The organism is Flavobacterium sp. HJJ, assembly GCF_015351475.1.
Taxonomy (GTDB): domain Bacteria; phylum Bacteroidota; class Bacteroidia; order Flavobacteriales; family Flavobacteriaceae; genus Flavobacterium; species Flavobacterium marginilacus.
The window spans coordinates 1-57671 of sequence record NZ_JADKPR010000005.1 but is presented as its reverse complement, the minus strand read 5'-3'; the positions used below and the strand labels follow the sequence as shown (position 1 = coordinate 57671).

General features: G+C 34.5%; 40 protein-coding genes and 1 tRNA gene (1 of these 41 running past the window's edge). 25 read left to right on the top strand and 16 right to left on the bottom strand.

The features are described 5' to 3' along the window. On the top strand, window positions 1-19 hold the final stretch of the coding sequence (locus tag IRZ80_RS05600) for a lysophospholipid acyltransferase family protein (protein WP_194640579.1). It extends 851 nt beyond the left edge of the window; only the last 19 of its 870 coding nucleotides appear in the window; its start codon lies beyond the left edge, outside the window; the stop codon is at window positions 17-19. 97 nt (window positions 20-116) lie between these two features. After that, window positions 117-986, top strand: coding sequence for a lysophospholipid acyltransferase family protein (locus IRZ80_RS05595; RefSeq protein ID WP_194640578.1), 870 nt, complete (start codon window positions 117-119; stop codon window positions 984-986). Window positions 987-1076: 90 nt separating this feature from the next. On the opposite strand, the gene IRZ80_RS05590 is transcribed toward IRZ80_RS05595, so the two are convergent. Further along, entirely contained in the window at window positions 1077-2564 is a 1488-nt protein-coding gene (locus IRZ80_RS05590; protein ID WP_194640709.1) for an aminotransferase class V-fold PLP-dependent enzyme, read from the bottom strand. A 366-nt stretch (window positions 2565-2930) separates the two neighbouring features. Between IRZ80_RS05590 and IRZ80_RS05585 the strand changes: the two genes are divergently transcribed. Then, a tRNA-Pro gene (locus IRZ80_RS05585) sits at window positions 2931-3004 on the top strand. Between the two features lie 38 nt (window positions 3005-3042). Here the strand turns inward: IRZ80_RS05585 and glmM are convergent. Next, entirely contained in the window at window positions 3043-4431 is a 1389-nt protein-coding gene (gene glmM, locus IRZ80_RS05580) for a phosphoglucosamine mutase (RefSeq protein WP_194640577.1), read from the bottom strand. Between the two features lie 266 nt (window positions 4432-4697). Between glmM and IRZ80_RS05575 the strand changes: the two genes are divergently transcribed. From IRZ80_RS05575 to IRZ80_RS05490, 18 genes are all read left to right on the top strand, one after another. Then, window positions 4698-5282: an ACP phosphodiesterase gene (locus IRZ80_RS05575; protein WP_194640576.1), complete on the top strand. Its 585-nt coding sequence runs from the start codon at window positions 4698-4700 to the stop codon at window positions 5280-5282. Continuing rightward, entirely contained in the window at window positions 5279-5944 is a 666-nt protein-coding gene (locus IRZ80_RS05570) for a DNA alkylation repair protein (RefSeq protein ID WP_194640575.1), read from the top strand. The genes IRZ80_RS05575 and IRZ80_RS05570 overlap by 4 nt, the downstream gene beginning before the upstream one ends. A gap of 141 nt (window positions 5945-6085) precedes the next feature. Beyond that, on the top strand, window positions 6086-7252 hold the full coding sequence (locus tag IRZ80_RS05565) for a serine protease (protein WP_194640574.1): 1167 nt from the start codon (window positions 6086-6088) through the stop codon (window positions 7250-7252). A gap of 57 nt (window positions 7253-7309) precedes the next feature. Beyond that, window positions 7310-9103: a chloride channel protein gene (locus IRZ80_RS05560; RefSeq protein WP_194640573.1), complete on the top strand. Its 1794-nt coding sequence runs from the start codon at window positions 7310-7312 to the stop codon at window positions 9101-9103. Between the two features lie 59 nt (window positions 9104-9162). Then, entirely contained in the window at window positions 9163-10116 is a 954-nt protein-coding gene (locus IRZ80_RS05555) for a Fic family protein (RefSeq protein ID WP_194640572.1), read from the top strand. 102 nt (window positions 10117-10218) lie between these two features. Further along, window positions 10219-13050 carry an excinuclease ABC subunit UvrA gene (uvrA, locus tag IRZ80_RS05550; RefSeq protein ID WP_194640571.1) on the top strand — a complete coding sequence of 944 codons (2832 nt, stop codon included), beginning with the start codon at window positions 10219-10221 and terminating at the stop codon, window positions 13048-13050. A gap of 31 nt (window positions 13051-13081) precedes the next feature. Next, the gene (locus tag IRZ80_RS05545) at window positions 13082-14224 is read left to right on the top strand and encodes an AAA family ATPase (protein ID WP_194640570.1); all 1143 of its coding nucleotides are present in this window, start codon (window positions 13082-13084) and stop codon (window positions 14222-14224) included. 2 nt (window positions 14225-14226) lie between these two features. Next, the gene (locus IRZ80_RS05540; protein ID WP_194640569.1) at window positions 14227-14844 is read left to right on the top strand and encodes a hypothetical protein; all 618 of its coding nucleotides are present in this window, start codon (window positions 14227-14229) and stop codon (window positions 14842-14844) included. Window positions 14845-15149: 305 nt separating this feature from the next. Continuing rightward, the gene (locus IRZ80_RS05535) at window positions 15150-15878 is read left to right on the top strand and encodes a TIGR00730 family Rossman fold protein (RefSeq protein WP_194640568.1); all 729 of its coding nucleotides are present in this window, start codon (window positions 15150-15152) and stop codon (window positions 15876-15878) included. Window positions 15879-16026: 148 nt separating this feature from the next. Further along, window positions 16027-18852 (top strand): aminopeptidase, encoded by a 2826-nt coding sequence (locus IRZ80_RS05530; protein WP_317174732.1) that lies wholly within the window; start codon window positions 16027-16029, stop codon window positions 18850-18852. Window positions 18853-19038: 186 nt separating this feature from the next. Beyond that, entirely contained in the window at window positions 19039-21447 is a 2409-nt protein-coding gene (locus IRZ80_RS05525; protein ID WP_194640567.1) for a thiamine pyrophosphate-dependent enzyme, read from the top strand. A 70-nt stretch (window positions 21448-21517) separates the two neighbouring features. Beyond that, window positions 21518-22195, top strand: coding sequence for a peptidoglycan DD-metalloendopeptidase family protein (locus IRZ80_RS05520; protein ID WP_194640566.1), 678 nt, complete (start codon window positions 21518-21520; stop codon window positions 22193-22195). Between the two features lie 147 nt (window positions 22196-22342). Then, a complete protein-coding gene (locus IRZ80_RS05515) occupies window positions 22343-22480 on the top strand; it encodes a hypothetical protein (protein WP_194640565.1) in 138 nt (45 codons plus the stop codon). A 131-nt stretch (window positions 22481-22611) separates the two neighbouring features. Beyond that, the gene (locus IRZ80_RS05510) at window positions 22612-23085 is read left to right on the top strand and encodes a nuclear transport factor 2 family protein (protein ID WP_194640564.1); all 474 of its coding nucleotides are present in this window, start codon (window positions 22612-22614) and stop codon (window positions 23083-23085) included. Then, a complete protein-coding gene (locus tag IRZ80_RS05505) occupies window positions 23085-23531 on the top strand; it encodes a DinB family protein (protein WP_194640563.1) in 447 nt (148 codons plus the stop codon). The genes IRZ80_RS05510 and IRZ80_RS05505 overlap by 1 nt, the downstream gene beginning before the upstream one ends. Before the next feature lie 343 nt (window positions 23532-23874). Beyond that, on the top strand, window positions 23875-26109 hold the full coding sequence (pflB, locus tag IRZ80_RS05500; RefSeq protein ID WP_194640562.1) for a formate C-acetyltransferase: 2235 nt from the start codon (window positions 23875-23877) through the stop codon (window positions 26107-26109). Window positions 26110-26210: 101 nt separating this feature from the next. Continuing rightward, window positions 26211-26993, top strand: coding sequence for a pyruvate formate-lyase-activating protein (pflA, locus tag IRZ80_RS05495; protein ID WP_194640561.1), 783 nt, complete (start codon window positions 26211-26213; stop codon window positions 26991-26993). A gap of 39 nt (window positions 26994-27032) precedes the next feature. After that, a complete protein-coding gene (locus IRZ80_RS05490; RefSeq protein ID WP_194640560.1) occupies window positions 27033-28208 on the top strand; it encodes an OFA family MFS transporter in 1176 nt (391 codons plus the stop codon). Between the two features lie 53 nt (window positions 28209-28261). On the opposite strand, the gene IRZ80_RS05485 is transcribed toward IRZ80_RS05490, so the two are convergent. Genes IRZ80_RS05485 through IRZ80_RS05465 form a run of 5 tightly spaced genes read right to left on the bottom strand, consistent with a single transcriptional unit; the run spans window position 28262 to window position 32991 of the window. Beyond that, the gene (locus IRZ80_RS05485) at window positions 28262-28840 is read right to left on the bottom strand and encodes an NAD(P)H-dependent oxidoreductase (protein WP_194640559.1); all 579 of its coding nucleotides are present in this window, start codon (window positions 28838-28840) and stop codon (window positions 28262-28264) included. A 58-nt stretch (window positions 28841-28898) separates the two neighbouring features. Beyond that, entirely contained in the window at window positions 28899-29462 is a 564-nt protein-coding gene (locus tag IRZ80_RS05480; RefSeq protein WP_194640558.1) for a Crp/Fnr family transcriptional regulator, read from the bottom strand. Window positions 29463-29490: 28 nt separating this feature from the next. Next, the gene (locus IRZ80_RS05475; protein ID WP_194640557.1) at window positions 29491-30381 is read right to left on the bottom strand and encodes a Ppx/GppA phosphatase family protein; all 891 of its coding nucleotides are present in this window, start codon (window positions 30379-30381) and stop codon (window positions 29491-29493) included. A gap of 40 nt (window positions 30382-30421) precedes the next feature. Beyond that, window positions 30422-32497: a polyphosphate kinase 1 gene (gene ppk1, locus IRZ80_RS05470; RefSeq protein WP_194640556.1), complete on the bottom strand. Its 2076-nt coding sequence runs from the start codon at window positions 32495-32497 to the stop codon at window positions 30422-30424. A gap of 8 nt (window positions 32498-32505) precedes the next feature. Further along, complete coding sequence (locus tag IRZ80_RS05465; protein WP_194640555.1) at window positions 32506-32991, bottom strand: SixA phosphatase family protein; 486 nt, start codon at window positions 32989-32991, stop codon at window positions 32506-32508. Between the two features lie 1899 nt (window positions 32992-34890). Here IRZ80_RS05465 and IRZ80_RS05460 point away from each other — a divergent pair. The 4 genes from IRZ80_RS05460 to IRZ80_RS05445 all read left to right on the top strand — a co-directional run bounded on the left by IRZ80_RS05460 (window position 34891) and on the right by IRZ80_RS05445 (window position 48289). Beyond that, complete coding sequence (locus IRZ80_RS05460) at window positions 34891-44499, top strand: gliding motility-associated C-terminal domain-containing protein (protein WP_194640554.1); 9609 nt, start codon at window positions 34891-34893, stop codon at window positions 44497-44499. A 139-nt stretch (window positions 44500-44638) separates the two neighbouring features. Continuing rightward, window positions 44639-45550 (top strand): type IX secretion system membrane protein PorP/SprF, encoded by a 912-nt coding sequence (locus IRZ80_RS05455; RefSeq protein ID WP_194640553.1) that lies wholly within the window; start codon window positions 44639-44641, stop codon window positions 45548-45550. Between the two features lie 18 nt (window positions 45551-45568). Beyond that, window positions 45569-46297: a tetratricopeptide repeat protein gene (locus tag IRZ80_RS05450; protein ID WP_194640552.1), complete on the top strand. Its 729-nt coding sequence runs from the start codon at window positions 45569-45571 to the stop codon at window positions 46295-46297. A gap of 42 nt (window positions 46298-46339) precedes the next feature. Next, the gene (locus IRZ80_RS05445) at window positions 46340-48289 is read left to right on the top strand and encodes an OmpA family protein (protein ID WP_194640551.1); all 1950 of its coding nucleotides are present in this window, start codon (window positions 46340-46342) and stop codon (window positions 48287-48289) included. A gap of 80 nt (window positions 48290-48369) precedes the next feature. On the opposite strand, the gene IRZ80_RS05440 is transcribed toward IRZ80_RS05445, so the two are convergent. The 9 genes from IRZ80_RS05440 to IRZ80_RS05400 form a co-directional block, all read right to left on the bottom strand. Beyond that, a complete protein-coding gene (locus IRZ80_RS05440; protein WP_228520813.1) occupies window positions 48370-48888 on the bottom strand; it encodes a CAP domain-containing protein in 519 nt (172 codons plus the stop codon). Window positions 48889-49030: 142 nt separating this feature from the next. Then, window positions 49031-49675, bottom strand: coding sequence for a pyridoxamine 5'-phosphate oxidase (gene pdxH, locus IRZ80_RS05435; protein ID WP_194640550.1), 645 nt, complete (start codon window positions 49673-49675; stop codon window positions 49031-49033). Between the two features lie 126 nt (window positions 49676-49801). Next, complete coding sequence (locus tag IRZ80_RS05430) at window positions 49802-50707, bottom strand: ribonuclease Z (protein WP_194640549.1); 906 nt, start codon at window positions 50705-50707, stop codon at window positions 49802-49804. 112 nt (window positions 50708-50819) lie between these two features. Continuing rightward, window positions 50820-51152, bottom strand: a complete 333-nt coding sequence (locus IRZ80_RS05425; protein WP_194640548.1) for a ribonuclease Z — start codon at window positions 51150-51152, stop codon at window positions 50820-50822. Window positions 51153-51157: 5 nt separating this feature from the next. Continuing rightward, window positions 51158-52084 (bottom strand): aspartate carbamoyltransferase catalytic subunit, encoded by a 927-nt coding sequence (locus IRZ80_RS05420; protein ID WP_194640547.1) that lies wholly within the window; start codon window positions 52082-52084, stop codon window positions 51158-51160. A 102-nt stretch (window positions 52085-52186) separates the two neighbouring features. Next, window positions 52187-52726, bottom strand: a complete 540-nt coding sequence (pyrR, locus tag IRZ80_RS05415; protein ID WP_194640546.1) for a bifunctional pyr operon transcriptional regulator/uracil phosphoribosyltransferase PyrR — start codon at window positions 52724-52726, stop codon at window positions 52187-52189. Between the two features lie 271 nt (window positions 52727-52997). Further along, complete coding sequence (locus IRZ80_RS05410) at window positions 52998-54170, bottom strand: DUF418 domain-containing protein (RefSeq protein WP_194640545.1); 1173 nt, start codon at window positions 54168-54170, stop codon at window positions 52998-53000. Window positions 54171-54524: 354 nt separating this feature from the next. Beyond that, on the bottom strand, window positions 54525-56144 hold the full coding sequence (locus IRZ80_RS05405) for an ABC-F family ATP-binding cassette domain-containing protein (RefSeq protein ID WP_194640544.1): 1620 nt from the start codon (window positions 56142-56144) through the stop codon (window positions 54525-54527). A 286-nt stretch (window positions 56145-56430) separates the two neighbouring features. Next, window positions 56431-57519: a glycoside hydrolase family 18 protein gene (locus tag IRZ80_RS05400; protein ID WP_194640543.1), complete on the bottom strand. Its 1089-nt coding sequence runs from the start codon at window positions 57517-57519 to the stop codon at window positions 56431-56433. Window positions 57520-57671: the final 152 nt, after the last annotated feature.

The window sequence follows — 57671 nt, the reverse complement described above, 5'->3', positions numbered from 1 at the left end:
ATGGAAGCATAAAAGATAGAGTTTTAATATATAGATTGACTCGTACAAGGAATTCTGAATTCCGAAGAATATAAAGAAAAATAATATTTATTTATATTTGCATAAACTTTTACTACATGCAATACTTCATATATCTACTAGCCTATCCCTTAATTTGGTGTATATCGATGCTTCCTTTTAGATTACTATATTTATTTTCTGACATTGTTTATTTCTTCGTTTATAAAATTATTGGATACCGCAGAAAAACGGTTCGCGAAAATCTAGCTTTGGCACTTCCTAAATTAACAGATGAAGAACGCTTAGTCATCGAGAAAAAATTCTATCACCATATGTGCGACATGTTTCTGGAAATGATAAAAACAATGAATATTTCTAAAGAAGAAATATGTAAGAGATTTGTTTTCAAAAACATTGATATGTATAAAGAGTTAGAAAAGCAGGGAAAAAGCGTCGCTATTATATGTTCTCATTATGCTAGTTATGAATGGATTATATCGATGAACTATTACTCAAGCTTTGCCGGATATGGTATTTATAAACAGATAAAAAATCCATATTTTGATAAACTAGTACATAAAATTCGTTCTAGATTCAATGCCAAATTAATTACTACAAAGCAGACAGTACCAACAATAATAAATAACAATAAAAACAATGTTCTGTCTTTGTATGGTTTTGCGAGTGATCAATCTCCTAAGGCAAAAGGTGCGCTGCATTGGTCTAAATTTATGGGAATTGAAGTCCCAGTGCATGTTGGCGCTGAAATGCTTTCCAAAAGATACAATATGAATTTGCTGTATCTAAATACTAAAAAAATAAAACGCGGTTATTATGAAGCCACTCTCGAGCTTCTTTCCGATAATCCAAAAGAGATTCCAAATTTTGCCCTTACCGACCAATATTTAGAGCTTTTGGAAAAACAAATTTATGAAGCTCCTGAATATTATTTGTGGACACACAAAAGGTGGAAATACAGAAAATAAGACTTCGAATTTAAAAATAAAAAAAAACTTAATCTAGACAGACTGTCTAGATTAAGTTTTTTTTTATTAGAAAATATTAATTTTTAGCTGCTAAAAAGAAAACCAATTCTGGACTAATATATCTTCTAATGCCTGCGCATTTTCATGAATAAATTCGTTATTTACTTTATCATATTCGTAATCTAATGACCAGTTTTTGTGCTCTTGAGCTAATAATTTTATACTGTTGCAGACATATTCAATTTCTTCTGTTGCTGTAGTTGGATGTATTGACATTCTGATCCACCCTGGTTTTCGAATCAAATCTCCCAGACTAATTTCATCAACCAGTTTATTGGAGGCTTCCTGATCCACATGCAGCAAGAAATGCCCGTAAGTACCCGCACAGCTGCAGCCACCGCGGGTTTGAATTCCAAATTTATCATTTAATAATTTTACTCCCTGATTAAAATGCAGATCTTCTATAAAAAATGAAATCACTCCTAAACGGTCGTGATGCTGTCCTGCGAGTATTTTTATATTTGGAACACTTCCCAGTGCATCAAAAACATATTCTACGATTTCGTGTTCGCGTTTAAGAATATTTTCAACTCCCATTTGCTCTTTCAGCTGAATTGCCAAAGCTGTTTTAATTACCTGCAGAAAACCTGGAGTTCCGCCATCTTCCCTATCTTCGATATTATCCAGATATTTATGCTCGCCCCAAGGATTTGTCCAGGAAACAGTTCCTCCGCCAGGACAGTCTGGCACCATATTGTGATACAGTTTTTTATTGAAAACCAAAACTCCTGAAGTTCCAGGGCCTCCTAAAAATTTATGCGGGGAAAAGAAAACAGCATCCAGATAGGATTCTGGATCTTCGGGATGCATGTCTATTTTTACATAAGGACCGGAACAGGCAAAATCCACAAAACAAACGCCATTGTGTTCATGCATCAATTTTGCAGCTTCATGATATGGTGTTTTAATTCCTGTCACATTGGAACAGGAAGTTATCGAAGCAATTTTATATGCTCTGTCTTTGTGTTTTTCTAATAATGCAGTTAGATTCGAAAGACTGAAAAGGCCTTCTTCACACGATGGAATCACTTCCACATCAGCAATGGTCTCCAGCCATGAAGTCTGATTGGAATGATGCTCCATGTGCGAAATAAATACAATCGGTTTTTTTTCAGCCGGAATAGTGAAATACTCAGTCAGATTTTCTGGCACTTTCAGTCCCAATATCCGCTGAAATTTATTTACAACACCTGTCATTCCGGTTCCATCAGTTATCAAAACATCTTCAGAACTGGCATTTACATGATCCTTAATAATATTTCGGGCATGATGGTATGATTTGGTCATTGCTGTTCCGGAAACAGTCGTTTCTGTATGGGTATTGGCCACAAATGGTCCAAATTCATTCATCAGTTTTTCTTCAATGGGGCGATACAAACGGCCGCTAGCTGTCCAGTCAGTATATACAATTTTTTGTTTACCATAAGGAGATTCAAACTCTTGTTCAATTCCGATAATATTGTCTCTGAATTGTTTAAAATACTGTTCTAATAATGTAATTTTTGGGGGTACAGACATTGGGTTTAAATTTGATTTCAAATATATAGTTTTTTGCAATATTTGAAATTTCATTTTTACATTTTTGTGATTTTTATCACACAAAATGATAATTATTACAATATTATTCTTTTAAGTCTCTAACTTTTTGAGAAATATCCATACAAATAGGCTTTTAGACAAAATATCTATTTAACCTATTTGATCTATAGATTATAAAAAAAGGATGGATTTTTAAATTTAAAATTCAGCCGCAAATGATAGCAAAGTAGTTTTATGAATCATTTTTGTAGGGGCTGTCTACCTATACTTTTATTTTAATAGTGGAAAAACAAGTCTCAAACTTTTTTTATTTTCTGTAAAAAAATATATTTGCAAACTCAAAACCGGGATGTAGCGCAGCCTGGCAGCGTACTAGCATGGGGTGCTAGGGGTCGCTGGTTCGAATCCAGTCATCCCGACAATACATAAAAAAACCCGACGGGAGTCGGGTTTTAGATTATATTCCAGCAACAGCTTTTATTTCATCGATAATTCGCAAGGCTAAATCATCAGCTAATTTCTGGCTCGAAGCCTCGGTATAGATACGTATTATAGGTTCTGTATTTGATTTTCTTAAATGCACCCAATTTTCGGCAAAATCAATTTTCACTCCGTCAATAGTGGTAATATCTTCATTTTTATATTTCTCGGTCATTGCAGCAAGAATTGCATCAACATCAATTTGTGGTGTCAATTCAATTTTGTTTTTACTCATATAATATTCAGGATACGAAGCTCTCAAGGCAGAAACTGAGATTTTTTTGTTTGCCAAATGAGTCAGAAATAAAGCCACGCCCACCATGCTGTCACGACCGTAGTGAGATTCTGGATAAATAATACCGCCATTTCCTTCGCCTCCAATGACTGCATTGTTTTTCTTCATCAATTCTACTACATTCACCTCGCCTACTGCGCTGGCTTCATAGCTGCCATTATGTTTGTTAGTAACATCACGCAATGCGCGTGAAGATGACATATTGGAAACTGTATTTCCTGGAGTTTTGCTCAAAACATAATCTGCGCAGGCTACCAATGTATATTCTTCGCCAAACATTTCACCATCATCACTGATAAAAGCTAAACGATCTACATCTGGATCAACAACAACTCCCAAATGCGCTTTTTCTTTAACCACCAATTCTGAAATATCCGTTAAATGCTCTTTCAGAGGTTCTGGATTGTGAGGAAAATGCCCGTTTGGTTCACAGTATAATTTTACTACTTCAACACCCATTAATTCTAATAATCTTGGAATAATAATTCCTCCTGATGAATTTACGCCATCGACCACAACTTTAAATTTTGCCGCTTTTACTGCTTCAATATCCACCAATGGCAAGTTCAAGACTTCATCGATATGAATGTCCATATAAGCATCATTTACAGTGATCTGGCCTAAACTATCTACATCAGCAAAATCGAAAGCTTCTGCTTCGGCAATCTCAAGAATTTTTTCACCGGCTGCACCGCTCAAGAACTCTCCTTTTTCATTCAATAATTTCAATGCATTCCATTGTTTTGGATTATGAGAAGCTGTTAAAATGATTCCTCCGTCAGCTTTTTCCAATGGCACGGCAATTTCAACAGTCGGCGTTGTTGATAAACCTAAATCGATTACATTAATTCCTAAACCAATTAGTGTATTGATAACCAAATTGTGAATCATAGGTCCCGAAATACGAGCGTCACGTCCTACAACAACAGTCAGCTTGTCTTTTTTAGAATGATTTTTCAGCCAGGTTCCATAAGCCGAAGCAAATTTCACAGCATCAACAGGAGTCAAATTGTCTCCTACTTTACCCCCTATTGTTCCTCGGATTCCTGATATTGATTTTATTAAAGTCATTTAAATTATGATTTTAGATTAACGATTTTAGATTGCAGATTTCTACTTTACAATCAAACATTAGAATTATTTTATTAAGGCAAATATAAAAAAGTTTATGTCTTTATAAGGAGTAAATCGCAAAAAGGAATTGGATCTTGAGCAGCAAATTGTTTTAATAAAAAGGATTGGTGATTTTTTATATCTTTATCAAACAAACACACGTAAAAACATCTTCAGACTTGATTTCTAAATCAGAAATCGTTAATCTAAAATCTAAAATTTCAATGAACTTCTTAGCCCACATCTATTTATCAGGAGACAGTGATTTGATAAAAATTGGAAACTTCATGGCAGACGGCATCAGGGGTAAACAATTTGAAACTTATCCTCTGGAAATACAAAAAGGAATTCTGCTGCACCGTTTCATAGATACTTATACCGATGCTCATCCTGTTTTCAGAAAGAGCACCAAACGCCTGCACGAAAAATACCATCACTATGCCGGCGTAATTACAGATGTTTTTTATGATCATTTTTTGGCAAAAAACTGGAGCAATTATTCAAAAGAAAATCTGACAGATTTCACAAACCGTTTTTACCAATCGCTTCATGATAATTATGAGTTTTTATCTGAAAGAACCAGAGGAATTATGCCGTACATGATTGAGCGCAATTGGCTGATGAGCTACCAAACCGTAGAAGGAATCAGTAAAATCTTGACACAAATGGATGGCAGAACTAAAAATGAATCCAAAATGAGATTTTCCTCCAATGAACTTTCTGAATATTATAGTGATTTCGAGTCGGAATTCATTGCTTTTTTTGAAGATATAAGAATCGAAGCTCATCAAAAATTAATTTTGTTATGAATTTTATTTACTCTTTAGAAAAAGCTTTTAATGAATCTGCTGATGCTGTAAATGCAGAAGCTATGTCAAAATATATGAAAAACAATTTTCCTTTTTTTGGTATAAAGACTAACGAAAGAAGATTTATTTTTAAAAAGATTTGTCTTGAAAACCAAAAGGAAACTGCTGAAAACTCACGAGAAATAGCATTGTCATTATATTCAAAAAAAGAACGTGAACTGCATTACTGCGCTCTTGAAATTTTGATAAAAAATCTCAAAAAAAAATATTTAAAGGAAGATATTAAGTTTATTGAAAAGCTTATAATTACTCATTCCTGGTGGGACAGTGTGGATGTTATTGCTAAATTTATTCTGGGTGAATATCTGCTGGAATTTCCATTGGAAAGAGGCAATGTTATCTCCCGTTTTTCAAACTCAGATAATATGTGGCTCAATCGAAGTGCGATTCTCTTTCAGCTAAGCTATAAAGGAAAAACAGATTTTGATTTACTTAAAACACTTTGTGAGAAACATGGAACTTCAAATGAGTTTTTTATCCAAAAATCCATTGGCTGGGCTCTGCGTGAATATTCAAAAACAAATCCCATTGCGGTCAAAAATTTTGTATCTATTTCGGATCTAAAAAATTTGAGCAAAAGAGAAGCTTTGAAAAATTTATGATAAAAAATCGGCTGATTTTATTTGCATTCAGCTGATTATTAAAGACTTATTTTTATGTAAAAATATTTTAAATTAAAAATAAATCTCTTCATAATTAGTACGGTTTGTTTTACTAAATTTGCTTACAAAAATTCAATAAAAATGCTAGACAATCAGACTTCTGAAGGAAAAAATGAAACAAATTCATTTGAAATAGATAACAAATCCAGAACTAAAAAAATTGCATTAATAGCCGGCGTTCTAATTGTCCTCGGAGTAATAATAATACCAAGGGTTTGGAATAAATTCAATAAAAAAGAAGCTGTCTGTCTCAATAATCAGACTGAGATTTATGAAAAATATAAAGATGCAGTAGTACTTGTCAAACACACTTATGCACTGCAAATTTCCATCAAAGGATCTGAACCATTCCAGATTACAGTAGATGACAATTCATTTGAGGAAAAAACAATTTCCGGAACAGGATTTTTTGTTTCTGAAGATGGCAAAATAGTTACCAACCACCATGTTGCCGAACCTTGGAAGTATGATGATAACACTAAAGAGGATGATTTTAGCGATTTAAAAGATCATATCGCAGCAATTCTACCTGACTCTATTGATAAAAAAGATTATAAAAGTTACCTTGAACTGCACTGGAATGATTACAGCGGTGAAGAAGAAGGTGATTATTCCGATGAAGAAGCTGAAGAAACTCCAGTTGCTTCGGCACCTGCTGCAAATATTGACTCATCAAGTGTTGCTACTGAAGTAAATGACTTGATATCTGAAAATCAGTCAGAAGAAAAAGCTATAACGAGTCAGATTATCTACACCAAACTAGAGGATATCGAAATTGTTCCAAAAACTGTTGAAATCAGCGTAGCTCTTCATGGCTCAAAAGATGATTGGCTGCAATGTAAAGTATTGAAAATTGCCGATGAAGAAGAGGTTGATGTTGCAATTTTACAGCTTAATAGTGAAAACCTTCCAGATTCTGTATCCAATATTGTTGATTTGGATAATGCTGTACAGGATGATTCAAGTATAAAACCAGGAACCAATGCAATTTTGATCGGATATCCGATGGGAATGCAGTTAGCTAATACCCGAAAAGGGATAAAAGTGCAGGTTTATGAAGGTCAGATCAACAAAGAATCTGATGGTGTTAGCGTGCAGTATAATGTGACTTCAACCCATGGAGCCAGTGGTTCGCCGGTTTTTAATGAATGCGGACAGCTTATTGCTGTGAATTATGCTGGCTATGATCAAGCGCAAGGATATAATTTTGGAATTGTTGCAAAACACGCCATGTCTTTAATGGAATAATTTGTAGCTTTTACATCAAAAAAGCCTATTTTTGTTATAAATCAACGTTCAATCACAATGTTTAAAAAGTTTTTTTCAAAAATAGAACTTCTGCTGGCTTTAGCACAATCGGCTTTAACTCCAAAACAATTTATCTTTTTATCAAGCGTTTTAGTTGGAATATCTTCTGCAATTGCTGTAATTATTTTAAAAACATTTGCTCACTGGGTTTTTAGATTTGCTACTTACATAACTGTCCATGCTGCTATTTTTAAAATTGGACTTATCAAGATAATGCTTCCGGTAATTGGTATTATGCTTACGGTCTTTGTAGTTAAACGTTTTTTGGGAGGAACGATTGAAAAAGGAACTTCACAAATCTTATACGCTGTTGCTAAAAAAGCAAGTATTATTCCGAAAAAACAAATGTACGCCCAAATCATGACCAGCTCCCTAACTGTTGGTATGGGTGGTTCTGCTGGTCTTGAAAGCCCTATTGTAGTTACCGGTGCTGCATTTGGATCTAATTATGCACAACGGTATAAATTACATTATAAAGATCGGACACTCCTAATTGGCTGTGGGGTCGCTGCTGGTATAGCAGCCGCTTTTAACGCTCCAATTGCTGGAGTTTTGTTTGCCGTTGAAGTGCTGCTTGTTGATGTCAGCGTTTCTGCATTTACGCCAATAATGATCGCTGCCGCTACTGGAGCATTGGTTTCTGCAATTGCCTTAGATGAGACTATTTTGCTGAATTTTCCAAGCAGAGAAACGTTTAATTACCATAATATTCCATATTATGTATTACTGGGAGTATCTACAGGATTTGTATCTGTTTTTTACGCCAGAAATTTTCAAAAAACGGAACATTTTTTTGGACATATTAGATTTCCTCTATATACAAAAGCTCTTATTGGAGCTTCCATTTTAGCACTTATGATATTTGTTTTTCCAACACTATTTGGAGAAGGTTATGAAAGCATTCGCAGTTTAGCCGGCAGTGATCCGGGCGAATTATTAGAGAATACTCTTTTTAGTGAATTTAGAAACAATAATTGGGCTTTATTGGCTTTTATTGGATGTTCATTACTGTTAAAAGCTTTTGCAACAGGAATTACCTTAGGAAGTGGCGGTAATGGAGGAAATTTTGCTCCTTCCCTTTTTCTGGGTTCATATGTTGGATTTTTCTTTTCAAAATTATTGAACCTAACCAGTTTGACTAATTTGCCCATTGGTAATTTTACGATGGTTGGTATGGCAGGAATTTTGAGCGGATTATTTCATGCACCATTAACCGCAATTTTCTTGATTGCTGAAATTACTGGCGGTTACGGCTTAATGATTCCGCTTATGATTGTAGCCTCTATTAGTTTTGCCATTTCAAAACGATTTGAGAAACACTCTTTAGATGTGAAAAATCTAGCCAAAAAGGGACATGCTTTTACCAGTAACAAAGATTCAAATGTTCTTTCAACTTTAAATACCGCCTCAATTATTCAGACCGATTATTTAACTGTTAAGCCAGAAGATACTCTTGAAAAATTGGTTGATTTGATTTCTCATTCAAATCAAGTTATTTTCCCAGTGGTTTCCAATGAAAAACGTCTATTAGGAATTGTACATTTTAATGATATTAGGGAGATCATTTTTAATCCATACAGAGTAAAATATACTTTAATAAAAGAAATTATGGTTCAGCCAGTTACCATTGTTCATCCTTCGCAGAGTATGGAAATTGTAATGGATAAATTTGAGAGTTCTAAAAAAGCTTTTCTTCCTGTCATAAGTGATGACAAATATTATGGTTTTATATCCAAATCTGTCGCTCTGGAAGTATACCGAAGCAAGTTGAAGTCTATGACGATAGAATAATTTTAATATCGGGTAAATATTTTTTTTCAACTATCCGATATTAATTATATCTTTGTGGTATGTGGGACATTAATTTAACATACCGAGACGAACTACAGTCAACTTTTGACAGATTGCACGAAAAACGAAAAATTCTGCAGTCCAGCAGACCTCTGCCCAATATTGCATTGAATAAAATCAGGGAAAGCCTTTCCATTGAATGGACCTACAACTCAAACAGCATAGAAGGAAACACAATGAGCCTGCGCGAAACCCAAATGGTCATTCAGGAAGGGATAACTGTAAAAGGGAAATCACTAAGAGAACATTTTGAAACACATAATCACGATAAGGCTATTGATTATTTATATTCAATTGTAAATGATAATTATACTTTGCGCAGTATCGATGTATTGTCATTGCATGGTTTGGTTTTACGATCCATAGAAGATGATTTTGCAGGACGAATCCGTAATGGAGGAGTCCGAATAACTGGTGCCAATTTTACACCGCCAAATGCAAATAAAGTTTCTGATTTACTGGATGAATTAATTGATTTTATAAATACCAATCCATTACAGTTGAATGATATTGAGCTGGCAACTATTTTTCATCATAAATTTGTGTGGATACATCCTTTTTTTGATGGTAATGGCCGGACAGTTCGATTGGCAATGAATTTAATATTAATGCGAAGTGGTTTTCCTCCAGCTATTATTTTAAAAAATGACCGAAAGAAATATTACGAAGCCTTAAATCAGGCTAATGGAGGTAATTATCAAAAACTCACTTTATTGATGTGTCAGGCACTGGAACGTACCTTGAATATTTACAAAACTGCAATGCCGGACAATTATACCGAATATCAGGAAATTTCAAATATTATTCAAGAACCCGGTATGGAATATGGTCAGGAATACATAAGTCTATTAGCCCGGACAGGTAAGATAGACGCTTATAAAGAAGGACGAAACTGGCTTACAACACGTGAAGCCATTGAAGATTATATTACAAATCGCAAAAGAAAACGCTAGCTTAGGTTAGCGTTTTTTTATTATAGCAGACTAGCACAAACTTTTGCTTTCTACAACTAAAAGAACCAATCAAAATGGTAACTTTGCTTTTTTGCAAAAATTATGCTAGACACAGACAATACGATTGAAGTTCAGGGCGCACGCGTTCACAATCTAAAAAATATAGATATTTCCATCCCAAGGGAAAAATTGGTTGTAATTACCGGGCTTTCGGGCTCAGGGAAATCCTCATTAGCGTTCGATACTATTTATGCCGAAGGACAGCGCCGATATGTTGAGACCTTTTCGGCTTATGCAAGACAATTTCTCGGCGGTTTGGAACGCCCTGATGTCGATAAAATTGACGGACTCTCTCCTGTTATCGCCATCGAGCAAAAAACAACCAGCAAGAGTCCTCGTTCGACTGTCGGAACCATTACCGAAATTTACGATTTCCTGCGTTTACTTTATGCCCGTGGTGCCGATGCTTACAGTTACAACACGGGAGAAAAAATGGTTTCATACTCGGATGACCAAATCAAGGATTTGATTATTCAGGATTTTACTGGAAAAAGAATCAATATTCTCGCTCCGGTCATTCGAGCCAGAAAAGGGCATTACGCAGAACTTTTTCAGCAGATTACCAAGCAGGGATTCTTAAAAGTCCGTGTCAACGGAGATATTTTGGACTTGGTTTCTGGAATGAAATTGGATCGTTACAAAACCCACGACATCGAAATTGTCGTTGACCGTATGGTAATTGAAAATACTCCTGACAACGAAAAACGTCTTTCCGAAAGCATCAACACTGCCATGCATCACGGCGAAAACGTATTGATGGTTCTCGATCAGGATACGAATGAAGTGCGTTATTTCAGCCGGAATTTGATGTGTCCTTCAACTGGAATTTCGTATCAGAATCCGGAACCGAATTTATTTTCGTTCAACTCTCCAAAAGGGGCTTGTGATCATTGCAACGGATTGGGAACCGTTAATCAAATCAATATCAATAAAATTATTCCAAATCCTAAATTATCCATTAAAGCTGGTGGTTTTGCACCTTTGGGCGAATACAAATCTTCTTGGATTTTTAAGCAACTGGAAATCATTGGTGAGAAATACGGTTTTAAATTGACTGATGCCGTTGAAAAAATTCCTGCCGAGGCGATGGAAATGATTTTGAATGGCGGAAAAGAAAAATTCACGATAAATTCTAAAGATTTAGGCGTTGCCCGAGATTACAAAATTGATTTTGAGGGAATTTCCCATTTCATAAAAAATCAGCACGACGAAAGTGGTTCAACAGCAATTAAGCGTTGGGCAAAAGAATTTATGGACGAAATAAAATGTCCTGTCTGCGAAGGTTCCCGATTGAAAAAAGAAGCAAATTATTTTAGGGTAAATGAAAAAAGCATTTCCGAATTGTGCGATATGGACATTTCTGATTTGACAGCCTGGTTTTTTGATTTGGATAAACATTTATCTGATAAACAAAAAATAATTGCCACCGAAGTAATTAAAGAAATCAAAGACCGATTGACTTTTTTGATGAATGTTGGGTTAAACTATTTAGCTTTAAGCCGAAGCTCCAAATCGCTTTCGGGCGGTGAAGCACAGCGCATACGATTAGCGACACAGATTGGATCACAATTGGTGGGTGTTTTATATATTTTGGATGAGCCAAGTATTGGTTTACATCAAAGAGACAATGAAAAACTGATTCATTCTTTGGAACAATTGCGAGACATCGGTAACTCAATACTTGTGGTTGAACACGACAAAGATATTATGGAACGTGCCGATTATGTGATTGATATTGGTCCAAAAGCAGGGAAATATGGTGGTGAAATCATCAGTATAGGAACTCCTAAAGAAACTTTAGCTTCGGATACAATTACAGCGCAGTATCTGAATGGAAAAATGAAATTAGAAATTCCAGAAAAACGCCGTGAAGGAAACGGAAAATTCCTAAAACTTACTGGAGCGACTGGAAATAATCTAAAAAATGTTTCGATCGAATTGCCTTTGGGTAAAATGATTTGCGTTACAGGTGTTTCGGGCAGCGGTAAATCGACTTTGATTAATGAAACCCTCTACCCTATTTTGAATGCCTATTATTTTAATGGTGTTAAAATTCCGAAACCGTATAAAAAAATTGAAGGTTTGGAGCATATCGACAAAGTGATTGATATTGACCAAAGTCCGATTGGGCGTACGCCGCGTTCTAATCCTGCGACTTATACCGAAGTTTTTTCTGAAATACGAAATCTTTTTACAATGACTTCTGAAAGTATGATTCGTGGTTATAAAGCGGGACGTTTTAGTTTTAATGTAAAAGGCGGACGCTGTGAAACCTGCGAAGGCTCCGGAGTGCGTACTATCGAAATGAATTTTTTACCAGATGTATATGTGGAATGTGAAACCTGCCAAGGAAAACGTTTCAACAGGGAAACTTTAGAAATTCGCTATAAAGGAAAATCTATTTCTGACGTTTTAAATATGACGGTTGATGAAGCGGTTCCTTTCTTTGAAAATATTCCAAAAATTTATCGAAAAGTAAAAACAATTCAGGATGTTGGTTTAGGCTACATTACACTTGGACAACAAAGTACAACGCTTTCTGGCGGTGAAGCACAGCGAATCAAACTAGCTGGAGAATTGTCTAAAAAAGATACTGGAAATACGTTCTATATTCTTGACGAACCAACAACAGGTTTGCATTTTGAAGACATTAGGGTATTGATGGATGTAATTAACAAACTCGTTGATAAAGGAAATACCATTTTGATTATCGAACACAATATGGATGTTATAAAATTGGCAGACTATATTATAGATATTGGTCCTGAAGGCGGAAAAGGCGGAGGAACTCTAGTCGCTAAAGGAACTCCTGAGGAAATTGTAAAAAACAAAAAAAGCTACACAGCACAATTTTTGAAAAAGGAATTGAAATAAAAATAATTACATTTGTTTAAAACAGATTAAAATGAAAGAATCTATTGTCATAAAAAATCTTGGCCCTTTAAAAGATATTTCTATTGAAGAAATAAAACCTTTTACCGTTTTCATTGGAGAATCAGGCAGCGGAAAAAGTACTTTGATGAAAGTGATTTCCTTGTTTCGATGGATTTATAAAATGCAAAATATACATTCATACCTTATAAAAAGCAACGTTAATTCTCCTTTTGAATTTGACATATATTCCTATTTTGAAAGTAGTGGAATTAAAGAATTTATAAAACCAAACACTGAGATAATATATAAAACTACTTTTGATAAGAGAATAAATTATGAAATAAAATTCCATCAAAACACTTTGTATTTTTCAAATCAAACAATAAATGAATCATATATCTCTTTTAATAAAATTAGTTTCATTACCGAAACAAGAAATATTATTGCTTTGTGGGCCAATATAGGAGCTTCATTAACAGGTGGTAATTTAGGTTTCTATTTTCACGAAGTTTTTAGAGATTTTAATTTAGCTTCTGATGCAATTAAGAATATTGAATTAAACCATTTAGGTTTGAAATTTTCTGTAAAAAAAAGTGATTTAGGAAAAAATTATAGAATAGAATCCGATAATAATGAAAAGTTTGATATAGAATTTAAAAATAGTTCATCGGGAACACAAACTTCTGTACCGATCCTTTTAATTTCAGAATTTTTTGCAAAGAATTTTAAATTTGAAGATGCTTTTAACGGTTCTGTCTTGAAATATTTATCTTCTACGGATAGTTTAACAAAATTCAAAGCGGTAAAAAATTTGAGCGATATAAATAAAAAAATATACATCCACATTGAAGAACCTGAATTGAGTTTATTTCCAGATGCTCAATGTAAATTAATGGATAATTTGGTAGAAAATTGTTTTATTACTAACACAAATCCCGTTGAATTATTACTTTCTACTCACAGTCCATACATTGTAAACTATCTAAATCTACTTATAAAAAAATTTGATAAAAATGTTGATGAAGCAAAATATAATTATGATGAATTAGCAGTATATCAAGTTGCTGATGGTGGATTGATAAATTTAATGGCACAAAATGAGCGATTGGTAAACACAAATCCTTTATCAGATACTATAAACGATATTTATAACGAATATGAAAAATTAGGATAATTATGGATAGTTTGCTAAAAAATGATTTTACTTCATTCCATAAATTACCAATTTCTAGTTTAAATATTCGTCAAGATACCAGTTCATCCTATTTTGAATTAGAAGATGTAAATACCGTTTTGACAATCTCATTTGCTAAAGATTCAGGGACAGCCAAATACTCCAATCCAAATGATTTAGAGATAGCTATTATTGATTACGATACTTTTTTAACAAGTTTATCACATAAATTTAAGCAAGGAAAAAGCAGATGTGATGCAATAGTTTACACAGAAAATAAATCATTTTTTCTTTTGAATGAATTAAAAAACAGAAAAATAGTTGATGAAAATGCATTTGAAGAAGTGCTTTCTGGAGCCATTTCTCAAATGCTTAAAACATTAAAACTGATAAAAACTGTTGCTTCAATTGAAACTTTCATAAATTCCTTTGAACATAAAAGATGCTGTTATTGCAATAAACAATCTAATAAACCATCTCCAAATATTGATGCTCCGAATGCTTTCAATAGATTAAATAATTTATTACCTGATGGAATTGAAATGGAACATAGTGAAATTAATGCTTTAGGATTTCAATTATTTCAATACACAGGTTCGCAAACAATAAAACTGAATTAATTTATTTTATTTAAAATATCAAACCAAACTAGCTGATTATATTATAAATACTGGACCTGAAGGTGGAAAACTCTTATTGCTAAAGGAACTCCAGAAGAAGTTGCTAAAAATAAGAAAAGCTATACTGCGCAGTTTTTGAAAAAAAAGTTATCTTAGTTTAAATAAATTCCTTCTTAAAAAGAGCTACCCCTAGCCTCGATAGCAGTGAAAATCCTTTTATTTTATTCCTTTAACAAAATAAAAGATTGTAACGGATAGCGGGACTGACGAAGTAAATAGCTCCTAAAAATTAACACTAAACACATATGAAACTAGAAGATTTCGACAATGACGAAGACAAAGTAATTCAAGATAGTCTTAAACAAAAAACATGGAATGAGATTAGATCCAATGATAGTTGGGGAATCTTTAAAATCATGTCCGAATTTGTTAACGGATATGATGCTATGGGACGTATTGGTCCCTGTGTTACAATTTTTGGTTCGGCAAGAATAAAACCTGAAGACCATTATTATCAGCTAGCTGAGAAAATTGCTTTCAAAATTAGTAAAGCAGGCTATGGTGTAATTACCGGAGGCGGTCCAGGAATTATGGAAGCGGGTAACAAAGGTGCTCACTTAGGCGGAGGAACTTCAGTAGGTTTGAATATCGAATTACCTTTTGAACAGCATTTTAATCCTTATATTGACAGAGATAAAAACCTGAATTTCGATTATTTCTTTGTCAGAAAAGTAATGTTTGTAAAATATTCACAAGGTTTTGTAGTAATGCCGGGAGGTTTTGGAACATTGGACGAATTGTTTGAAGCAATTACTTTAATTCAAACCAAAAAAATTGGCAAATTCCCGATTATATTGGTTGGAAGTTCATTTTGGTCAGGTTTAATCGATTGGATTAAAGAAGTTTTACTTGAAAGAGAACATACAATAAGCCCCGATGATTTGAACTTATTTAAGATTGTCGACACTGAAGATGAAGTAGTTGATGTCATCAATAAATTCTACAAAAAATACGATTTAAGTCCTAATTTCTAATTCAAAAACCCGCCCCATCTTCAAAGAATGCGTCGGGTTTTTCATTTTAACGTCTTTCAGCGCATTTCACCCGCTTAATACTGAACTTTTCCTAAAAATTTGTAAATTGTATTAGCTTTATGCCTTCGTAAACTTATACAGCTCCAAATTGAAAACTTACTGTAAAATTATTTTATTCCTTATTGTTTTGTTGACAGCTCAAAAACAATATGCCCAGCATCAGTCAAAGATAGCTGCGGTGGTGAATATGGATTATAAAACAGTATCAATTAATCAGGAAATTACTTTTTACAATCAATCTAATGATACTTTGTCTTCAATTGTACTGAATGACTGGAATAATGCCTTTTCGAACAAAAAAAGTCCTTTGGGAAAACGTTTTTCGGATGAGTTTTACAATAAATTTCACATGGCTTCTACTGAAGAGCTTGGCGGGACTATCAATTTAATTATTGAAGATGCTGATAAAAACTTTTTTACATGGGAAAGAACTGAAAAAAATCCTGATTATATTACTATACTTCTGGACAAAAAATTACTTCCAAATCAAAAAATTAAATTACATCTTACGTATGTTTCCAAAATTCCCAGCGATAAATTTACTGGTTATGGTTATTTTGAAAAATATGGCATGCATCTCAAAAATTGGTTTCTTACGCCTGCCCGATATGAGAACAAACAGTTTGTAAAATACAGCAACGAAAATCTTGATGACATTGCCAACGCTGTTTCAGATTTTGATATTGATTTAAAAATCAGCGGAAAAAATGCAGTTACTACTAATTTAGCTGTTGAACAATCAGCACAGACTGATAAGGAAACTAACATTCGATTAACAGGCAAAAACATCAATGATGTTGATCTCATTATAGAAAAGGAGTCCAGTTACACTAATTTTAAAGTTAACGGTCTTGAAGTTTTTACAAATATTCGATCTGGAAGGCTTAACGACTCATTAAAGAAAAAAATCATTGAAAGAACTGCTGATTTTGCCAAGAATCAGATTGGAGAATATCCATTTGATAAAATAATTATATCTCAGGCCGATTATGAAAAAAATCCTTTTTACGGCTTAAATCAGCTGCCAAAATTCATGCGCCCTTTTCACGAAGACTTTTTATTTGAAATTAAGTTTTTAAAAACCTTCATGAATAACTATCTAAAAACCAGCATGCGGTTAGATTCGAGAAAATACAACTGGATTTATGACGGAATCCAAATCTTTACGATGATGAATTATATCGATAAATATCATCCTAAAAGCAAAATGATGGGATCTGCCTCAAAATATTTTTTACTCAGAGGTTTTAAGATGGCACAAACTGATTTTAATGAGCAGTACAGCTATTATTACATGCTGATGGCCAGAAAAAACCTTGACCAGCCTCTTAATGCTTCAAAAAATACATTGATAAAATACAATGTTCAAATTGCAAATAAATACAAAGCCGGATTGAGCATGCAGTATCTTGACGATTATCTTGGCAGCAAAATAGTTTTATCAGGAATTAAAGATTTTTACAGTCTCAATAAAGATAAACAAACAGACAGAACGGATTTTGAGGAGCTTTTGAAATCAAAAACTCCAAAAGATATCGATTGGTTTTTTAATCATATAATTGACAGCAGAGAAATCATTGATTATAAATTTGATGCCGTTTCTAAAACTAAAGACAGTGTAACGTTTACTGTAAAGAACAAAGGATTTCCATTGGTTCCAATGCCAATATTTGGAATTAGAGATAAACAGGTTATTTTTAAAAAATGGCTTGAAATTAGTGAAATTGACAAGCAGATAACTTTAGAAAGAAAAAGTATCGACAAATTAGCTCTAAATTATAAAAATGAAGTTCCCGAATTCAATTTGAGAAACAATTGGAAATCGCTGAATGCTCTTTCGCTGAACCGTCCTTTAAAAATGACTTTTTTTCAAGATTTAGAAGACCCGCATTACTCCCAATTATTTTATGTGCCTACGCTGTTTTATAATAAATATGATGGTTTTGCCCCAGGAGTAAGTTTTTATAATTACAGCTTTTTTGATAAACCGTTTATGTTTATTTTAAATCCGATGTATTCCATTAATACCAAATCAATTGTTGGCAGCTACACCTTTGCATACAATCAATATTTAAGGGATAGAAATCTCTACAACATTCGATACTCTTTAAACGGTTCTTATTTCCATTATGCATCAGATGCGGCTTATTTGAAATTATATCCAAGCTTATCCTTTTTTTTAAGACAGCCAAACTATCGTGATAATAGGAAACAGGCTTTAATGATGAAATATAATATCATTTATAAGGAGCCATCAGCAATTGTAACCGACAGTACTGATAACTATTCTATCTTTAACATTAAATACTTTAATATAAAAACCGAGGTTACAAGTCATGTAAGATTCTTTACAGATGCTCAATTTTCGAGTTATTTTGGTAAAGTATCGGCTGAAATGGAATATCGTAAATTGTTTAATGACAACCGATATTTTAATGCCAGAGTTTTTGCAGGAACCTTTTTATATAATAGCAACAATACTCAAAACTATAATTTTGGTGTATCACGAGTAAACGATTATATGTTTGATTATGCCGTCTATGCAAGGTCTGATATAACTGGAATCTTAAGTCAGCAGTATATCCATGCTCAGGGAGGTTTTAAATCATTTTTAAATCCGTCTGAAGCTGATCAATGGCTGACAACGGCGAATCTGAGTTATTCTATACTATGGAACTGGGTTGATGCATATGCAGATTTTGGTTTTATAAAAAATAAAGGGGCTTCAAATACGTTTCTTTATGACAGCGGTATTCGGTTAAATTTAGTTCAGGATTACTTCGAATTGTATTTTCCTGTATATTCTTCAAACGGATTTGAACTGTCAGAAAAAAATTATGGAGAGAAAATACGTTTTATCTTCATTTTTAACCCAAAATCATTAATTAATCTTTTTACCCGAAAATGGTTTTAATTCAAAATAAAAACTTTAAAATATTGAATTATTGTTTGAAAAATTTAGTTAAAATTATTTTTTTAATAAAAATACATTCGTTTTACTAAAAATTATTTGCCAAAAAAATATAAAAATACAGAATTGCACAATGCTATCTAGATAGTTTTAATTAAATTTGCCGCATTAAAGTTATACTTCTTAATTATGATTACAGAAAAAGTCGATATTGGTTTAACATTTGAAGATTTCAAAACTGAAGTATTAAATGATTATAAAGTCGCCATTATAAGCCGGGAATGCAGTTTATTAGGGCGTAAAGAAGTATTAACTGGAAAAGCCAAGTTTGGTATTTTTGGAGATGGCAAAGAAGTACCGCAGCTAGCCATGGCAAAATGCTTTAAAAATGGTGATTTCCGTTCTGGTTATTATCGTGATCAGACTTTTATGATGGCAATTGGTGAATTAACTATTGAACAGTTTTTTGCCGGTTTATATGGACATACAGATATTGATTTGGAACCAATGTCTGCAGGAAGGCAAATGGGAGGACATTTTGTAACTCACAGCTTAAATGAAGACGGATCTTGGAAAAACCTAACGGAGCAAAAAAATTCCAGCGCAGATATTTCTCCGACTGCTGGACAAATGCCAAGACTGCTTGGACTGGCACAAGCTTCAAAAATTTATAGAAACGTGCCTAATATTCCTAATGCAGACCAATTCTCTATAGAAGGAAAAGAAATCGCTTGGGGAACTATAGGAAACGCCAGTACATCAGAAGGCCTTTTTTTTGAAACCATAAACGCTGCCGGCGTACTTCAGGTGCCAATGGTAATGAGTATCTGGGATGATGAATACGGTATTTCGGTACATGCAAAACATCAGACTACTAAAGAAAATATCTCTGAAATATTAAAAGGATACCAAAAAGAAGAAGGCACCAATGGTTTTGAAATATTAACCGTTAAAGGCTGGGATTATGTAGACCTGATTGCAACTTATGAAAAAGCTACCGAAATAGCACGTGAAAGCCATGTTCCGGTTTTAATCCACGTAAATCAATTAACACAGCCTCAAGGACATTCAAGTTCTGGCTCGCACGAAAGATATAAAAGTGCCTCCCGATTAGCATGGGAAAAAGAATTTGACTGTATCCGCCAGATGAAATTATGGATGATTGCCATCAATATTGCTTCTCCTGAAGAGCTGGATGCCATTGATCTGGATGCAAAAAAAGAAGTTTTTGAAGGTAAAAAAACAGCTTGGAATGCTTTTATAAACCCTATTATTGAAGAGAAAAATGAATTAATTGCGATTTTAGAAAGAGCTTCAGAAGTTTGCGCAAAAAAGGACGAAATTCTAAAAAACATATCGAATTTAAAAAATATTAAATCCCCTTTAAAAAAGGAAATAATGATAATTGCCCGAAAATCACTTCGTTTAATCATAAATAAAAGTGACAAAGCAGAATTATCAAATTGGATTACTAATTATATCAATACAACACAGCCAAAGTTTAGCAGTCATTTACTTTCGGAATCAGACAAAAATGTGTTTTCGGTAAAAAAAGTTTTACCTGAATATCCAAGTAATGCTGCTGCAGATACTGACGGAAGAATGATTTTGAGAGATAATTTTGACGCTCTATTTTCAAAATATCCTGAAGCATTGATTTTTGGTGAAGATGCCGGCAATATTGGCGATGTAAACCAAGGACTTGAAGGCATGCAGGAAAAATACGGAGAATTACGTGTTGCCGACACTGGAATCCGTGAAGCTACAATTGTAGGACAAGGAATTGGAATGGCATTGAGAGGTTTACGCCCTATTGCCGAAATTCAATATTTGGATTACCTGCTGTATGCTATTCAGATTATGAGCGATGATTTAGCAACATTGCAATACAGAACGGTAGGCAGACAAAAAGCTCCTTTGATTATCCGTACCCGCGGTCATCGTTTAGAAGGTATCTGGCATTCTGGTTCTCCAATGGGAATGATAATAAACGCTGTCAGAGGAATTCATGTATTGGTTCCAAGAAACATGACGCAGGCTGCCGGTTTTTATAATTCATTATTAGAAAGCGATGAGCCTGCATTAGTAATCGAATGCTTGAATGGTTATCGTTTAAAAGAAAAAGCTCCTTTAAATTACGGTGAATTCAAAACTCCAATAGGTGTTGTTGAAACTTTAAGAACTGGAACTGATATAACGCTTGTTTCTTATGGTTCAACTCTGCGATTAGTTGAGCAGGCTACCAAAGAATTGTTCGAAGCAGGAATTGACTGTGAGATTATCGACCTGCAGTCACTACTTCCATTTGATATTAATCATGACATTGTAAAAAGTATTGAAAAAACAAATCGCTTATTAATAATTGATGAAGATGTGCCAGGAGGAGCCGCTGCATTTATTCTACAGCAGATAATTGAAGATCAAAATGCTTATATTCATCTTGACAGTAAACCGCAGACTTTGACTGCCAAAGCTCACAGACCAGCCTACGGAACAGATGGTGATTATTTTTCAAAACCTTCTGCTGAAGATATTTATGAAAAGGTATATGAAATGATGAACGAAGCTAATCCTTCAAAATTTCCTTCTTTATATTAAAATCAAAAATTATATTTTAATCCCAATCTAACAGGTTGGGATTTTTTATTCCAACTTATTACATTTTGCAATGAAATCCTTAGAAACATTATTTTTAGATTTAAAAGACATTAAAGTAATTGACAGCTCAATCCCCTACTCTCAGTATACGCCTTTAGATCTGTCTCCATCCAATACTGATCTAGATCAATTGAATGTATCAAATGCCTTTGAGCTTCAAGAATATATTAACCAAATTTTAATAAGTAATAATGCCAAAGCTGCTTATGGAGGTTATAATGAAGTTCGCAATTTGTACAAAAGAAGTACTGTTTTTAATGATTTAACAACTGAAGAACGTAATATTCACATTGGTATGGATTTGTGGATTGAAGATGGAACTTCTGTATTGGCAGCATTGGATGGAAAAGTACATAGTTTTCAAAACAACAATAATCTTGGCGATTATGGGCCAACAATTATACTGGAACATCAATTAGAGGATTATGTTTTTTATACTTTATACGGTCATTTGACAATAGAAAGTATTAAATCAATTAAAAAAGGTGATTTTTTTGCAAAAGGACAGCAGTTAGCTATGCTAGGAAACTCAGAAGTAAATGGAAATTATGCTCCTCATCTTCATTTTCAGATTATAAAAGATATTGACGGCAAGTCTGGAGATTATCCAGGTGTCTGCAGCAAAAGCAAATTGTCTTATTATCTGGAAAATTGTCCAGATCCAAACCTGCTGTTGAATATTATATAAATAATACACCAAATTAAAAGAAATCATTCTAATCAATAGAACTTAGCATTTACATATGTAACCATAATGCAGCAATTCTGCAAATTGGCGGAAACACTGACAATGCAGGCGGCGATGTTTTTTTTGTAATATAAATCTGTAACAAAAGTGGACAGAATTGTAAAAAACCATTTAATAACCCAAGGAATACCTGATATCAGGCTGACTGCTTTAGGGTTTGGCGACAGTAAATTACCAGTAATAAAACAGCTTCGGGCAGAGCTAAAAACCGAAGAATTGAATTGATTACATCATAATACTTAAAGAAGGAAAGGTACTGAATTTAAATTCTTTCAAATGAAAGGAGGCTGTTCTACTATACAGTCTCTTTTTTTTTGTAAAAAAATCACTATTTTTACTTTCTAACTTTATTAAAAATGAATAGCAACGAACAATTAATTCATAAATTTTATTCTGCTTTCGCTAATGCTGATGCTCAGACAATGCGTGAATGCTACCACCCTGACATTCAGTTTCAAGATCCAGCTTTTGGCATATTGAGAAGAAATGATGCGTGCCAAATGTGGAAAATGCTTTTGGAAAAAAGCAAAGGAAACATAAAAATAGAATTTTCTGATATTACTGCTGATGAATTTGCTGGAACAGCAAAATGGATTGCTACTTATAATTTCAGTAAAACAAATCGAAAAATAGTCAATCTAGTTCATGCACAATTTCAGTTTCATGATGGTTTAATTATTAAACATACTGATTATTTTGACATTTGGAAATGGTCTAAACAAGCTTTTGGTTTCAAAGGTTTTTTATTGGGATGGACTGGTTTCATGCAAAAACAGATTCAAAATCAGGCTGTTTCTTCATTAAAAAACTATATCAAAAAACAATCCTAATGACTATAGAAATTTTACGAACATTATTTAATCGGGATCTCAATAGGCTTAAATTAGAAATTGATTCCTACTCCGATGAGGGTAAAATATGGCACATTGAAAAATTAATATCAAATTCCGGAGGCAACCTTTGTTTGCATTTAATAGGTAATCTGAATACTTATATAGGCGCCCAAATTGGGAATACAAATTACATTAGAAACAGAGACTTAGAATTTTCTAATAAATTTGTTCCGAAAAGCACGCTCATTGCTCAAATCGACGCTGCAATTGTAATGATTAATAATACACTCGATCAGCTTTTAGATGAAGATTTAAAACATGAACATCCCTATCTGGTTTTCGAAAATAAAACTTCTGCTGAGTATTTATTAATTCACCTCACAACACATTTAGCTTATCATTTGGGTCAGATTAATTATCACAGACGGTTATTGGATAATTAAAGAACAAAAAAAATCAAGGGAAAGCATTTTGTAAAAATCATTATACATTATATTATTAGTTATTCTTTACATACATAAGAATAAATTTATTCAGGTATCTAAAATTTAACAATCTTTAACTGATTAAAAAATAATCAGATAAGTTTTCTCTATAACGTAATAGCTATAAAGAATAGTCATCAAAATAAAGAAATTTATAAACAAATAACTAGTTAGCAGTAAATACTTTAATTATTATCTAAAAATAAACATCAGCTTCCAAATAGCCTGAAATTTGCTTAAATTTACTAGTATAAAAACAGTTTTATAAATCAACACACGTTAACTAAATAATTTCTATAAAATGAAAAGTACGATTGAAACAACAAATTTTAAAACAGGGAATTGGAATAATGCAATTGATGTTTATGATTTTGTATTGCAAAATATTTCTCCGTATGAAGGTGATCAAAGTTTCTTAGCCGGTCCGTCTGAAAAGACTAATAAGCTATGGGATGTTTGTAAAGAAAATTTACTTGAAGAAAGAAAGAAAAACGGCTGTTTAGCTATTGATACTAATATCATCTCTAATCTTACCTCATTCGGTCCTGGTTATATTGATAAAGAAAATGAAGTAATTGTAGGTCTTCAGACTGACCAGTTATTAAAAAGAGCGATGAAACCTTTCGGAGGAATCAAATTAGTACAGTCTGCAGTTGCAGAAAGAGGTTTGACAGTTTCTGATGAAGTAGTTAAAATATTCAATTATGCTAAAGATCACAATCAAGCAGTATTTAGTGCTTATGACAGTGAAATTAGAGCATACCGCTCAAAACACTTATTAACAGGATTGCCTGATAATTATGCAAGAGGAAGAATCATTGGTGATTTTAGAAGAGTAGCACTTTATGGCGTAGACCGTCTTATCGAAGCTAAGAAAGAGGATTTTACTGCTGTTGCAGGTGAAATGACAGATCATAAAGTACGTCTTAGAGAAGAAATCACGGAGCAGATAAATGCTTTACAGGATATGAAAATCATGGCCAATTCATACGGCATTGATATTTCTGTACCTGCTGTAAATGCAAAAGAAGCTGTTCAATTTACATATTTAGCTTATTTAAGTGCGGTAAAAGAACAAGACGGCGCTGCAATGTCTTTGGGTAATGTTTCATCATTTTTGGATATTTATATCGAAAATGATTTGAAATCAGGTTTAATAAATGAGGAAGAAGCTCAGGAATTTATTGACCAGTTCGTTATGAAACTCCGTTTGGTGCGCCATTTGCGTCCAGGTGCCTATGATGAAATTTTTGGAGGAGATCCAACTTGGGTAACCGAAGCTATCGGCGGACAGCTTAACGATGGAAGAACAAAAGTTACCAAAACTTCTTTTAGATTCTTACAGACATTATATAACTTAGGAGCTTCTCCTGAACCAAACCTGACTATTCTTTGGTCTCAAAGCCTGCCACAGGGCTTTAAAGATTTTTGTGCCAAAGTTTCTATCGACACTTCTTCTCTTCAGTATGAGAATGATGATTTAATGCGTACCAACAGAGGATCTGATGATTATGGAATTGCATGCTGTGTTTCGTATCAAAAAATTGGTAAAACAATCCAGCATTTTGGAGCTCGTGCTAATTTACCAAAAGCACTGCTTATGGCTTTAAACGGCGGACGCGAGGAAGATAAAGGATCTGTTGTTATTAAAAACATCCCTCAAATGGCTGATGGTGTTCTTGATTATGATTCAGTTATGAACATATTTAAAACTACACTGGCAGAAGTAGCAAGAGTTTATGCCAAATCAATGTATATCATTCATTATATGCATGACAAATACTATTATGAAAGAGCACAGATGGCTTTGATTGATAGTGACCCAAATATTGATATTGCTTATGGTGCAGCAGGTATTTCAATTATTGCCGATTCCTTATCTGCTATCAAATATGCTAAAGTAACTCCTGTTAGAAACGACATCGGATTAACTGTAGATTTCAATATCGAAGGAGATTTTCCAAAATTCGGAAATGATGATGACCGAGTAGACAGTATCGCACAGGAAATCACTACTATATTTATTACTGAATTGAGAAAACATACTGCTTACAAAAATGCAACTCCTACCCTGTCTTTATTGACTATTACATCAAATGTGATGTATGGTTCCAATACTGGTTCAACACCAGACGGACGTAAAGGCGGCGAAGCTTTTGCACCAGGAGCAAACCCAATGCACGGCAGAGATACAAATGGAGCTATTGCTTCTTTGAACTCGGTGAGTAAATTAAAATATCAGGATGCTCAGGATGGTATTTCATATACATTTACAATGGTTCCAAAATCTCTGGGTTCCGATAAAGAAGAACAGGTAGATAATCTGACAACGATTTTAAACAGTTACTTCGGCCGTAATGCACATCACTTGAATGTGAATGTCCTTAACAAAGAAACATTAATTGATGCTTACAACCATCCTGAAAATTACCCTCAGTTAACAATAAGAGTTTCTGGATATGCCGTAAACTTCGTTCGATTATCTAAAGCACATCAGCTTGAAGTTATTACCAGAACTTTTCACGAAAGTTTATAAATTAACCAAATTAATTATAGATTTAAATTGAACCACATTAACCTGTCTAAAAAGAGCTGATCAAGTTCAGTTTAGGCAGGTTTTTTTTAATCTTTTACAGAATGTATTTTCCACAGCAACAATATACAGACGATTCAATAGACGCTCATAATCCTGACCTACTGCGAATCCATTCTATTGAAACATTTGGAACTCATGACGGCCCTGGAATTCGAATGGTCATTTTTGTTCAGGGATGCCAGTTCAGATGCCTGTATTGTCAAAACCCTGACACTCTGGATATTCATGGCGGTTCTTTTCTGCCTATTGAAGAACTAGTTGAAAAAGCGCTGCATCAAAAAACTTATTTTGGCAAAAAAGGAGGTATTACAGTTTCTGGAGGCGAACCTTTACTGCAGAGAGAAAAATTAATTCATTTTTTTGACCGTCTGCACGAAAACGGAATTCATACCTGTCTGGATTCTAATGGAAGAGTACTAGACTCTAAAACAGAACAATTACTTGAAAGAACCGATTTACTGCTATTGGATGTCAAACACATCAATAAAGAATGGCATAAAAAGCTGACTGGCGTAAAAAACAAAACAACTCTCCGATTAGCCGAATATAGAGAAAGTACTGGAAAACCCATGTGGCTGCGCTACGTTTTAGTACCAGGCTGGAGCGATCAGGAGGAATATCTTCATGAATGGGGACAATATTTTACTTCTTATAAAACAATCGAAAAAGTAGAAATCATTCCTTTCCATCAAATGGGAAAAAGCAAGTGGGAGTTATTAGGCTTAGAATATCAGTTAGCAGATACAAAACCGCACACGGCTGAAGAAGTAAATAAAGCTGCTGAAATATTCAGGCTGTACTTCAAAAATGTAAAAGTTAAATAAAAATTCAAGACAATTTTTTACAATAAAAATTATACAATTATGTCAAAAAATAAATATTTGATAGTATTGGCAGGAATGATTATGCAGTTATCCATAGGATCTATTTACGCTTACAGCAAATGGATTGAACCTTTAACCAAAGAATTAAACTGGGATGCTCACGATACCAAAACAGGATTCAGTCTTGCCATTTGTTTCTTAGGATTAACGGCTGCTTTCATGGGGAAATTTGCCCAAAAAATTGGCCCAATGAAATCAGGATTAATTGCAGCTTTGTTTTTAACTATAGGATTACTAGGAGGTGCCTTAGCGGTCAAAATAAATTCTATGAGTTTATTTTACCTTACTTACGGAGTTTTACAAGGCATTGGTTTGGGATTTGGATATATTGCACCTGTTTATACAGTTGTAAAATGGTTTCCAGACCGTCCGGGATTGGCTTCGGGAATTATTATTATGTCATTTGCATTGGGATCTTTATTGGCTTCTTTTTTAATTGGGCCTTTATATGCTTCAATGGGCCTTTCAGGAGCATTTACAGTTTTAGGAATCGGTTATGGAATTTGCATGCTTTTGAGTGCTTTATATTTGGCAAATCCAATAAGCACCGCTGAAAATCAGCATGCACATATCGATTTAACTCCAAAACAAATAGTGACAGACAGACGTTTTATCGCACTTTGGTTATTATTATTCCTGAACGTTTGCGGCGGCATTGCCATAATCTCAAAAGCGGCTGTTTTAGGAGAAGAAGTCGTAGGGATGAGTACTGCACAAGCAACTATTTTTGTTGCAATTATAGGTTTGTTTAATGGAATTGGACGTTTATTTTGGTCAAGTATTTCAGATAAAATTGGCTGTTGGGCAGCTTTTATGTTATTTATCGGAATCAATGCAATTTGTTTCGCATTAATACCAACTTTTTCAACCAGTCAAATTTCGTTTCAAACATTAACTTTTATTATTATTGCGGGTTATGGCGCAGGTTTTGCTACTATGCCTTCTTTTGTAAAAAGCATTTTTGGTGCTGAAAAATACGGTCAGATACTTGGTTACACATTGACCGCTTGGTCTGCGGCTGGATTTGCTGGTCCGCTGCTATTAGGCTTGACTGCTGATATTTCAATTTTTTATTTGTTTGCAGTATTGCTGCTCTTCGCTTTGTTTGTCGGGCTATGGCTCAAGACATTATTATTAAAACCTGTTGCTGCTTAATATATAAAAAGGCTCAAAACTCACATTAGTTTGAGCCTTTTTAAATTATTACATTATTTGAGCTGTGATCCCAAATGAAAAATTTTACGCAGCCATTTTTCACGCTGTTTTTCATCAGAGCTTTTAATTATGCCGACATAAGTTACTTTTACAGGTTTTACCCCGCAAAATTCTAATACTGCTTTTTTTAATTGATTGACACTTGGTTTTGAATTGAATAAATAATAATACCAGCTCGGCTGATCAAGTGTAGTAATAATATGTGCCGTTTTTCCTTTCAATAATTTATCCCACCAAACAGAATTTTCACGGTATTGAAAAGCCATTCCAGGCAAAAAAAGCCTATCGATAAAGCCTTTGGTAATTGCAGGAAGACCGCCCCACCAAACAGGATGAATCCATACCAAATGATCTGCTTTTTTAATTTTTTCCCAAGCCTTAATTAAATCGGGTTCTAAATCTATTCTTTTTTGATATCCGTAAGCTAAATTTGGATTGAACTTTAAGTCTGCAATGACAATGGTTTCAATATTTGCTTTTGCTTCCAAAGCGCCGTTTTTATAGGATTCCGCTAAAGCAAAATTATAACTGGCAGTATTAGGATGCCCGTTTATTATCAGGATATTTTTCATAAAAATTATTTTTTATCAAAAATATTCTAAGTAATTTTCTTAAAACAGGACAAATGTCTTAAAATACAGCAGTCTGTCTTATTCTGCTTAAATGTCTTGTTGAAACTCCTAAGTACGATGCTAAATAAATCAATGGAATGTATTGAATGTACTTCTGATGATTTATAAACAATGCTTCGTATCTTTCTATTGAAGATCTTTTTTGCAGTGATGAAATTCGGTTATGCAGATTGACAACTTCATTTTCGGCAATCTTTCTGCCGATATCAGCCCATCTAAAACTAGAACTAAAAAGTTTTTCGACAGCCGTTTTATCAATTACTTCCAATTCGCAGTCAGTAATCGCCTGAATGTTTTCATCTGTTGGATTTTGTGTAATAAAACTCGAAAAAGCAGTCATGAATTCATTCTCAAAAGTGAAACAGTTGGTTATTTCATCTCCTTTTGAATTGATAAAAAAAGAGCGCATAATTCCGGATTTCACGAATACAATTTCATTACATACCTGATTTTCAGAAATTAAATAATCTGATTTTTTAATTTTTCTGTAAGTGATTAAACTATTTAACAGCTGACATTCTTCTGGATTTAATTGAAATAAATATTGAAAAATTTCTATCATCTTAGATTAATTCTGTTCTATTTTTCAATTAAATTTTGCCATAATACATAGCTTTCACAATACCATCAGAAAGTCCAATTTTTGGAACATAAATCTGTCTTGCTCCACTCCATTTCATTGCATTTAGATAAATTCGGGTAGCCGGAACAATAACGTCTGCCCTGTCTGGATTAAGCCCTAACTGGGAAATTCTTTGCTCATAAGTCAAGGAATTCAAATAAGCATATTGGGAATTTATATAAATGTATGACAAAGGTTTTTCCTGTAGTTTGCCTGACATTTTAAATAATTTATTGATATTACCACCAGATCCTATCAAAGTAACTTCTTCATAATCGGCGGTGTTCTGCTTAATCCATTTTTCTATTTCTTCCCAGACAACATCACAGACCATTTCATTCAACAGTCTAACAGTTCCTGCTTTGAATGATCTTGAATTCACCATTTTACCATTTGAAAACAAAGTAAATTCGGTACTTCCGCCTCCAACATCTACAAACAGATATGTTTCGTCTGTTTTTAATAAATGATGTAAATCGGTTGAAGCAATTATCGCCGCTTCTTTTTTGCCGTCAATAATTTCTATTTTGATGTCTGCCTTCTTTTTTATCAGAGCGACTACTTCTTTGGCGTTATAAGCCTCACGCATAGCTGATGTAGCAAATGCCATATAACGTTCTACTTTATGTACTTTCATTAATAAATTGAAAGCTTTCATCGCATCGACCATTCGGTCAATATTCTCAGGAGAAATTTCTCCTACTGTAAAAGCATCCTGACCCAAACGGATAGGAACACGGACTAATGAACTTTTATTAAACTGCGGGTCTTTATCATCTTCTTCTACAATATTGGCAATCAATAAACGCATGGCATTCGATCCAATATCAATAGCAGCATATTTTTTAATTTTAATCATATTCTCTAGGATGCGATTTAATTCTGTAGGTTTCGTTTTTTTAATCTTCTTTCAGTTCTTCAATCAATTCAGCTTTTCGCTGGTAATATTTGTAGGTTTCCCATTGTGCCCTAAAAATTGGATTATCACCCCTCACTCTATATTTATTATCCAATTTATAAGAATGAAATCTGGCTTTTACATTTCCTTTCCACCCAATATCAAAATTATCAATCAGTTCATTTTTTATGTCCTGATCATAAATAGGGCAGGTTACTTCTACCCTAGCGTCAATATTTCGGGTCATTATATCGGCAGATGAAATATAAACATCCGTAAATCCGGCATTTCCAAAAATATAAACTCTTGAATGCTCTAAATAGTTATCAACTATACTGATAGCTTCAATATTTTCACTCAATCCTTTAATTCCGGGAATTAATGAACAGATACCTCTTACCTCTAACTGGATTTTTACTCCGGCATTGCCTGCTTCATACAATTTATCAATCATAGCTAAGTCGGACAGGCTGTTCATTTTTAATTTCATGTACGTTTTTCTTCCCGCCAAAGCATGAGCAATTTCCCTGTCTATTAATTTGATAAAACGGTTTCTAGTGTACTGCGGTGAAACAATAAGATGTTTATAACGCTGCACTTTATAATTAGTATCAAAAAAATCAAATATTTTAGATATGTCTTTCAAAATTTGGGAATGACATGTAAAAAGTGTCACATCGGTATAAATCTTGGCAGTAGATTCATTAAAATTTCCAGTCGAAATAAAGCCGTACCTTTTGATTTTATTTTTTTCATGTCTTTCAATAACGCAGACTTTACTGTGAACTTTTAACCCTTTTATTCCAAATATAAGTTCTATGCCTTCGGTCTGCATCTGCTCTGCATAGGAAATATTTGAAGCTTCATCAAAGCGGGCCTGCAATTCGATCTGGACAATTACTTTCTTTCCATTTTTAGCAGCGTTAATTAATGAGCTGATAATCTGGGAATTTTTTGCCAATCGGTATAATGTAATTTTTATAGAACTTACTTTTGGATCTAAAGCTGCCTCGCGCAAAAATTTAATTAAATAAGAGAACGATTGATATGGAGCATTCAATAGATAATCTTTCTCAGCAATTTTGCTTAAAATACTTCCTTCAAGACTTAGTCCAGGTACTGGAAGAGGATCATTTTTTTTATATAACAAATCAAATCTTCCAAGATTAGGAAAATCCATATAATCTCTCCTGTTGTGATATCTTCCGCCGGGAATAATACTATCAGTAGAATCAATATTCATTTTGTCAAGAAAAAATTTAAGAGTATCCCTGCTTATTTCCTGATCATAAATAAAACGCACCGGCTCCCCTATCCTTCTGTCCTTAACGCTCGAAGATATTTTCTGCAGCATGCTTTTACTTAAATCACTGTCAATGTCTAATTGTGCATCTCTGGTTATTTTTATCATATGAGCCGAAACGCTTTCATAATTAAAAATATTGAAGATACTGCTCAAATGCATTCTAATGACATCATCAATTAAAATAACATATTGCTTTTCATTACTCGAAGGCAGTACAACAAAACGGTTAACCATTTTAGGAATTTCAATAATAGCGTAACGTACTTCCTGATTTTTTTTCATCACGAGTTTTACAGCCAAATAACCTAATGAATCTTTCAAAATAGGAAATTCTGCTAAATCATTTAAAATAATCGTAACAAGTTCAGGGCTTAACTTTTGTATAAAAAATTCTTTCAAAAAAGCTTCTTGCTCACTATTTATATCATTTTCATGGATAATAAATATATTTTCAGTTTCCAGCCGTTCTTCGATATTATTAAGTATCCTTAAACTTTCGGACTGCTGCTGTATAACAATTTTGGTTATATCCTTAATTAACTGCTGTGCAGTTACTCCTCCAAAATATTTTTCTCCAGATATGCCGCTCAGACTTAATCGTCTGATAGCAGCAAATCTAACTCTAAAAAATTCATCCAGATTATTTGAAAATATCCCTAAAAATCGCAACCTGTCTAATAATGGAACTGAATCATCTGCAGCTTCTTGAAGTACTCTAGCGTTAAAAGCTAACCAGCTTTTTTCTCTATCAATATATCTTTGTTCAAACACTTTTTTATTTATTTTAAATCTCGGGGAAATACTGTTTTTTTTGTCTTGCCTTTATTAATAGAATCCCAGCTTTCACTATTGAATTCTATGTGAACAAATCCGGCTGTAGGTACATTATCAATGTATACATCACCAAATTTATTAACAAAATTCGTAATAGCCTCGTTATGCCCGAATATTATTATGTTATCATTTCCATTGCTTTCAAGTTTAATGATCTTTTCTAATTTTCTTTCATCGAAAGTATATAAGTCATCTTTGTAAATAATGCTTTCCAATGGATAATTTATATTTTGAGCAAAAATCATTGCTGTTTCTACTGCCCTCTCAGCAGTACTGCTCCATATAGTATATGTTTTTGGCAAAAATTTGCTAATATGTGACGAAACCAAATGCGCACTTTTCATTCCCTGCGAAGTCAGAGGTCTGTCTTTATCATGTAAAGGTGCCTCCCAACTGGATTTTGCATGCCGAATTAAAATTAGATTTTTCATACGTTAAAATATTATTTCTTAAACACTAATGACAAGAGCAATACCCAAAATCCGTCGCATAAAATGAATTTTAGAAAATAAATTATTTATACTAAAATAAAGGATTTGCAGTTAAATCAGTTTACAAAATCATTAAGGACTTACAATTTACAAAAAAGTTTAGAATATTAAACTTAAATTTTCATTTGAAATTACAAACTTTTTAAGAGTCATCTGTTGATTTAACCACAAGAAAGTTCTTAAACGCTTAAGACTAAAATCACTAAATAAGAATTTGTCCATCTAAAATTTGCTAAAAAAAACAATAAACTAATTCACTAAATATATTAAAATCTTTTAAACTTGAAATTTTTCATACAATCTTGTCTTTTATTAAAACCATTAGTTAATCAGAGTTTTTATTTATTGAATTTTATTTCAAATTATACGCAAATAATTTAAGCACTATATAAATTAAAAAAAATCTTATTGATTTTATCAATAGTGTGTTAAATTAAATATTTTGGCTTTGTAGGATTTTACCAGAGAGATTACTTTTGAATTATTCGTGTTTTTCATACACTTTTTTATATTATTCAAAAATAATTAACAATTTACTTACGATATTCTAAAAATATAATCAGTTTTTCAAATATAATTTCTTACAGACATAACTATTCAACGATTATTTCAGCCTTTCAAAGAAAAAGATATTGTAATGAAAACATTCTTATTAAATTTGGTAAACAATTTGATGATATAGTATTATTTTTTTTCCTAAAAAAAAATCAATATCACAAAAAAGGACTTGGATTTTATGTTGATTATTAATAATTAGCAAATAGCAAATTTGGGTTAAACTCCCAAATCACAGCCAAAATAGAATCAAAAAAGCTCACTTCAGCTTTATTGATTTCATTTGAGATAAAATTTTGATTTAGTTTCCAAATCTGAATCAAAAAAGGATAAAAAAGTATATCTGTTTTTTACTTGTTTTAGGCACCACTGGAATTTTGATTTAGTTCCCAGATATAAATCAAAATAGAATTTTAAAAAGTATATCTGTTTTTACTTGTTTCATGCACATTGGAGTTTTGATTTAGTTCCAAAATCTGAATCAAAGCTGAATTTAAAAAGTATATCTGTTTTTACTTATTTCAAGCACATTGGAATTTTGATTTAGTCCTAAAAATACGAATCAAAGCTGAATTTAAAAGTACAGCCGTTTTACCTGTTTCAAGCACATTGGAATTTTGATTTAGTCCTAAAAATACGAATCAAAATTGGATTAAGAAACCTATAACTATTCAGCTGTAGCAGATTAACCGTCTAATTATATTTTTTTTTACAGAATAATATTTCATTTGATTTCGTCTTCAGATTAAATCAAACTCAAAAGATAAAATACCACAATCACTATCTGTTAAGCACTGCTTTCTGATAATTGATACAGATTATAAAACTCAATTTCCAATTACTAATTTACCCAAAAATCAAAAACATGATACTCAAAACTACTCTAAATCAATTACAAGATTTTTTTTCAAATATTATTTTGAAAACAATCCAAGTCCCATCGCCTTTTTTTGAAAAAAAAGTCTACCCGCTCCTATTAGAAATTTCATATACAATTCTATCTGTCTTTAATATTGAGAATCCTTCTGGAAAAATTGTTTTTATTCTGCTCCAGGCAGATCAAAATAGAAAAATAAAAGGTGCCCCGCCAGAAGAAACATACTGCACATTGTACATCTCAATATATTGATTCTGTACAAATAATTTCATTCTTTTTGCTAACTGATTGTAATGCTTTAAAGTAATTACTCATTTGGTGTGGGTTTCTGTTTGCTTCCCTATAGAATAATTACTTAGATTTTTTTCTCATATCTATTTAGGTTATTAACCTTAAAATAATCCAAAATGAAAACATTTTTTACTTTTTCGATAAAATCACTACTTATTTCATTCTGTTTATTGGTAACTGTCAGCAGTACGTATGGACAAGATATTGCTGACGGTAATTACTGTCCCGCTCCTGGAGCTTCAGGAGATGAATATGGTACAGGTGTAGTTTTTAATCAGGTATTAAGCGCCAGTCCTTCATCTACCTGTCAAATTGGGACGATTCATGCTAAAGTAGATACCGGCAATCAGGTATTACGACTTGGTATGAATATTGGTAATGGAGGTGCAGCTCTTTTCAGACTATATTTAGATACAGACAGCAACGCTTCAACAGGATTAACCACGGATTCTTTTGGAGGCTCATTGACTGTAGCCGGTGCCGATTATATTCTTGAAATTAATTCAAATGCTTCTACTTTTAATTTATATTCAGGAGCAGGAAATGTTTTAACACCGCTTCCTGTCAATAATGGACTTGCTGCTTATAGCGGCAATATCTGCAGTCCTGGTTCTGGTACTTTTTTAGAATTTAATATTCCATTTGGAGCTTTTAATTATAATATTTGTGATATAAATACCCCTGGTGTAATTACTATCTCCAAATTATCATCAGTTAGCGGTAACTCAGCCAGTTCAAGCAGATGTATCAATACAGCTTTGACATTTGGAATTCCTTTAAAAGGTTCTGTTAGTCCTAATGCTACAGTATGCTCTGGAACAAACAGCACCGTTTTAACAGTCAGCGGTCTTGCAAGCGGTTCTTCAATTGTCCAATGGCAGTCTTCAGTAAGCCCGTTTACAGTTTGGTCACCAATAGCCAATACTACAACAACTTTGACAGCCACAAATTTAACTGCCACCACTAAATACAGAGCTGTTTTTTCAAATTCCGGTTTATGCAGCGGCAGTAATATTGTAACAAGTGAGGCCACAGTAACAGTCTCACAAGCTGCGACTGTAACTTTTACACAAACTGATGTTTTGTGTAATAATGCTTCTACCGGCGCAATAAACATTACTCCTGCAGGCGGTGGCGGCGCTCCATACACATATGCCTGGACAGGAACAGGAGTTAATGCAACAGCAGAAGATCAGACAGGTTTAAAAGCTGGAGTATATAAAGTAATTGTAAAAGGCGCAAATAATTGTCCTTCTCAAGAACTGACAGTAACTCTTATTCAGCCAGCAACTGCGCTTGCAGCATCTATTACCGCACAGACCAATGTGCTTTGTTTTGGAAATAACACTGGAAGTGTAACTATTGAAGGTGCCAACGGAACTGGGCCATATACTTATGCTAAAGACGGAACAACTTTTGTAGCAAGCGGTGTATTCAGTGGTCTTTCAGCAGGTCCTTATACTATTACTGTAAAAGATGCTAACGGATGTACTACAACTCAGGCCGTAACTATTACTCAGCCAGCAGCGGCACTTACTGCTTCCATTACTGCACAGACCAATGTGCTTTGCTTCGGCAACAGCACTGCGAGCGTAACAGTAGCAGGAGCCAACGGAACTGGACCTTATACTTATGCTAAAGACGGAACAACTTTTGTTTCAAGTGGTGTATTCAGCGGTCTTACTGCCGGTTCTTATACTATTACAGTAAAAGATGCCAACGGTTGCACTACAACTCAGGCCGTAACTATTACTCAGCCAACAGCCACACTTACAGCATCCATCACTGCACAGACCAATGTGCTTTGCTTCGGAAATAGTACTGCAAGTGTAACTGTAGCAGGAGCCAATGGAACTTCTCCTTATACTTATGCTAAAGACGGAATTACATTTAGCGGAAATGGTACTTTCAGCAGTCTTACTGCAGGTTCTTATACTATCACTGTAAAAGATGCCAGCGGATGTACCACAACTCAGGCCGTAACAATTACTCAGCCGGCAGCTGGGCTTACAGCATCCATCACTGCACAGACTAATGTGCTTTGTTTCGGAAACAGTACTGCAAGTGTAACAGTAGCTGGTGCCAATGGAACTTCGCCTTATACTTATGCTAAAGATGGAACAACATTTGTTTCCAGCGGTGTATTCAGCGGTCTTACTGCAGGTTCTTATACTATTACTGTAAAAGATGCCAACGGATGTACCACAACTCAGCCAGTGACTATCACACAGCCAGATGCGGCGCTTACTGCATCGATCACTGCGCAGACTAATGTTCTTTGTTTCGGCAACAGCACTGCAAGCGTAACAGTAGCAGGAGCTAACGGAACTTCTCCCTATACTTATGCTAAAGACGGAATTACATTTAGCGGAAGTGGCACTTTCAGCGGTCTTTCAGCCGGTTCTTATACTATCACAGTAAAAGATGCCAATGGCTGTACTACAACTCAGGCAGTGACTATCACACAGCCAGCAGCGGCGCTTACAGCATCCATTACTGCACAGACTAATGTACTTTGCTTCGGAAACAGTACTGCGAGCGTAACAGTAGCAGGAGGCAATGGAACTTCGCCTTATACTTATGCTAAAGATGGAATTACCTTTAGCGGAAGCGGTACTTTCAGCGGTCTTTCAGCCGGCCCTTATACTATCACAGTAAAAGATGCCAATGGCTGTACCACAACTCAGGCAGTGACTATCACACAGCCAGCTGCGGCGCTTACAGCATCCATCACTGCACAGACTAATGTGCTTTGCTTCGGAAACAGCACTGCAAGTGTGACAGTAGCTGGAGCCAATGGAACTTCACCTTATACCTATTCCAAAGATGGAATAACCTTTAGCGGAAGCGGTATTTTCAACAGTCTTACAGCAGGTTCTTATACTATCACCGTAAAAGATGCTAATGGCTGTACCACAACTCAAGCCGTAACTATTACACAGCCTTTAGCTGCACTCACCGCATCCATTACTGCACAGACCAATGTGCTTTGCTTTGGAAACAGTACTGCCAGTGTAACTGTAGCTGGAGCCAATGGAACTTCGCCTTATACTTATTCCAAAGATGGAACAACCTTTAGCGGAAGCGGTATTTTCAGCGGTCTTTCAGCAGATTCTTATACTATCACCGTAAAAGATGCTAACAGCTGTACTACAACACAAGCCGTGACTATTACACAGCCAGATGCGACGCTTACTGCATCGATCACTACACAGACTAATGTTCTTTGCTTCGGAAATAGTACTGCGAGCGTAACAGTAGCAGGAGCCAATGGAACCTCTCCTTACACCTATTCAAAAAACGGAGCAACATTTGTTTCCAGCGGTACTTTCAGCGGTCTTGCTGCAGGGGCTTATACTATCACTGTAAAAGACTCCAATGGATGTATTACAAATCAATCAGTAACGATTACTCAGCCAGCAGCAGCGCTTACTGCATCTATAACAGCTCAGACTAATGTTCTTTGTTTCGGAAACAGTACTGCAAGTGTAACAGTAGCAGGTGCTAATGGAACCTCTCCTTACACCTATTCAAAAAACGGAACAATCTTTGTTTCCAGCGGTACTTTCAATGGTCTTACAGCAGGTCCTTATACTATTACTGTAAAAGATGCTAATGGATGTATCACAACTCAAGCCGTGAGTATCACCCAGCCAGTTGCCGCACTTACAGCATCTATTACTGCACAGACTAATGTACTTTGCTTCGGCAACAGTACTGCAAGTGTAACAATAGCTGGTGCTAACGGAACTTCACCTTATACCTATTCCAAAGACGGAACAGCCTTTAGCGGAAGCGGTACTTTCAGCGGTCTTGCTGCAGGCCCCTATACTATTACTGTAAAAGATGCTAACGGATGTATTACAACACAAGCCGTGGCTATTACTCAGCCGGCAGCTGGACTTACTGCATCGATCACTGCACAGACCAACGTGCTTTGTTTCGGAAACAATACTGCAAGTGTAACTGTGGCAGGAGCCAATGGAACTTCGCCTTATACCTATTCCAAAGACGGAACAACCTTTAGCGGAAGCGGTATTTTCAGCGGTCTTACAGCAGGTCCTTACACTATCACAGTGAAAGATGCTAATGGCTGTACTACAACTCAAGCCGTGACTATCACTCAGCCAGCGGCTGCACTTACAGCATCCATTACTGCACAGACGAATGTACTTTGTTTTGGAAACAGTACTGCAAGCGTGACAGTAGCTGGAGCTAACGGAACCAGTCCTTATACTTACTCTAAAAACGGAACAACATTCGTTTCCAGCGGTACTTTCAGCGGTCTTACAGCCGGATCTTACACTATTACTGTAAAAGATGCTAACGGGTGTACTACAACTCAGCCAGTGACTATCACACAGCCTGTAGCCGCACTTACAGCATCCATCACTGCACAGACTAATGTGTTTTGTTTTGGAGACAGTACTGCCAGTGTAACTGTGGCCGGAGCCAACGGAACTTCGCCTTATACTTATGCTAAAGACGGAACAACATTTGTTTCCAGCGGTACTTTCGGAGGTCTTACAGTTGGCTCTTATACTATTACTGTAAAAGACGCCAACGGATGTACTACAAATCAGGTAGTAACAATCACTCAGCCAGCAGCTGTTTTAAGCGCTTCCGCAGTAATTATAAATAACAATAACTGCGTAGGATGCAGTAATGGTTCTATCGCTCAAACTGTTATAGGAGGCACTTCTCCTTACACTTATACTTGGTCAAATCTTACTGCAACAAAAGATTTAAGTAATTTACCAAAAGGCACTTATTCTGTGGAAATAAAAGATGCTAAAGGATGTATAATAAACAAACAATACACTATTACTGAATCTGGAATTGCCCTTGTTAAAAAAGGTCTTTTCATTGATACCAATGGAGATGGTTTTGCACAGGCTGGCGAAAAAGTGAATTACACATTTACAGTAACCAATACAGGAAATGTAGATGTAACAAATGTAATTATCAGTGACCCTTTACTTGGTGCAATAAATATTACCGGAAATCCAATAGCTTTAATTGCTGCAGGAGCTGCAAACAATACTGTAACCGGTACTTATACATTGACACAGAATGACATTAATGCTGGAAAAGTAATAAACTCAGCCACAGCTTTAGGAAAAGATACTGAAAATAAAAATGTAACAGATGTATCTGGAACTGCTATTGATAATGACATTCCTACTGAAACACTATTAATTCAATTCCCTGAAATTACAATTACAAAAGATGGTACTTATGTAGATAGTAATCATGATGGAATTACAAATGTTGGAGACGTAGTTACTTATAATTTTGTAGTCAAAAATACTGGAAACGTGACATTAACTAATGTTACTGTTACTGATAACAATGCAGTGATTACCGGTGGACCAATAGCAGTATTGGCAGTTGGAGCTACTGATTCAGCTGCATTCTCCGGTTCACACACTATCACTCAGGGAGATATTGACACTGGTTATGTTTACAATTTGGCAACTGTAACCTCCAAAGATCCAAACAGTAATCCTGTAACAGATACTTCTTCTGACCCTACTCCATGTACTTCCTGTCCAATTAAACCCGACTGTCCTGATTGTACTATTACACAGCTGACTCAGTCTCCTAAAATCGCTTTAGTTAAAACCAATGATATAACTATTGGAGAAAATGGATGCGCTGTTCTAGCAGTTGGCAGTGTAGTAACTTATACTTTTACAGTGACTAATCCTGGAAATGTAAGTTTACATAATGTAGCTGTTGCTGACCCTCATGCCGGATTATCTGCCATTGCAATGCAAAGCGGTGATACTAACAATAACAGCATTTTAGAGGTTAACGAAACCTGGATTTATAAAGCAACCTATAGTGTAACCCAAGCTGATATTGATACTGGAACTATTACCAATCAAGCCACTGTTAATGGTCTTTCGCCTAATAATACTACGGTAACTGACTTATCTGGTAACTTATCCACTAATAATGCTCCTAATGTAATTCCAATTTGTACCAATCCTAAAATTGCTTTAGTTAAAACCAATGATATTACAGCTGGAGAAAATGGATGTGCTGCTCTAGCAGTTGGCAGTGTGGTGACTTATACTTTCACTGTGACTAATCCTGGAAATGTAAGTCTGCACAATGTAGCTGTTGCTGATCCACACACCGGATTATCTGCCATTGCAATGCAAAGCGGCGATACTAACAATAACAGTATTTTAGAGGTTAACGAAACTTGGATTTATAAAGCCACATACAATGTAACTCAAGCTGACATTGACAGCGGATCTATTACCAATCAGGCCACTGTTAATGGCACTCCGCCTAATAATGCAGTAGTAACCGACCAATCTGGTAACTTATCCACTAACAATACTCCTAACGTAATTACTATCTGTACCAATCCAAGTATCGCTTTAGTTAAAACTAACGATATAACAGCTGGAGAAAATGGATGCGCGACTCTTGCAGTTGGCAGTATAGTGACTTACACCTTTACCGTTACTAATACTGGGAATGTAAGTTTACACAATGTAGCTGTTATTGATCCTCATGTCGGATTATCTGCTATTGCAATGCAAAGCGGTGATACTAACAATAACAGTATTTTAGAGGTTAACGAAACTTGGATTTATAAAGCCACTTATAATGTAACCCAAGCTGATATTGATAATGGAACTATTACCAATCAGGCCACAGTTAATGGTAACGCACCAAATAATGCAGCAGTAACAGACCAATCTGGCAACTTATCCACAAATAATACTCCGAATGTAATTATTATCTGTACTAATCCAGGCATTGCATTAGTTAAAAACAATGACATTGCGACTGGTGAAAATGGATGTGCTTCTCTAGCAGTTGGCAGTATAGTGACTTACACCTTTACCGTTACTAATACTGGGAATGTAAGTTTACACAATGTAGCTGTTATTGATCCTCATGCCGGATTATCTGCTATTGCAATGCAAAGCGGTGATACTAACAATAACAGTATTTTAGAGGTTAACGAAACTTGGATTTATAAAGCCACTTATAATGTAACCCAAGCTGATATTGATAATGGAACTATTACCAATCAGGCCACAGTTAATGGTACTGCACCAAATAATACAATAGTAACCGACCAATCTGGTAATCTGCCAACAAATAATAATCCTAATGTAATTCCTATCTGTACTAATTCTGGAATCGCTTTAGTTAAAAACAATGACATTGCGACTGGTGAAAATGGATGTGCATCTCTAGCAGTAGGCAGTGTGGTAACTTATACCTTTACTGTGACTAATCTTGGAAATGTAAGTTTACACAATGTAGCTGTTATTGATCCGCATGCTGGATTATCTGCAATTGCACTACAAAGCGGTGATGCCAACAGTAACAGTATTTTAGAGGTTAACGAAACTTGGATCTATAAAGCCACTTATAGTGTAACCCAAGCCGATATTGATAATGGAACTATTACCAATCAGGCTACTGTTAATGGTACCGCACCAAATAATGCAGTAGTAACCGACCAATCTGGCAACTTATCGACCAATAACAATCCTAATGTAATTACTTTTTGTATTAATCCAGGATTAACTGTTGTAAAAACTGCGGCAACCACTAGTTTTAGCGCTGTTGGAAATGTAATAAACTATACGATAAATATAAAAAATACTGGTAATGTAACTTTACATCAGATAGATGTTAAAGATCCATTAACAGGATTGGATACAATTATTGAAGTTTTAGCACCGGGCGCAAGCTCTGAATATTCACAAAGCTACACAGTAACACAAGAGGATTTAAACAAAGGCACCATTACCAATGTCGCCACAGCTGATGGATTGACTCCAAATAACACTCCTGTCAGTGCTACAGACGATGCAGTTGTTAACGAAAATACGAATCCAATTAATGCTGTCGATGACAATGCTGGAACAGTTGTAGGTGTTAATCAAATTACAGCAAATGTTATTAACGTTTTCACAAATGACACTTTGAATGCACTAGCTGTAAATCCTACTGATGTAGTTTTAACAAGTGTAACATCAAATCCATACTTACAGATGAATCCTGACGGTTCAATAGATGTATTAGCGAATGCACCTGTCGGTATACAAACAATGACTTATCAAATTTGTGAAAAATTAAACAGCACCAATTGTGATACTGCCACTGTAACTGTTACTATAGAGGCTCCAACTATGAAAATATCGGGTGAAGCAATCTGTATCAATGATGTTCCTTACTTCAGTTATACAGCAACCGCAGATAATTTCACACCAGTAAATGGATTGACATTAACTTGGGCTGACAGCAATAATAATGTAATTGCAACAATGACTAATCTGCCATTAAACGGTAAAGTATTATGGCCTGGAGCTACAGTAGATCAAAATGGAAACGGCACCGACTGGCCTGGGTGGGTTTTTGCAGATGGAAAATGGAGTGAAACAGCTGATGGCTTTGAAGGTCTTAGACCAACTGCCAACATAACATTTACATTAAATCCAAGCCAGACAATCACAGTAAGTTATCCGCCGGCAGATCCATTCTGTACATCTAGACCGACATTTACAATTAATGCTGCTGATGACGCTGCTGCTACACTTGAAGGATTAACTGGTGTTAAAAACATTGTAACTGTATTTAAAAACGATACGTTAAACACTCTAGCCTTAAATCCAGCAGATGTTACCTTATCAGTTTTGGTTCCTGATCCAAAAGGAGGCATAACCTTAAACACAGACGGTTCTGTTGATATAAAAGCAAATACTCCTACCGGAATTTATACTTTGACCTATCAGATATGTGAAAAAGCAGATAATGGTAATTGTGATACTGCAATTGTTACTATTAACGTTACCAACATCCCGCTTGTAATAAAAGCAAATCCAGATACTTATAGTGTAACTCAATGTTCTATTGCCAATGAAGTGCGAAACGCGCTGACCAATGATTTACTCAATGGTGCTCCTGCAAATATTAGTGATTTAAAATTTAAACTACTAACCAGTTTGGCTCAATTCATTGATATAGATACAAATGGCGCTATTTCCTTCAAAGACGGTGTAGCTGCTGGGCAATATACATTTGACTATCAGATTTGTGAAGCAGCAAATCCAACAAACTGCTCTACATCAACTATTACAATCAATATTGCAGGAATTGAACCTGTTACAATTAACGGTTCAGCATTTTGTAATGCCGACACAACTCCTATTGATTTGAACAGCTTGTTGCCTGAAGGCACAGCAGTTAACGGAAGCTGGGTTGATACCGATAATACAGGAGGACTAACTGGCAATTTTCTAAACGCAATCGGAATACCTATTGGCCAATACAAATATGAATACAAAATTGGCGGCAACTGTCCAAGAAGCATATTCCTTACTATGGGCATCAATGATGACTGTAAAGTACTCCCATGTAAAAATATCATTATTCATAATGCGCTTTCAGCTAATGAAGACGGCAAAAACGATTACTTCCAGATCGAAAACCTAGAAGATAACGCCTGCTACAAAAACGTCAAAGTAGAAATCTACAACCGCTGGGGAATTTTGGTTTTTGAAAGAGAAAATTATGATAATGCCGGCAATGCTTTTAGAGGCAGATCAGAAGGAAGAACAACGGTCAATAAAAATGAAGGCTTACCTACCGGAACCTACTTTTACATCATCAGCTACGATACCGTTGACGGTGTAGGCCAAACTCAAAATATCAAAAAAGACGGCTATTTGTATTTAGTAAAATAAGCAGCAAAAAACACTCTGAGTCCCTACAAGGCTCAGAGTAAAGCTTCTTATTTATTAAAAAAACAACATGAAATAAGATATATCCTCAAAACTCAGCTATCATAAAAAATAGCCATTGTAAACCAACAAAAAACGAATTATGAAAACAAAACTATTCTCAATCGTTATGGTGTTTACAGCCATTGCAGGTTTTGCGCAGCAAGATGCTCAATACACTCAATATATGTATAACACAATAAATGTAAATCCAGCATATGCAGGCTCTAGAGGAGCATTAAGCTTTTTTGCGCTGCATCGTACACAATGGGTTGGTCTTGATGGTGCACCGGTTACAAATACAATATCTGTAAATACTCCTTTCAATAATACTAAACTAGGAGCAGGATTTTCAATTGTAAATGATGAAATAGGCCCTTCAACTTCCAATTCAATTTCAGCAGACATTTCATATACTATTCCTTTGTCTGAATCGTTTAATCTTTCATTTGGAATTAAAGCAACCGCAAATCTTTTCAGCATAGATATAAATAAACTGAATCCCGGCGATCAGACAGATCCTTCTTTTCAAAACTTTAAAAATGATTTTTCACCTAACATTGGTGCTGGTATTTATCTTCATTCAGACAAAGCTTACATTGGATTTTCGATGCCAAGTCTACTTGAAACAAATGCTTATAATGATAATGAAGTAGCTGTTTATAAAGAAAAAATAAATTACTACTTAATCGGAGGATATGTTTTTGATCTGTCTCCTACAGCTAAATTCAAACCTGCTTTTATGACCAAACTGGTTGAAGGCTCTCCCCTGCAGGTCGATGTTTCTGCCAATTTTATGTTCATTGATAAATTAACACTAGGAATGTCCTACAGATGGAGTGCTGCGGTGAGCGCAATGGCTGGCTTTCAGATTTCAGATGCTTTCTACATGGGTTATTCCTATGATTTTGAGACTACCGCACTGGATAATTATAACTCTGGATCTCATGAGATATACCTGCGTTATGAAATATTCCAAAAAAACAGCAAAATGGTAACTCCTAGATTCTTCTAAAACAAAAAGTTTAGCAGAATGAAATGGATTAGATATAAAAATATAAAAACAGATATCATGAAAAGTCAGATGCTCCTTTATATGGTGGTTGTAAGTTTATCATCATTTAATTACTGGCCGGTGCAAAGCCAGATAGTATTAAATGAGAAAAAAGCAAAGCTGTCAAAAACAGCCTTTTCAGCAGCAGGCATTAAGGCTAATGCCACTGTAAGAAAGATAAAGTGTTATCACGTGGTAGAAACCGTTTCTTTGAAATTTGGCGGTTATAAAAGTGAATATGATGTAACCAGTCCAGATATGATAAATACGTATGATTTAGGCCCTAACGGCACAAGAGTCATAACTGTTATTTATGAAAATGAAGAACAGATCCAGTATGATGAGCCGGTGCTCAAAGCCGACACGTCAATGAATATGAAAAAATCAGCCTCATTTACAATATCAGATACTCCAAAAAAGGAAAGTTCCGTTGCTTATATCAATATAATAAAAACCTACGAAAGAGTATCAGATAAAGGATATGAATCTGTAGAAATGCTGAAAAAACTAGGCAATGCATATTTCTTTGATGACGAATTTGTAAAAGCTGAAAAATGCTACAGCAAATTATTCAGCATCACTGATAATTTGGAACCAGACTTTTATTACCGCTATTCTATTGTTTTAAAAGCAACAGGAAACATTCAAAAGTCCGAAGAATTTTTAAAAAAATTCAATCAGTTATCTAGTATTACGTCAAGACAGTAATACTGACAAAATCCAATTTATAGATTTCTAAAAATAACGATTATGAAAAACATTGCAATACTTTACCTGACTATACTCAATCTTTTTGCAGTATCTATATATGCTCAAAAAGGAAAAATAGCGAGTGCAGATAAAAAATACGACAGCTATGCTTATATCGATGCCATAAAAACGTATGAAAGAGTTGCTAAAAAAGGGTATGAATCTCCAGATATGTACCAAAAAATAGGCAATGCTTATTTTTTTAATTCCGAACTGGACAAAGCTGCCGTATGGTACGAAAAATTATTTGCCTTAAAAACAGATGCTGATCCAGAATATTATTACCGATATGCTTTCTGCCTAAAATCTATTGGACAGGATGATAAGGCAAAAGAAATGATGGCAGTTTACAATCAAAAAACCGGAAACCAAGGCAAAGGGGAATATTACAGCAAGGAAGTAAATTACATGGACAAGATAAAAGCAAATTCCGGCAGATATAAAATGAAAGATGCCGGAATCAATACTAAATATTCTGATTATGGAAGCTCCTTTTACAATGACAGTAAATTAGTCTTTACTTCATCACGGGATACTGGAAGCTTAGGTCAAAGAAAACATACGTGGACTGATCAGTATTTTACAAATTTATATCAGTCAAGCTTATCCAATGATTCATTGATACCTCAAAAAGCAGAAAAATTTTCCAAAGCAGTGCGGTCAAAATTTCATGAAGCCAGTGCCGTTTTTACCAAAGATGGCAAAACAATGTATTTTACCCGAAATAATTATTTGGATGGAAAAAAAGGAAAAGATGAAAGCAAAATTACTTTAGTTAAAATATACAAAGCAAGTTTTGAAAAAAATGACTGGACAAATGTAGCAGAACTCCCTTTTGACAGTAATAATTACAGTACAGCACATCCTTCACTAAGTCCTGATGAAAAAACATTGTATTTTGTTTCGGATATGCCTGGAGGATTTGGTGAATCCGATATTTATAAAGTAAGCATAAACAGTGACGGGACTTATGGAAAACCAGTAAATCTGGGAAACGTAATCAATACTCCCGGCAAAGAAACTTTTCCTTTTGTATCCGATGAAAATGAAATTTATTTTGCTTCAGACACACATCCCGGGCTCGGCGGTCTCGATATATTTGTAGCCACAATAAACCCGGATGGCACATACAATGAGGTAATGAATGTCGGTTCCGATGCAAACTCTCCTCAAGATGATTTTGCTTATTTGATAAATACAAAAAGCCGTATTGGATTTTTATCATCAAACAGACCGGGCGGAAAAGGCTATGATGATATTTACCAGTTTTTGGAAACCAAAAGACTTAAAAGAAAATGTAAACCAGAATTAAATGGGACCATTAGTGAATCTGTTAATTCTCAAATGATTCCTAATGCAAAAATCACTCTTTATAATGACCTGCACAAGGCTGTAAGCACAACAGAATCCGATCAGAACGGACAGTATTCATTTGATGTAGAAAACACCGGTACTTATAGCGTAAGAGCCGAAAAAGAAGATTTTGCCACTACCGAAAAAACCGTTTCTATAAAAGAAGATGACTGTAAAGCCCATCTGGATCTGGCCTTTGAAAAAGCGTTATGCAAAGTCGCAGTTGGCGATGATTTAGGCAAATGTTTTGGAATCAAATGGATTTACTTTGATTTGGATAAATCAGATATCAGATCTGAAGCCACATTGGATTTAGCTAAAATATTAGATGTAATGGGGCAGTATCCAAACATGATGATAGATATCCGTTCCCATACCGACAGCCGGGCATCTTCTAAATACAATCAAGGACTTTCTGAGAGAAGAGCTAAATCAACCAGAGAATGGTTAATTAAAAACGGAATCAGTCCAAACAGATTAAGCTCTAGAGGCTACGGTGAGTCCCAATTAGTTAATCACTGTACTGACGGCGTAAAATGTACAGAAGAAGAACACCAGCAAAACAGACGCAGTGAATTCATAATAACAGCCCTCTAAAATTTCCTAATCCTAAAAACGGAAAAACTACCCCGCAAAGGGTAGTTTTTTTTTTAAAGTTTTATTATAAATTATTTCTATTAGATTTTTACAAATATATTAGTGTAATACTTTTTACCATTAACAGGATTTTCTCTTATCGAAATGCCAAAATGAGTAAAATCACCTTCAATATTTTCTTTATGGCTTTCGCTTTTTAACCAAGCATCAAAAGCACCTTTTGCGCTGTTATAATTATATGCTATATTTTCACTTACTTTTTTAGCTCCTAAAAGTTTCATAATATTATTTGAACGGGCATCAAAATCATCATGATTTACAACATTGTTCGCAATCATATATTCATCATGTTCTTCTGATTTATATGAAACATGATTAATTTTTTCTAAAGCTTTCAAACCTTTGCTTACTCTATAATCATTTATCAAATTCATCGTCTCTAATTCTATAGAAGAGTAATCATAAGTCAAAACAACAGCAGGGGCATCAGAAGCACTTTCCTCAGGAAGCTCTTCAGCAGCACAGGAAACCAAAAAACACAAAACTACAGCAAAAAAAGAAAAACGTAAATACTTCAATTTCATAATATCGGTTAGCATATTTTAAAGTAGATTGGGGAAACTCCTTTAATGTTAAAACTTTATAAATCTCTAAAACAAATAAACTAACAATTCTTTGAATTACAAAATAAAACCGATAAAATGCAGTAAAATAAACAATTACGATATATTTTTCTTATATTTATGGAGCTAAGCGGGAAATTTTCCAAGAATAATCTTCAACCATTTTATATCGAATACGGTCATGCAGACGATTTGGCCTTCCCTGCCAAAATTCAACCTCAAATGGTGTGACTAAAAATCCACCCCAATGTTTAGGGCGCAGGATTTCTTTTCCTTCAAAATCTTTTTCTAATTGCTTTAAATTTTCTTCAAGATAGGTTCTGGAAGGAATTACTTCACTTTGATTTGAAACTATAGCTCCCAGCTTACTGCCTTCTGGCCGAGATTCAAAATAACCATCCGAGTTATTTTCGGAAGTTTTTTGAGCGATTCCTTTAATAATTACCTGACGTTCCATGCCTTCCCAAAAAAAAGAAAGACATACATTTGGATTATTAGCTATAGCCCTGCCCTTTTCAGAATTATAATTAGTGTAAAAAGTAAATCCTTCTTCGCTGAATTTTTTCAATAAAACGACACGTGATTTAGGAAATCCATCCAATCCAATAGTGGAAACAGTCATTGCATTAACTTCACCGCTTCCTTCAAAATCTTCGACCTCATGAAACCATCTGTTAAAAAGATTTATCGGATCTTCTGGAATGGAAGATTCTAATAATTCGCTTTTCCCGTAAGATTTTCTATAATTGCTTAAATCGCTCATTTTTTAGATTATTAGATTATTGGAGTTTTAGATTATTAGACTTTTAAAATATTAGATTTACAAAAAACCGTTCTTTAACACGTTCAGCATCTAACAGTCTTAAAATCTAGAAATCTAACTATCCATTTAAAATTCAAAACTTTTGCCGTCTTCGGCTAATAAAACTTCTTTAAAAATAGTTTCTGCTTCCTCTTTAAATAGCTCAATGCTGTCATATCGGGTAGAATAATGTCCTAAAATCAATTGCCCTGCATTGGCTTTCAAAGCAATTCTGGCGGCTTCTTTTGCTGTCGAATGCATTGTTTTGGAAGCCAGACTTTCTTCTGAATCTAAAAATGTAGATTCATGATACAGCACAGAAACATTTTCAATTATTGGAATTATGTCTTCATTGTATTTGGTATCCGAACAAAAAGCATAACTCAAAGCGGGATCTGGATCAAAAGTTAATTTGCTGTTGGCAATAACCCGTCCGTCATCAAGAGTGATGTCTTTTCCATTTTTTATATTCTGGTAATAACAGGTGTCAATTTCAAAATCCTGAACGGCATGAAGATCAAGTTTGCGCTCCCCTATTTTTTCCTGAAATAAAAATCCATTAGTATAAACGCGATGTTTTAACGGAATTGTTTTGATAATTACTTTTTCATCTTCAAAAATAATTTCACTTTCCTTCGATTCCAGTTCATGAAAAAACAACTGATAATTAGTCCATGAATTAGACAATCTTAATTGTAAATCAATGATTTCTTTTACTCCTTTTGGTCCGTAAATATGCAGATCATTTGTTCTTCCCAAAAGTGCAAAAGTTGATATCAAACCAACCAGACCAAAAAAATGATCCCCGTGCAGATGAGAAATAAACACATGATTAATTTTTGAAAACTTTAATTTGTTTTTACGCAGCTGTACCTGAGTTCCTTCACCGCAGTCAATTAAAAAAAGTCTGTTTTTGATTTCCAAAACCTGGGAAGTAGGATTGGTCAAAGTACGCGGTGTAGCGGCATAACAGCCAAGAATAGTGAGTTTCAATTTATGTTTAATTAATAAAGTTGTTTAAGATTGTTTAAATTGATTTAAAATTGTTCAACGCAAAATTGATAACGTTCAATCATCAACACTCTTAAACGTTTAAACATTTTTTTCAGAAACCTAAGTCCCTTTCAATTTCATCCATTTGAATTAAATCGTGAGCTTCCAATTGGGTTGGCACAACTGTAATAGAAGCTGGAACTTTGTTGTAATCGATATCGGTAATTACAAAAACCAGAGATTTTTTTCCTTTTTTATGTTTCTTAATCAAATCAGAAAAAATTTTGATTGATTTCACATCCACCGATTTGTCATTCGAAATATCTAAAATGAGATTAGAGTCTTTGAAACTGTTGTATTGGCTGTCCACTTTCTCCAGAAATTCAGCAATATTTCCTTCCGTATCTTTAATTATAATTGTATGTCCTTTTTCGGTAACTTTCATGTTCTCTATTGAATTTTTGATGCTAAAAGATAAATAACTGCCATTCTGATAGCCACACCGTTTTCTACCTGATTCAAAATTACGGATTGCTGGGAATCGGCTACATCACTTGTAATTTCAACCCCGCGGTTTATAGGCCCCGGATGCATGATTACAATTTCTTTACTAAGGGAATCCAATAATGCTTTATCCACCCCATACTGCTGTGCATACTCCCTCGTCGAAGGAAAAAAATTAACATCCATACGTTCATTCTGCACCCTAAGCATATTTGCTACATCACACCATTCAAGTGCTTTACGTAAATTTGGCTCAACTGTTACTCCAAGTGATTCGATATACCTTGGAATAAGCGTTTTTGGACCGCAGACTTTGACTTCGGCACCCTGCTTCTGCAGAGCATATATATTGGAAAGTGCTACTCTGGAGTGCAGAATATCGCCAACGATAACCACTTTTTTGCCGGCAACATCACCTAATTTTTCTCTGATAGAATAACTGTCTAACAAGGCTTGTGTAGGGTGTTCGTGTGCACCGTCACCCGCATTTACAATACTTGCTTTTACATTTTTGGATAAAAAATAAGCGGCTCCTGGATTTGAATGCCGCATTACTACCATATCCACTTTCATTGAAAGTATATTATTAACTGTATCAATTAGAGTCTCTCCTTTTTTAACCGATGACTGAGCAGCCGAAAAACTGATAACATCAGCAGATAACCGTTTTTGAGCTAATTCGAAAGATAATTTTGTCCGTGTGCTGTTTTCAAAGAAAATATTAGCAATAGTAATATCCCGCAGCGAAGGCACTTTCTTTATTGGCCTATTGATAACTTCTTTAAAATGGTCGGCAGTCTCAAAAATCAGATTAATATCATTTTCGTTTATGTATTTTATCCCCAATAAATGATTTACACTTAATTCGCTCATTGTTTTTTTATATTTTTTTGTTTGTGGTTTATGGTTTGCTGTTTATTGTTCGTCTGCGTGTGAACAACAAACTATGAATAATTAACCATAATCATTTTTATCTTAATTAGTAACCAGATAAACACCATCTTCCTTATCCTGTTCTACCCAGCAGACTTTTACTTTTTCGCCGTTAATTGCATCCACCTGACGCCCGCGATAATCCGGCTGAATAGGCAGATCCCTGCTGAAACGGCGGTCAATTAATGTTAACAGCTCAATTCCGGCTGGTCTTCCAAAAGACTGAATGGCGGTCAAAGCTGCACGAATGCTGCGCCCTGTGTACAATACATCATCAATGAAGATTACTTTTTTGTCCTCAACCAAAAAATCAATCTGAGTTTTATTGGCTTCCAAAGGCTTATTGGTTTTTCGGAAATCATCTCTAAAAAAAGTAATATCCAAATATCCCAAAGCAATATTAGACAAGTGATACTCCTTTTCCAATAATTCTTTTAACCTCTTAGCCAAAAATGTCCCTCTGGGCTGGATTCCTATCAAAACAGTATTGGAAAAATCAAGATGTTTTTCAATTAACTGGCAAGCCAAACGATTCAAAATAATATTGACTTCTTTTGAATTGAGTAACACTTTTTGATTCATATCTGTGCAATTATTAATTTTTATTGGATTAAAACAACGTAAAAGTCTGTTTTTAAATGCGTCATCCGATTTTAAAACAGCCGCTGGTTTGGTCAAGCAAATATACAAATTCCACATTAGGATTTATTCATTGCCCGACCAGAAAATATATTAATTATTTCTAAAAAGGTAATTGTTTAATTCCTAGCCATTAGCCACTAGTTTAAGAATGAGGATCAAAAAAAGCTGAAACATCTGGCAACCTTTTTACGTCTATCAATTTAAAAAAAAACTAAATCCAAGTTGCTTTATGCCAAAGATATTCCAATGGTCCCTGCCTATGCGTTTTTAGCCACCAGGTACAGAATGAGAGCTGCAGAATAAACAATGTGATTCCAATCAGCAAACTGTATGTCGCCCCAGTATATTCAACCATTCCCAAGCCATAACGATAATAAATAAAAGAACCGGCAACAGACTGCATGATATAATTGGTCATACTCATTTTGCCAAAAGGAATCAATTTGGCAAGTAAATTACGTATTGACTCATTTTGATACAACAGTACTATAATTGACACCATAAAGATCATAAAAGCAACATTTGACCAAGAAGAAATAATTATGTGAAGGCTTTTTCGAACTTCTTTTCGCTCAATAATCTGTGATAAAAAATTTTTCAGGGTAAACAAAGGAACAAACAGCAGAAAAGCATACTGCATAGCTTTTTTCCAAAATAAATTACTCTCAGCTGATGCAATAAAAAGTTTTTTGCGCCCCATTAACAGTCCAAACAAAAATAAAGCAGGAGCTTGAAAAAAGCGCCCATTTTCCCAAGACCAAAAGATAGATGCAAATCTCCCAATAGTAACATTTCCAATTGTATAATCCAAAAATGAACTGCTTTTCATATAATTGCCCATACTGTCATAAAGACCATCAGACCAGCTTGAACCCGGAACATATTCCGGATGCAGCAACAGATAAAAATACCGCATCCACTCCAAAGGCTGTAACATCAGAACAGCAGCTGCAATAAAAACTGCCTTATCGTTCCATCTGCAGACAGGAATCAGGACAATTCCCATCACCGCATAAATCATCAGAATATCGCCTTCATAAAAAATAGTATTTATGAATCCGAATCCTAACAAAAGCAGTAAACGCCACAAGAACCTGCCTCTGAAATCTTTTCCTTGTTTTTCTTGGTTGTCATTTTGAATATAAAAGCTAAAACCGAAAAGCAAAGCAAAAATTGCATACGATTTTCCGCCAAAAAGAAAAAATAAGGTTTCCCAGATTATTTTATCCAAAACCTTCATCCACTCAGGCAAAGCTTCCGGAAAATTATAGTAATCAAAATGCTCGATATTATGCAACAACATTATGGACATAATTGCAAAACCTCTCAATACGTCCACAACTTCAATCCGCGGAGCTTTAAAATTCAAAGTACTGTCTGACATAGTTATAATAGAAAATTGTTTTTTTCAAAAATATCTTAATTTTCTATCAAAAGCTAAAAATGTTTTCAGATACATATCCATATCACAATGAATGTTTTTAAAAATATAAACTTTATAAAATCATCAATTAAAATAAAAATATAATCAACAGAATTTTGGTACTTGCTTTAGTGCTATTTTCATTTACAAGCTGTGAAGCTATACCCGGTATTTTTAAGGCGGGAATGGGATTCGGCATATTTATTGTCATCATTATTACTGCGATAATAATTTATTTCATCAGTAAATTTCTCTGCAGAAAATAAGACAGAAAAAAGCCCGTTATTTTTAAAGTAACGGGCTTATCTATAGTGTTTAAATATTATACATTTTCTTTCTTTGTTCCTGAATTTTCTCATCATCAAGGTATTCATCAAAAGTCATATAACGGTCGATAACACCGTTTGGAGTCAATTCAACCACACGGTTACCAACAGTTTGAGCAAATTCGTGATCATGTGTTGTAAAAATAACCGAACCTTTATAGTTTTTCAATGAGTTGTTGAACGCCGTAATTGATTCCAGATCCAAGTGGTTTGTTGGTTCGTCCAGCATCAGGATGTTAGCTCTTTCCATCATCATTCGGGAAAGCATACAGCGAACTTTTTCTCCTCCTGATAATACACGGCTCGTTTTTAAAGCTTCTTCACCAGAGAAAATCATTTTACCAAGGAAACCTCTAATGTAAACTTCATCACGCTCTTCCTCTGTTTTTGCCCATTGGCGCAACCAGTCTACCAATGTATAGTCATTTTCAAAAAACGAATGGTTTTCTGCCGGCAGATACGCTTGGTTTGTGGTAACTCCCCAGTCAAATTCTCCAGAATCCGGCTGTTGGTTACCATTTAATATTTCATAAAATGCTGTTGTAGCACGTGAATCTTTTGAAAAAAGCACAATTTTATCGCCTTTGGCCATATTTAAATCCACGCCTTTAAACAAAGTCTCTCCATCAATAGAAGCACTTAAGTTTTGTACATTCAAAATTTGATCTCCAGCTTCACGATCCTGATCAAAAATGATTGCAGGATAACGGCGGCTTGACGGTCTGATCTCTGAAATATTCAGTTTCGAAATCATTTTTTTACGAGAAGTAGCTTGTTTTGATTTTGCCACATTCGCAGAAAAACGACGAATAAATTCTTCCAGTTCCGCTTTCTTTTCTTCTGCTTTTTTGTTTTGCTGCGCACGCTGTTTTGCCGCTAATTGACTGGATTCATACCAAAAAGTATAGTTTCCTGAATAGTGGTTAATTTTCCCAAAATCAATATCTGAAATATGAGTACAGACTGAGTCTAGGAAGTGTCTGTCGTGAGAAACTACAATTACTGTATTCTCATAGTTTGCCAGGAAATTTTCTAACCAGGCAATGGTTTCAAAATCCAGGTCGTTGGTTGGCTCATCCATAATCAATAAATCAGGATTTCCGAAAAGCGCCTGTGCCAAAAGCACTCTCACTTTCATTTTTCCTTCCATATCGCTCATTAATGTATAATGATTTTCCTCAGTAATTCCTAAGTTTGACAACATTGCTGCTGCATCAGAATCGGCATTCCAGCCGTTCATTTCTTCAAACTGTACCTGAAGCTCCCCTATTCTATCCGCATTTGCATCATTATAATCAAGATAAAGGGCATCCATTTCTGTCTTAACAGCATACAAAACTTTATTACCCATCATTACGGTTTCCAGCACTGTATGTTCATCAAACATATTATGGTTCTGATTCAAAACCGACATACGTTTTCCTGGTTCCAGATGAATATGTCCCGAAGTTGGATCAATATCACCTGATATTATTTTAAGAAAAGTTGATTTTCCAGCACCATTGGCTCCAATAACTCCATAAATATTTCCGTGTGTGAAGGTTGTATTTACTTCGTCAAACAAAATTCTTTTACCAAACTGAACTGATAAATTATTGACTGTTAACATGAATGTCTCTTTATTAAAATTTTGCGCAAAAGTATGAAAAAATTACGAATTACGATATGAGATATACGAATTACCACGGCATTCGCTTTTAAAAGTTTCTGACACTAATTACACTAATTAAGATTGCTGTCTAATTACACAAAATATTCGAAACTGTAAAAGTTGTAAAATTTGATTTCATTTTTGATAAGAATTAGTGTTAATTGGTGAAATTCGTGTTTATCTTTTTAAAATGCGAATGCCGTGACGAATTACAAATCCTAAATCGCAAATTTTGCCTTTACTATTATCTGGATTTTTTCAAGTTATCAATAGCATCAACCATTCCATTTTGTTTTTTATCCAACGTAAGTTCCCAAAACATTATCCCGCCCAATTTCTTTTCTATGACGTAGTTTGTTTTTTCTTTTACAGAAGCAATATCATCTCCAGTTGCAAATAATTTTTCTTTTTCATTGTACCAATAGGGAGCTTTAGCTTTTTCATCCCAAAAATAATTCCATCCTTTTTCTTTTGTAAAAGTTGTTTCATAATCTTTAAAATTAATTCCGTTTGAAGCAATGCCCGATTGATATAATCCATTATTTACATTTGAAACCTCTTTCCAAACTCGGGTATAAAAGGCTGCTCCAATTACTAATTTATTAGCAGGAATTCCCAACTTTAATAAATAGTCTACTGCTCGATCTGTTGATTCCTCAGTAGTATTAGTACTGAACAAAGGAGTATGATGACCTGTAACTTTAGAATATCCATTAACCAAATCGTAGCTCATTATATTGACACGATTTACCAATGGCATTACTTTTTCCCATTCTACAGACTCATCCAAATATTTTTGAAAACCTCCTGCTGCAAAACTTAGTTCAATTTTTGTTCCTAATTCCTTACGAAGCAATACAACTAGAGCAGTAAAATTTTCTTTATCGCCTTTTTGATATAAATGCTGAGGATAACCTTCGATTGCAGGATATTCCCAGTCTAAATCTAAGCCGTCAGTCTTAAAATAATTATTAACTTCTTTTACTGATTTAGCAAAAGCTACTCTTTTTTCAGCAATTGAAAAAACTTCCGAACAGGGTTCACAACCGCCCCAGCCTCCTAGAGACAGCATAATTTTAAGATCAGGATTTTTATGTTTTAAAGAAACTAATCTTTTAATTGCTAAAGAATCCTTTGGAGTATCTACACTTAATTTCCCTTCTTTCAGGTGACAAAAACTAAAAATAATATGCGTCAATTTGGAAGAATCAAACTCATCAATCTGTTTGTCATCACCCATATAATAAGCAATAACAGATAGATTCTGCTTTTTTTGTCCTAAAGCAAACAAAGGTATCATTGATAATAAAAAAAATATTTTTAAACTTTTCATTCCATTATATTTAAAAGATTAATGCTCTGCACAAATAACATAAATTTAAACCATTTATAAAAAAACCTGATAACGAATTATCAGGTTCAGCATATTGTTTCCACAGAAAAACAATAACAATTCAAAATAAAGAGATAATAGTAAAATACAAA

Bases quoted from the DNA above. Each gene is read 5' to 3' on its own strand.
- IRZ80_RS05595 (WP_194640578.1), top strand. From the start codon at position 117: ATGCAATACTTCATATATCTACTAGCCTATCCCTTAATTTGGTGTATA.
- IRZ80_RS05590 (WP_194640709.1), bottom strand. From the start codon at position 2,564: ATGTCTGTACCCCCAAAAATTACATTATTAGAACAGTATTTTAAACAA.
- glmM (WP_194640577.1), bottom strand. From the start codon at position 4,431: ATGACTTTAATAAAATCAATATCAGGAATCCGAGGAACAATAGGGGGT.
- IRZ80_RS05575 (WP_194640576.1), top strand. From the start codon at position 4,698: ATGAACTTCTTAGCCCACATCTATTTATCAGGAGACAGTGATTTGATA.
- IRZ80_RS05570 (WP_194640575.1), top strand. From the start codon at position 5,279: ATGAATTTTATTTACTCTTTAGAAAAAGCTTTTAATGAATCTGCTGAT.
- IRZ80_RS05565 (WP_194640574.1), top strand. From the start codon at position 6,086: ATGCTAGACAATCAGACTTCTGAAGGAAAAAATGAAACAAATTCATTT.
- IRZ80_RS05560 (WP_194640573.1), top strand. From the start codon at position 7,310: ATGTTTAAAAAGTTTTTTTCAAAAATAGAACTTCTGCTGGCTTTAGCA.
- IRZ80_RS05555 (WP_194640572.1), top strand. From the start codon at position 9,163: ATGTGGGACATTAATTTAACATACCGAGACGAACTACAGTCAACTTTT.
- uvrA (WP_194640571.1), top strand. From the start codon at position 10,219: ATGCTAGACACAGACAATACGATTGAAGTTCAGGGCGCACGCGTTCAC.
- IRZ80_RS05545 (WP_194640570.1), top strand. From the start codon at position 13,082: ATGAAAGAATCTATTGTCATAAAAAATCTTGGCCCTTTAAAAGATATT.
- IRZ80_RS05540 (WP_194640569.1), top strand. From the start codon at position 14,227: ATGGATAGTTTGCTAAAAAATGATTTTACTTCATTCCATAAATTACCA.
- IRZ80_RS05535 (WP_194640568.1), top strand. From the start codon at position 15,150: ATGAAACTAGAAGATTTCGACAATGACGAAGACAAAGTAATTCAAGAT.
- IRZ80_RS05525 (WP_194640567.1), top strand. From the start codon at position 19,039: ATGATTACAGAAAAAGTCGATATTGGTTTAACATTTGAAGATTTCAAA.
- IRZ80_RS05520 (WP_194640566.1), top strand. From the start codon at position 21,518: ATGAAATCCTTAGAAACATTATTTTTAGATTTAAAAGACATTAAAGTA.
- IRZ80_RS05510 (WP_194640564.1), top strand. From the start codon at position 22,612: ATGAATAGCAACGAACAATTAATTCATAAATTTTATTCTGCTTTCGCT.
- IRZ80_RS05505 (WP_194640563.1), top strand. From the start codon at position 23,085: ATGACTATAGAAATTTTACGAACATTATTTAATCGGGATCTCAATAGG.
- pflB (WP_194640562.1), top strand. From the start codon at position 23,875: ATGAAAAGTACGATTGAAACAACAAATTTTAAAACAGGGAATTGGAAT.
- pflA (WP_194640561.1), top strand. From the start codon at position 26,211: ATGTATTTTCCACAGCAACAATATACAGACGATTCAATAGACGCTCAT.
- IRZ80_RS05490 (WP_194640560.1), top strand. From the start codon at position 27,033: ATGTCAAAAAATAAATATTTGATAGTATTGGCAGGAATGATTATGCAG.
- IRZ80_RS05485 (WP_194640559.1), bottom strand. From the start codon at position 28,840: ATGAAAAATATCCTGATAATAAACGGGCATCCTAATACTGCCAGTTAT.
- IRZ80_RS05480 (WP_194640558.1), bottom strand. From the start codon at position 29,462: ATGATAGAAATTTTTCAATATTTATTTCAATTAAATCCAGAAGAATGT.
- IRZ80_RS05475 (WP_194640557.1), bottom strand. From the start codon at position 30,381: ATGATTAAAATTAAAAAATATGCTGCTATTGATATTGGATCGAATGCC.
- IRZ80_RS05465 (WP_194640555.1), bottom strand. From the start codon at position 32,991: ATGAAAAATCTAATTTTAATTCGGCATGCAAAATCCAGTTGGGAGGCA.
- IRZ80_RS05460 (WP_194640554.1), top strand. From the start codon at position 34,891: ATGAAAACATTTTTTACTTTTTCGATAAAATCACTACTTATTTCATTC.
- IRZ80_RS05455 (WP_194640553.1), top strand. From the start codon at position 44,639: ATGAAAACAAAACTATTCTCAATCGTTATGGTGTTTACAGCCATTGCA.
- IRZ80_RS05450 (WP_194640552.1), top strand. From the start codon at position 45,569: ATGAAATGGATTAGATATAAAAATATAAAAACAGATATCATGAAAAGT.
- IRZ80_RS05445 (WP_194640551.1), top strand. From the start codon at position 46,340: ATGAAAAACATTGCAATACTTTACCTGACTATACTCAATCTTTTTGCA.
- IRZ80_RS05440 (WP_228520813.1), bottom strand. From the start codon at position 48,888: ATGCTAACCGATATTATGAAATTGAAGTATTTACGTTTTTCTTTTTTT.
- pdxH (WP_194640550.1), bottom strand. From the start codon at position 49,675: ATGAGCGATTTAAGCAATTATAGAAAATCTTACGGGAAAAGCGAATTA.
- IRZ80_RS05425 (WP_194640548.1), bottom strand. From the start codon at position 51,152: ATGAAAGTTACCGAAAAAGGACATACAATTATAATTAAAGATACGGAA.
- IRZ80_RS05420 (WP_194640547.1), bottom strand. From the start codon at position 52,084: ATGAGCGAATTAAGTGTAAATCATTTATTGGGGATAAAATACATAAAC.
- pyrR (WP_194640546.1), bottom strand. From the start codon at position 52,726: ATGAATCAAAAAGTGTTACTCAATTCAAAAGAAGTCAATATTATTTTG.
- IRZ80_RS05410 (WP_194640545.1), bottom strand. From the start codon at position 54,170: ATGTCAGACAGTACTTTGAATTTTAAAGCTCCGCGGATTGAAGTTGTG.
- IRZ80_RS05405 (WP_194640544.1), bottom strand. From the start codon at position 56,144: ATGTTAACAGTCAATAATTTATCAGTTCAGTTTGGTAAAAGAATTTTG.
- IRZ80_RS05400 (WP_194640543.1), bottom strand. From the start codon at position 57,519: ATGAAAAGTTTAAAAATATTTTTTTTATTATCAATGATACCTTTGTTT.